Source organism: Elusimicrobiota bacterium (assembly GCA_016788905.1).
GTDB lineage: Bacteria > Elusimicrobiota > Elusimicrobia > FEN-1173 > FEN-1173 > JADKHR01.
Genome location: JAEURZ010000001.1, coordinates 1 through 57,671, shown reverse-complemented (window position 1 = coordinate 57,671; position 57,671 = coordinate 1). Strand labels below are relative to the sequence as shown.

The 57,671-nt window shown below is 54.8% G+C and carries 47 protein-coding genes (1 of these 47 running past the window's edge); 24 read left to right on the top strand and 23 right to left on the bottom strand.

Annotated features, from left to right (window positions below; genetic code table 11):
• The 3 genes in view from JNK54_00235 to JNK54_00225 are tightly spaced (at most 46 nt apart) and all read left to right on the top strand, a layout consistent with a single transcriptional unit that may run on beyond the window.
• On the top strand, positions 1-2,327 hold the 3' portion of the coding sequence (locus tag JNK54_00235) for a PD-(D/E)XK nuclease family protein (GenBank protein ID MBL8022696.1). 694 nt of this gene lie to the left of the window's left edge; the window shows 2,327 of its 3,021 coding nt (coding positions 695-3,021); its start codon lies beyond the left edge, outside the window; it ends in the stop codon at positions 2,325-2,327.
• A complete protein-coding gene (locus tag JNK54_00230; GenBank protein MBL8022695.1) occupies positions 2,324-5,638 on the top strand; it encodes a UvrD-helicase domain-containing protein in 3,315 nt (1,104 codons plus the stop codon). Before JNK54_00235 ends, JNK54_00230 begins: the two co-directional genes overlap by 4 nt.
• A 46-nt stretch (positions 5,639-5,684) precedes the next feature.
• Positions 5,685-6,269, top strand: coding sequence for a response regulator (locus JNK54_00225; protein MBL8022694.1), 585 nt, complete (start codon positions 5,685-5,687; stop codon positions 6,267-6,269).
• Between the two features lie 48 nt (positions 6,270-6,317).
• On the opposite strand, the gene JNK54_00220 is transcribed toward JNK54_00225, so the two are convergent.
• The 8 genes from JNK54_00220 to JNK54_00185 form a co-directional block, all read right to left on the bottom strand.
• On the bottom strand, positions 6,318-6,659 hold the full coding sequence (locus JNK54_00220) for a P-II family nitrogen regulator (GenBank protein MBL8022693.1): 342 nt from the start codon (positions 6,657-6,659) through the stop codon (positions 6,318-6,320).
• Positions 6,660-6,678: 19 nt separating this feature from the next.
• Positions 6,679-7,908, bottom strand: a complete 1,230-nt coding sequence (locus tag JNK54_00215; protein ID MBL8022692.1) for an ammonium transporter — start codon at positions 7,906-7,908, stop codon at positions 6,679-6,681.
• A 316-nt stretch (positions 7,909-8,224) separates the two neighbouring features.
• Positions 8,225-9,241 (bottom strand): cytochrome d ubiquinol oxidase subunit II, encoded by a 1,017-nt coding sequence (gene cydB / locus JNK54_00210; GenBank protein ID MBL8022691.1) that lies wholly within the window; start codon positions 9,239-9,241, stop codon positions 8,225-8,227.
• A gap of 3 nt (positions 9,242-9,244) precedes the next feature.
• Positions 9,245-10,654 carry a cytochrome ubiquinol oxidase subunit I gene (locus tag JNK54_00205; GenBank protein MBL8022690.1) on the bottom strand — a complete coding sequence of 470 codons (1,410 nt, stop codon included), beginning with the start codon at positions 10,652-10,654 and terminating at the stop codon, positions 9,245-9,247.
• Between the two features lie 70 nt (positions 10,655-10,724).
• Positions 10,725-11,066 (bottom strand): P-II family nitrogen regulator, encoded by a 342-nt coding sequence (locus tag JNK54_00200; GenBank protein MBL8022689.1) that lies wholly within the window; start codon positions 11,064-11,066, stop codon positions 10,725-10,727.
• A 4-nt stretch (positions 11,067-11,070) separates the two neighbouring features.
• The gene (locus JNK54_00195) at positions 11,071-12,615 is read right to left on the bottom strand and encodes an ammonium transporter (GenBank protein MBL8022688.1); all 1,545 of its coding nucleotides are present in this window, start codon (positions 12,613-12,615) and stop codon (positions 11,071-11,073) included.
• Positions 12,616-12,876: 261 nt separating this feature from the next.
• On the bottom strand, positions 12,877-14,700 hold the full coding sequence (locus JNK54_00190; GenBank protein ID MBL8022687.1) for a hypothetical protein: 1,824 nt from the start codon (positions 14,698-14,700) through the stop codon (positions 12,877-12,879).
• A 53-nt stretch (positions 14,701-14,753) separates the two neighbouring features.
• Positions 14,754-16,718 carry an amino acid permease gene (locus tag JNK54_00185; protein ID MBL8022686.1) on the bottom strand — a complete coding sequence of 655 codons (1,965 nt, stop codon included), beginning with the start codon at positions 16,716-16,718 and terminating at the stop codon, positions 14,754-14,756.
• A 219-nt stretch (positions 16,719-16,937) separates the two neighbouring features.
• Here JNK54_00185 and JNK54_00180 point away from each other — a divergent pair, with 219 nt between their 5' ends.
• The gene (locus tag JNK54_00180; protein ID MBL8022685.1) at positions 16,938-17,654 is read left to right on the top strand and encodes a hypothetical protein; all 717 of its coding nucleotides are present in this window, start codon (positions 16,938-16,940) and stop codon (positions 17,652-17,654) included.
• Between the two features lie 58 nt (positions 17,655-17,712).
• On the opposite strand, the gene JNK54_00175 is transcribed toward JNK54_00180, so the two are convergent.
• The 3 genes from JNK54_00175 to JNK54_00165 are packed head-to-tail and all read right to left on the bottom strand — an operon-like array spanning position 17,713 to position 19,408.
• A complete protein-coding gene (locus JNK54_00175; protein ID MBL8022684.1) occupies positions 17,713-18,510 on the bottom strand; it encodes a TonB family protein in 798 nt (265 codons plus the stop codon).
• 1 nt (position 18,511) lies between these two features.
• Positions 18,512-18,952, bottom strand: coding sequence for a biopolymer transporter ExbD (locus JNK54_00170; protein ID MBL8022683.1), 441 nt, complete (start codon positions 18,950-18,952; stop codon positions 18,512-18,514).
• 3 nt (positions 18,953-18,955) lie between these two features.
• A complete protein-coding gene (locus JNK54_00165) occupies positions 18,956-19,408 on the bottom strand; it encodes a MotA/TolQ/ExbB proton channel family protein (GenBank protein ID MBL8022682.1) in 453 nt (150 codons plus the stop codon).
• A gap of 153 nt (positions 19,409-19,561) precedes the next feature.
• Here JNK54_00165 and JNK54_00160 point away from each other — a divergent pair, with 153 nt between their 5' ends.
• Complete coding sequence (locus JNK54_00160) at positions 19,562-20,458, top strand: TIGR01777 family oxidoreductase (GenBank protein ID MBL8022681.1); 897 nt, start codon at positions 19,562-19,564, stop codon at positions 20,456-20,458.
• 69 nt (positions 20,459-20,527) lie between these two features.
• Here JNK54_00160 and JNK54_00155 read toward each other — a convergent pair whose 3' ends face one another.
• Both JNK54_00155 and JNK54_00150 read right to left on the bottom strand, forming a co-directional pair.
• A complete protein-coding gene (locus JNK54_00155; protein MBL8022680.1) occupies positions 20,528-20,950 on the bottom strand; it encodes a type II toxin-antitoxin system VapC family toxin in 423 nt (140 codons plus the stop codon).
• A complete protein-coding gene (locus tag JNK54_00150) occupies positions 20,947-21,234 on the bottom strand; it encodes a type II toxin-antitoxin system prevent-host-death family antitoxin (GenBank protein MBL8022679.1) in 288 nt (95 codons plus the stop codon). The genes JNK54_00155 and JNK54_00150 overlap by 4 nt, the downstream gene beginning before the upstream one ends.
• A 168-nt stretch (positions 21,235-21,402) precedes the next feature.
• Here JNK54_00150 and JNK54_00145 point away from each other — a divergent pair, with 168 nt between their 5' ends.
• The gene (locus JNK54_00145) at positions 21,403-22,917 is read left to right on the top strand and encodes a Ppx/GppA family phosphatase (protein MBL8022678.1); all 1,515 of its coding nucleotides are present in this window, start codon (positions 21,403-21,405) and stop codon (positions 22,915-22,917) included.
• Here JNK54_00145 and ppk1 read toward each other — a convergent pair.
• The 8 genes from ppk1 to JNK54_00105 all read right to left on the bottom strand — a co-directional run bounded on the left by ppk1 (position 22,914) and on the right by JNK54_00105 (position 32,420).
• Entirely contained in the window at positions 22,914-25,043 is a 2,130-nt protein-coding gene (ppk1, locus tag JNK54_00140) for a polyphosphate kinase 1 (GenBank protein ID MBL8022677.1), read from the bottom strand. The two genes, JNK54_00145 and ppk1, sit on opposite strands and share 4 nt — an antisense overlap.
• 6 nt (positions 25,044-25,049) lie before the next feature.
• Positions 25,050-27,122, bottom strand: a complete 2,073-nt coding sequence (locus tag JNK54_00135; GenBank protein MBL8022676.1) for a tetratricopeptide repeat protein — start codon at positions 27,120-27,122, stop codon at positions 25,050-25,052.
• Positions 27,123-27,207: 85 nt separating this feature from the next.
• Positions 27,208-28,008: a phosphate ABC transporter ATP-binding protein gene (gene pstB / locus JNK54_00130; GenBank protein ID MBL8022675.1), complete on the bottom strand. Its 801-nt coding sequence runs from the start codon at positions 28,006-28,008 to the stop codon at positions 27,208-27,210.
• Positions 28,002-28,907, bottom strand: coding sequence for a phosphate ABC transporter permease PstA (gene pstA, locus JNK54_00125; protein ID MBL8022674.1), 906 nt, complete (start codon positions 28,905-28,907; stop codon positions 28,002-28,004). The genes pstB and pstA overlap by 7 nt, the downstream gene beginning before the upstream one ends.
• Entirely contained in the window at positions 28,907-29,905 is a 999-nt protein-coding gene (gene pstC, locus JNK54_00120; GenBank protein ID MBL8022673.1) for a phosphate ABC transporter permease subunit PstC, read from the bottom strand. The genes pstA and pstC overlap by 1 nt, the downstream gene beginning before the upstream one ends.
• Positions 29,906-30,032: 127 nt before the next feature.
• On the bottom strand, positions 30,033-31,022 hold the full coding sequence (locus JNK54_00115) for a PstS family phosphate ABC transporter substrate-binding protein (GenBank protein ID MBL8022672.1): 990 nt from the start codon (positions 31,020-31,022) through the stop codon (positions 30,033-30,035).
• 22 nt (positions 31,023-31,044) lie between these two features.
• Complete coding sequence (locus JNK54_00110; protein MBL8022671.1) at positions 31,045-32,184, bottom strand: putative porin; 1,140 nt, start codon at positions 32,182-32,184, stop codon at positions 31,045-31,047.
• Positions 32,185-32,246: 62 nt separating this feature from the next.
• Positions 32,247-32,420, bottom strand: coding sequence for a hypothetical protein (locus tag JNK54_00105; GenBank protein MBL8022670.1), 174 nt, complete (start codon positions 32,418-32,420; stop codon positions 32,247-32,249).
• 418 nt (positions 32,421-32,838) lie between these two features.
• Here JNK54_00105 and nrdR point away from each other — a divergent pair, with 418 nt between their 5' ends.
• The 17 genes from nrdR to JNK54_00020 all read left to right on the top strand — a co-directional run bounded on the left by nrdR (position 32,839) and on the right by JNK54_00020 (position 50,977).
• Complete coding sequence (gene nrdR, locus JNK54_00100; protein ID MBL8022669.1) at positions 32,839-33,450, top strand: transcriptional repressor NrdR; 612 nt, start codon at positions 32,839-32,841, stop codon at positions 33,448-33,450.
• A 34-nt stretch (positions 33,451-33,484) separates the two neighbouring features.
• Entirely contained in the window at positions 33,485-36,076 is a 2,592-nt protein-coding gene (locus JNK54_00095) for an adenosylcobalamin-dependent ribonucleoside-diphosphate reductase (GenBank protein ID MBL8022668.1), read from the top strand.
• Between the two features lie 10 nt (positions 36,077-36,086).
• Positions 36,087-36,644 (top strand): dCTP deaminase, encoded by a 558-nt coding sequence (locus JNK54_00090; protein MBL8022667.1) that lies wholly within the window; start codon positions 36,087-36,089, stop codon positions 36,642-36,644.
• On the top strand, positions 36,641-37,768 hold the full coding sequence (locus JNK54_00085; GenBank protein ID MBL8022666.1) for a diguanylate cyclase: 1,128 nt from the start codon (positions 36,641-36,643) through the stop codon (positions 37,766-37,768). Before JNK54_00090 ends, JNK54_00085 begins: the two co-directional genes overlap by 4 nt.
• 61 nt (positions 37,769-37,829) lie before the next feature.
• The gene (locus JNK54_00080; GenBank protein ID MBL8022665.1) at positions 37,830-38,993 is read left to right on the top strand and encodes a GuaB3 family IMP dehydrogenase-related protein; all 1,164 of its coding nucleotides are present in this window, start codon (positions 37,830-37,832) and stop codon (positions 38,991-38,993) included.
• 16 nt (positions 38,994-39,009) lie between these two features.
• On the top strand, positions 39,010-39,426 hold the full coding sequence (locus JNK54_00075) for a hypothetical protein (protein MBL8022664.1): 417 nt from the start codon (positions 39,010-39,012) through the stop codon (positions 39,424-39,426).
• A 7-nt stretch (positions 39,427-39,433) separates the two neighbouring features.
• Positions 39,434-40,714, top strand: coding sequence for a site-specific DNA-methyltransferase (locus JNK54_00070; GenBank protein MBL8022663.1), 1,281 nt, complete (start codon positions 39,434-39,436; stop codon positions 40,712-40,714).
• The gene (guaA, locus tag JNK54_00065; GenBank protein MBL8022662.1) at positions 40,677-42,224 is read left to right on the top strand and encodes a glutamine-hydrolyzing GMP synthase; all 1,548 of its coding nucleotides are present in this window, start codon (positions 40,677-40,679) and stop codon (positions 42,222-42,224) included. Before JNK54_00070 ends, guaA begins: the two co-directional genes overlap by 38 nt.
• Positions 42,215-43,111: a phosphoribosylaminoimidazolesuccinocarboxamide synthase gene (locus tag JNK54_00060; GenBank protein MBL8022661.1), complete on the top strand. Its 897-nt coding sequence runs from the start codon at positions 42,215-42,217 to the stop codon at positions 43,109-43,111. The genes guaA and JNK54_00060 overlap by 10 nt, the downstream gene beginning before the upstream one ends.
• Positions 43,112-43,141: 30 nt before the next feature.
• Entirely contained in the window at positions 43,142-43,603 is a 462-nt protein-coding gene (locus JNK54_00055; protein ID MBL8022660.1) for a phosphoribosylformylglycinamidine synthase subunit PurS, read from the top strand.
• A complete protein-coding gene (gene purL, locus JNK54_00050; protein ID MBL8022659.1) occupies positions 43,600-46,014 on the top strand; it encodes a phosphoribosylformylglycinamidine synthase subunit PurL in 2,415 nt (804 codons plus the stop codon). The genes JNK54_00055 and purL overlap by 4 nt, the downstream gene beginning before the upstream one ends.
• A 2-nt stretch (positions 46,015-46,016) precedes the next feature.
• The gene (gene purQ / locus JNK54_00045; protein MBL8022658.1) at positions 46,017-46,805 is read left to right on the top strand and encodes a phosphoribosylformylglycinamidine synthase I; all 789 of its coding nucleotides are present in this window, start codon (positions 46,017-46,019) and stop codon (positions 46,803-46,805) included.
• The gene (locus tag JNK54_00040) at positions 46,805-47,350 is read left to right on the top strand and encodes a hypothetical protein (protein ID MBL8022657.1); all 546 of its coding nucleotides are present in this window, start codon (positions 46,805-46,807) and stop codon (positions 47,348-47,350) included. The genes purQ and JNK54_00040 overlap by 1 nt, the downstream gene beginning before the upstream one ends.
• Positions 47,347-47,619, top strand: coding sequence for a hypothetical protein (locus JNK54_00035; GenBank protein MBL8022656.1), 273 nt, complete (start codon positions 47,347-47,349; stop codon positions 47,617-47,619). The genes JNK54_00040 and JNK54_00035 overlap by 4 nt, the downstream gene beginning before the upstream one ends.
• 14 nt (positions 47,620-47,633) lie before the next feature.
• Positions 47,634-49,052 (top strand): amidophosphoribosyltransferase, encoded by a 1,419-nt coding sequence (locus tag JNK54_00030; protein MBL8022655.1) that lies wholly within the window; start codon positions 47,634-47,636, stop codon positions 49,050-49,052.
• Positions 49,049-50,332, top strand: a complete 1,284-nt coding sequence (gene purD / locus JNK54_00025; protein ID MBL8022654.1) for a phosphoribosylamine--glycine ligase — start codon at positions 49,049-49,051, stop codon at positions 50,330-50,332. The genes JNK54_00030 and purD overlap by 4 nt, the downstream gene beginning before the upstream one ends.
• A gap of 456 nt (positions 50,333-50,788) precedes the next feature.
• Positions 50,789-50,977, top strand: a complete 189-nt coding sequence (locus tag JNK54_00020) for a hypothetical protein (GenBank protein ID MBL8022653.1) — start codon at positions 50,789-50,791, stop codon at positions 50,975-50,977.
• Positions 50,978-51,410: 433 nt separating this feature from the next.
• On the opposite strand, the gene JNK54_00015 is transcribed toward JNK54_00020, so the two are convergent.
• Positions 51,411-54,431 (bottom strand): hypothetical protein, encoded by a 3,021-nt coding sequence (locus JNK54_00015; GenBank protein MBL8022652.1) that lies wholly within the window; start codon positions 54,429-54,431, stop codon positions 51,411-51,413.
• 333 nt (positions 54,432-54,764) lie between these two features.
• Between JNK54_00015 and JNK54_00010 the strand changes: the two genes are divergently transcribed.
• Positions 54,765-55,892 (top strand): ATP-binding protein, encoded by a 1,128-nt coding sequence (locus JNK54_00010; GenBank protein MBL8022651.1) that lies wholly within the window; start codon positions 54,765-54,767, stop codon positions 55,890-55,892.
• Between the two features lie 66 nt (positions 55,893-55,958).
• On the opposite strand, the gene JNK54_00005 is transcribed toward JNK54_00010, so the two are convergent.
• A partial coding sequence (locus JNK54_00005) for a hypothetical protein (GenBank protein MBL8022650.1) occupies positions 55,959-57,671 on the bottom strand: 1,713 nt, incomplete at its 5' end.

The following is a 57,671-nucleotide window of genomic DNA, read 5'->3' as shown; positions in this document are numbered from 1 at the left end:
GGGCCTTTGCCGAACGGTTCCTTGAACTAAAAATTCCCTTGGGAGGGGCGGAGGTTCATAACGAAAAATCCCAGGGGGCCGGTCCTTTGGGGGGAGTTTTGCGGTCTCTTTTTAATCCAGGTTCGGAACCCGACACTGTTTCACCCCCTATTCATTTCATGAATGTTTCTGGTGAACGGGATGAAATCTGGCGCGTGGCAAAAGAAATCTTAAAACTTCGTGAAGGGAAGAATCCTCCGGATTGGGATGAGATCGGTCTTGTCGCCCGGGGGACAGACGCTTACACCGCGCTGGTTCCGGAAATATTTGGAGTCCATGGAATCCCCTATTCCCTTTCGGATGGGGGGCCCCTTCTTTCCCATCCTGCCGCTCGACTGGCCATGGACCTCATCGCGTTGCTCGGCCGGGCCCACGATCGGGACGCTCTTCTGGACATTGTTAATTCCCCTTGCCTTCGAGTGGATGTCCTTCCCCTGTCTTCCCGAGAGGAGATTCAACGCTATTTAACCCAGGCGGGGCCTCGGGCCGGGTTGGCCCATTTGTTTTCCCCTGAGACAGGAATGATCTTAGATGTTCCTGAAGAATTGCGCGGGCCGGTTCCTCCCCAGGCCCTTCTAAAATTGTTTTCATCGTTTAACCCCAACATTCCGCTAGGAGTGAGCCGGTGGAATACCTCTCAATCGAAGGACGTCCTTTCTTGGGCAGCTCACGGGGCAGCGGCGCGGGACCGATGGGAATCCCTGATCGATCGCACCGCGGAATCGGGGGAAGTTATGGAGATCGTTTTTGGATTAGTGGACCGATTGGTGGAAATGGATCGTTTCTCTCCCCCAGTGAGTGGAGAGGAATTCTCTTTCACCTTTGGGGAGGCCCTTCGGGCGGCCCGGCGACCTGGAACGGGCTCGGTGCATGGGGTGCGAGTGATGGGTGCCATGGAAGCGCGTGGGGAAAGTTTTGGGACACTGTTCCTGGTGGGATTAAAGGAGGGTGTTTTTCCGCGGGTGGTGCGGGAAGATCCGCTCTTGGGGGACGATCTCCGGCGGGTTTTGCGGGACCCCGGGGGGTATTGGATTCTTCCGAAACGGGAAGGGTATGACGAGGAAAAATTGTTGTTCACGCTTCTCGTGAGCGCGGTGAAAGAGCGGTTGTTCCTTTTGTTTTCTCGTTCCGGGGAAGACGGGCGCGCCGAAGTTCCGTCCTTTTATTTAAGAGATTTAGCACGGGCGGCGGGGCTCTCTTTGGACGAGGCGGAACGTCTTCCGCGGCCCCCCTTGGAAAAGTGGGGGTCGGTTTCCCCTTCCCTCTTAACCCTCCAGGAAGCGGGTCTGGTGGACCTATTGGACGATCGTTCCGTGTCGGATGAATTTAAAAATACCGTTAGAGGCGCGGCTCGTTTGGTGTCCCGAGGGGGCCCTACCCCCATTGACGGAGTGGTGGGTCCGCCACGAACTTATTTGGAGAAGTGTGCGGGAAGGGGGATCTCCCCGAGCGCGTTGGAAACGTTGGTCAGTTGTCCGTTTGAATTTTTTCTTTCCCGGATCCTGGGTCTTCGTGAGACCCGAGCGATGTATGACGAAGAGGGTGTGACGCCCTTGGCCCTAGGAAAAATTCAGCACGCTCTTTTGGAAAAAGTCTACGGGTTGTTTCTTTCCGGTGGGGTGCCTGACCCGGCTGAGGCTGCCACTCTCATGCGGAAGGAAACCCATCAGCTGTTTTCATCCCTGGGGGCCTCCTCGGCCGGGCCCTACCCTCTTCTTTGGTTGTCGCTCCAAGAGCGTGTGGAACGTCAATTGGTGGATTTTATCGTCAAAGATGTTTTTCGTTTGAAAGCGGAGGGGTTTCGTCCTGCGAAAATGGAATGGGCGGTGCAAGGGCCCCTGCCGGGAACCTATTTCATTTGGTCCGGACGACTGGATCGCGTCGACTGGAACCCCACGTCAAATCGGTTTCGCGTCATCGATTACAAGAACAGAATTCGAAAGGAAACCCTGTTCGAGAGGGTTTGCGCGGGGCAGGTGTTTCAGGCCCCGGCCTACCTGGACCTGGTGGACGCCCAGGGAACCTGGGGCCCCGATGTTCAGGCTGATGGAGTGCGATACGAATATTTGGCCACGAACGAGACGGAAGAATTCGCAGGAGAGGCCTGGCGGAAAGAGAAGCCCGTTCTCCAGGCCCGTGTCCAAACGTTGGTGTCCCAGATCCAAGAGGGACGATTCCCGATTCATCCAACGGAAGGCCCCCAGGCCCATTGCCAATGGTGTGATTTTGCCCGGGCCTGTCGGAAAGCCCATGGGCCTTCGCGCCGACGCGCGGAGAAGATTTCATGACCGCGGATCATCCTTCACGCGAAGAGGCCCGGAAACGGCTCGACGTTAACATCGTCGTTGAGGCGGGGGCGGGAACAGGAAAAACGACGCTTTTAACCGACAGGCTCCTCTTCCTTCTTTTGGCGGGGGGGGCGGAGCGGTCGGGTTTGGCCCTCACACGGATTGTGGCTCTCACGTTCACGGAAAAAGCGGCTGGGGAAATAAAAACTCGGTTAGCCGAGCGGTTGCACGACCTCCTGCGCCGATTGGGGGGACTTCCCCTTCCGGAGAAGCGAGCGGTACGAACGGACTATTGGTTACGGGAAGCTCGGGAAGATTTTGGGGCGACGGACGAACGTATCCACCGGATGGCGGAAGACGCTCTTCGCGAGTTGGACCGGGCCTCTATTGGAACGATTCACCGGTTTTGTAAAACGCTCATCCAACTGTTTCCATTGGAAGCGGGGGTCAATCCGAATTTTGATATGGATAAAGGAGACGCCTTCGAAGAACTCTTCCATTTGGAATGGGGGAAATGGCTGGAGAGAGAACTTCAAGTGGGCGGGCCCACGGAATCTCTGTGGCGGGAAATTTTGCCCCATGTGGGGTTGGGCGACCTGGCGACATTGGCTCGGGCTCTGGGGCGTAGCCCTTCGTTTGAGGACGCGACAGATTCCTTGGCGGATCGACTTCACTCTTTGCGCGAAGGACTGGATCGGTTGGCGGAGGGAAAACCTAAACCGCGGCGCGGGAAAATGTTGGAGTCTCTCCAACGTGTTTCCGAACGCCTCCAGGCTCTTGAGCGGGTGGTTCGGGACCCTTGGGCGGCTTTGCCTGTTTCTGACGAATGGAAAGAAGATCCTAAAAAATGGCCTCAAGAATGGGGGGCGTTTGAGGGGGAAACACTCTATGGAGAAGCCTGCGCCCTAGCGAAAATCGTTTCGCCTTTTGGGGAAGCGGTTCTGGCCCGAGCGCGAAAACTTTTAGCGCCCTTTGCGGAACACCTTCGTGCCCGTTACCGTGCCGCGGGGTGGATGGGGTTTGACGATCTCCTCCGCGGCGCCCGGGACCTTCTGGCCCATCATCCCGAGGTCCGTCGTGACCTCAAAAACCGTTTCGGGGCCGTGTTGGTGGACGAGTTTCAAGACACTGATCCCTTGCAAGGGGAAATGCTGTTGTTTTTGTCCGAGCGACCAGAGTCCGAGGCCACCGCTTGGCGGGAAGTGATCTTGGCGCCCGGGAAGCTCTTTATTGTCGGGGATCCCAAACAATCCATCTATCGGTTTCGCGGGGCCGATATCCGCGCTTACGAAGCGTTCGTGGCGCTTGTGATCGCTCAGGGAGGTCGGAAATGTGATCTGCTCACAAGTTTCCGTACCCACGCGGGAATTGTGGATCCCCTCAATCGCCTTTTCGCCCATTTGATGCAAGAAGTTCCAGGATTACAGCCGGCGTACCTGCCTCTCCACCCTCGACCAGGAGATCCCAGCGGGGGAGGAATCGAACTGGCTTTGGTCCCGGGCGAGGGCGGTGGGTCCGATGAGGACACTCCTTCCGCGCGTGCCGGGAAAGAGGCGGAGGCCCGATGGATTTCTCGCTGGATCGTGACCCATTGTGGGCCGGAAGGGTCCGACCGTCCCTGGAGGTTGGGAGACGTGGCCCTCCTTTTCCGGTCCACCTCGGCGCTAACCATTCATATGGAAGCCCTCAAGGCTGCCCAGATTCCTTACCGGGTGGAAAGTGACCGAGCATTCTACAGCACACCCGAGGTCATTGATTTTCTCAACCTTCTCCGGGTCTTAATCGATCCGACCGATCAGGTGTCTCTGGTGGGACTCCTCCGCTCTCCTCTTATTCTCTTGGAAGATCGGGAGATCCTTGTCTTGGCGGAGGCTAAGGCCCTTTACGACCCTTGTGTACCTCCTGAAACAATTCCCGATCCTCTTCGGCGGCGGGTCATGGAATTTTATTCTTTGATGGGCCAACTTCGGGAGGTGGCACGCCGGGTTCCCCTGGGAGATCTTGCCGCTTATTTACTGAAGGAGACCTCCCTTTTGGCCGCGGCGGCCGTGGCCTATCACGGGGAACAAAGTGTGTCGAACCTCTTTAAACTGGTGCGTCTCGCGACAGAGGCCAATCGTTTGCGAGGAGAAACCCTGGCGGGGTTCACCCGTTGGTTGACCCACGCGGTGGGGGGGGGTGTGGAGGAAGGGGAAAACCCTTTGGGGGAAGAAAAAGCAGACGCGGTACGTCTCCTGACGGTGCATAAAGCGAAAGGATTGGAATACAAGGTCGTTTTTATTCCTAATCTGGGCGCCGCGGTTCAGGGGGGGAGTCGAAATCCTCCGGCGTTGCGGCAGGATTGGGCGGAAAAACGATCGGGTCACCGTTTGGTGGAGAAAAAATGGGCGGATCTGGGCATGGCGTTCTTGGAAACCGATGAGCGTCGACGGGAACGGGAAGAATCAATTCGTCTTTTCTATGTGGCCGCCACCCGGGCAAGGGAACATGTGATTCTGCTGGGGAACGAGAAAGCTGCACGGGGTTCTTTTATGGAGATGCTGAAAAGCGCTTCTGTTCCGGAATCCGGGAGTTGGGCGTTGCCCGATGGGTTTCGACTTCCGGTGAAGCCGGTTTCCTGGGAAGAAGAGATTTTACGGTGGCCCGCAAAAAAAACGGTTGGAAAAACCCTTTTAACACCGGATTTAATTCACTGTTGGGACAAGCGAATTCTTCGGGGATCGCGGGTTCAAGGAACTCCGCTTTTCAGGAGCCCTTCTAACCCGACTCCAGGGACCGACAAACTTCGTTGGGCCGATTTCGAAATGCCACGGAGATCAAGAGACGAGGCAACTCTCTTGGGTCGGTTGGTCCATGGGGTTCTCGAGGTTTGGCCTTGGGATGGTAAATCCGGAGTGGCTCCGTGGGTGGACCGAATCGCATCCGGGTTGGTGTCGGAATTCCGTGAAATCGATGGGACAAAACTAAAGGAAGAGGCCTCCAAAATCCTATCGATCTTCTTTTCTTCTCCCTTGGGGCGCTCCATTCGTTCAGAAAATATTTTGGCTCGCGAAGCCCCGTTCCTCTATCCTGATTCGGGGATGACCGTGCGGGGGATCATCGATTTGTTGTACAGGCGGGACGGGAATTTGTGGGTTGCTGATTTTAAAACCGATCGGATCAAACCCGAAGACGTCTCGGTTCGCGCCCAACATTATTTGGAACAGGGTCAATTTTACCGTGAGGCGGTTCAACGTTCGTTAGGGGAAGCCTGCGGGTTTGAAATTATTTTTCTTCGGGTGAGCGCGCGGGAAGTTTTAATCCGCCCTTGACAGGGGGGGAAACCGGGGGTAAAAGGACAGGAGGAATCATCCTGTCATGAAACTAAAAGCCTACGGGACCCATAAGGTTGCAAAGATCTGCCACGTGACGCCGCCCACGGTGGGGCGGTGGATCGCGGAGGGGTTGTTGCCGTCGTTCACCACAGGCGGTGGCCATCGTCGCGTTTGGGATGAAGATCTTCTTGTTTTTTTAAAAAGCCATAACATTCCCATTCCTGCTGAACTTTTAATTCCTACGGGGCCGCTCCGGGTCTTGGTGGTTGACGATGAAGACCGCCTGCGAAAGTTGGTCATTCGCTCGCTTCGCCGGGGATTACCGGAGGGGGAGTTTCACGAAGCGGCCGACGGTTTTGAAGCCGGCCGAAAGATCGCGGAACTGATTCCCGCTCTCGTGGTGTTGGATCTTCGGCTGCCCGGTTTGGATGGCGCCAGGGTTTGCGAGAGCGTTCGGGCGGACGAAAAACTTAGGGATATCTCCGTTCTCGCCATTTCGGGTTATGACCCGGGCGTCACGGGCCCTGAAGCCCTGGCCGCGGGGGCGGATGTGTTCCTTCCGAAACCCTTTCGTCCCGATCAAATCTTGTCCGAAGCTAAAAAACTTCTTCCTCACTCCTTCCTTTAGTCGGGATCACATTTGTTGAGGGGAAAATAGTATTTGCCGCGCTCTGGTTTAGCCGATGGCCAACCGTCCTGTTTCGCCCGTGCGAATTCGCAGAACCTGACTTAGATCTAAGACGAAAATTTTCCCATCTCCCACATTGCCCGTCCGGGCCGCGGTTCGAATAGCGTCCAGCGTGGGGTCCACGTATTCTTCGTTAACCGCCACCTCAATCTTTACTTTTTTTAAGAGGCTTCCGCCTTCCCGGTGACTTCGATAAACTTCAGAAATTCCTTTTTGGCGACCGCGTCCCATGACGTTCGTGACCGTCACAAGGTGAATCGCTTTTTCTTCCAGGGCATCCAACACGTCGTCCAATCTGTCCGGCTGAATAATGGCTACGATGTATTTCATAGGGGTTTCTCCTTGGAGGTCAATCGATGACTGTGTAGGCCGCTTCCCGATGCTGGGTGAGATCGAGACCGATTCGTTCGTCCTGCTCAGTGACCCGGAGGCCCACCAAAACGTCCACCAACTTGAGGAGGGCGAAACTCAGAACAAAAGAATAAATCCCCGTGATCAAGACCGCCTGGGTTTGAATCCAGAGTAAACTTGGATTTCCATGGAGAAGTCCGTTCGCCCCACCGGCATTCACGGCAAGAGTGGCCCATAAGCCCGTGGCAATGGCTCCCCAAATCCCCCCCACGCCGTGAACCCCGAACGCGTCCAAGGAATCGTCATAACCGAATTTGACTTTTACATACATGACCGAAATAAAACAGATGCCCGCGGAGGTAAGCCCAATGGCCATGGCCCCCAGCGGGGTGACAAACCCCGCCGCGGGTGTAATGGCCACAAGGCCGGCCACGGCTCCCGTGATGGTCCCCAGCATGGTCGCGTGCCGGTTCACAAGCCAATCCAACCCGGCCCAAACCAGCCCTGCGGTGGCCGCCGCGATATGGGTGGACACGAAGGCCGTGGTGGCCAGTGTTCCGGAACCCAGGGCACTCCCAGCGTTAAACCCAAACCACCCGAACCATAAAAGTCCTGCTCCCAAAACGGCAAAGGGGAGGTTGTGGGGGGGGGAGATCCGGGTGGGAAACCCCCGCCGTTTTCCCAATACCAGAGCAGCGGCCAGGGCGGCCATCCCGGCGTTGACATGGACCACAGCGCCACCCGCGAAATCCAGGGCTCCGGTCTCTTTTAAAAATCCTCCCGCGCCCCAAACCCAATGGGCAACGGGGTCGTACACCAGGGTGCTCCAGAGGAGGGCAAAAAGGACATAGGCAGAAAACTTCATGCGTTCGGCAAAAGCTCCGAGAATGAGGCCCGGAGTGATGATGGCGAACATGCATTGGTAAATCATAAACGCCTGATGGGGAATCGTGGGTGCGTAGTCCAGGTTGGGGGCCAAGCCGACCCCGTTAAGACCCATCCAGTGGAGGTTCCCGATCACTCCCTTGATGGTCGGACCAAAAGAGAGGCTGTATCCCACCAAAACCCATTGGACCGTGATCAGGCCCATGACGGCAAAACATTGCATGAGCACCGACAACATGTTCTTCCGCCGAACCAACCCTCCGTAAAAGAAGGCCAAAGCCGGTGTCATCAGGAGAACCAACGCGGCGGAGAGAAGGACCCAGGCGGTATCCCCCGAATCAATTCTGGGAACGACGGTCTCCTCCCCAATTTCCGCCCAGAGGACGGGTGTGACCAGTGTGGCGAGAACACTTCCAAGGAAAATCCGAAAATATTTCATGTCTGCATTGACCCCCTAAAAGAGTGGCTCCCCTGAGAGAATAAAAAAACGTCTCGGCCTTCGGCGAGCGCCGAACGGCGAGACGTCGTTGTCTCTTTTCCCTAAGTCCCAGAGGGCCGGAACATGCTGTCCAAATGGGGCACAACGGTGTGCCCCATTTGGATTCTACACGTGGACCCCTACGTGTGTCAATTAAAGTCCCTCGCTGTTCCGGGTCGAGTTAATAACTGAACTTCCCAATCTCCACTTTTCCACGGAACACCCAATATATCACTGCCGTGTACGCCAGGACGAAGGGCATGCCGAGGAAGGCCATGAGGCGCATGATTTTTAAGGTTTTCTCCGAAGAAGCGGCGTTATAGATGGTGAGACTGGCGGTGGGGTCGAGGGTCGAGACGGCGAGGTTGGGGAAGAGGGCGAGGCCGAAAAGGAAGACGAAGGCCGCGATGGACGCCCCGCTGGAGAGAAAGGCTTCAAAGGCCCGGCCATGAAAAACGGCTCGGGGGATGTTGGCCACGGCCAGAACGTTCAAGATCACCACGGCCCAGGCCCAGGGGTGGTGGGTGAAGTTTTCGACGGCGCGGGGAAAGGAAACAAGCGTGAAAATGGTGGTGAGCAGGTAAGTGATAAGGAACCAGCCGAAGAGCCGCCAAATCCATTTTTGGAGACGGGCTTGAAGGGAACCTTCAGTTTTAAGATAGAGATAAATGGACCCGTGCATGGCGGCGGTGACGATGGCAAAAAGTCCCACGAGAACGGGATAGGGCGTGAGAAGGCCGAGAAAGGAAAGCCGCAGTTCGCCATCCAGCCCAATGGGAAGACCGCGGAAACAGTTTCCCACGGCGGTCCCGAACAGTAAAACAGTGGTGAGACTGGCCCCAAAGAAAGTCCAGTCCCAGAAAGAACGCCAATGTTTGGAGTGGCGTTTGCTCCGAAACTCCATGGAGACCGCCCGGAGAATCAGGCAGAGGACTAAAAGCATAAACGCGTTGTACATGCCGGAAAATAGGGTGGCGTAGGCCCGGGGAAACGCGGCGAAAAGGGCTCCCCCAAAGGTGACCAGCCAAACTTCGTTTCCGTCCCATAGGGGACCAATGGAATTCATGAAAATGCGTCGTTCGTCATCGGTTTTTGCGAGCGGATGCAGGATCCCCACCCCCAAATCGAACCCGTCCAGAATGGCGTAGCCAGCCATGAGGACGCCTAAGAGAACAAACCAGAAAATATGAAGGTCCATAAATTACTCTTTTCCTTCCGTTAACGAGCCGCTCGACCGGACGTCGCCGGCGGTGTGAATAAAACCACGGCCGGGTCCCTGGGGAGGGGTGGGGACATCCTCGGGACCCTGTTTGATCTTGTGATCCATGACCACAAACCAGACGGCAAACAGCAGAGCGTAAATGACGCCGAACATAAGGATGGACCCCAACACTTGATTTGCTCTGACCACAGGGGAGAGGGCGTCCGACGTTCGGAGAAGTCCATACACGATCCAGGGTTGGCGGCCCACCTCCGCGGCGACCCACCCCAATTGGTTGGCGGCCAGGGGCGCCAAAACCGCAAAGACAAAAATCCAGAGGAGGAATCGGTTTTCAAAGAGTCGACCCCGAATCCTGGCCCACAGGGCCCACCCGGTTAATCCGATCATTAGAAACCCTAGGCCCACCATGACATGGTAGGCATGAAAGGTGAGGGCAACGGGGGGACGGTCTTCTTTCTTGAACCGGTCGAGGCCGGGGACCGGTGTGGTGAAGTTCCCGTGGATCATGAAACTTAGGAGGCCGGGGATTTTTAGGCCTGTGGTGGTTTCTGTTTTTGCGTCGGGGTGGCCCAAAAGGGTAAGCGGAGCGCCGCCGTCTCCGGTTTGATAATGGCCTTCAAAAGCCGCTAATTTCGCTGGTTGATGAACGGCCACCACGCGCGCTTGATGGTGACCGGAAGCCAGTTGGGCCCAACTGGCGGCGGTGGCGAGAAAGAGAGCCAAAGTAAAACTTTTTTGGGCAAGATCCCGATGGCGCCCTTTGAGCAGATAATAGGCGGACACGCTCATCACAAAAAAACCGCCCATGGAAAAAGCCCCTAACCACACGTGGATCAGTCGGTCCATGCTGGACGGATTAAATATCATGGCCCAGAAATCGGTGATTTCGGCTCGCGCGGCCGCGCCTTCTCCCACGATGTGAAACCCCGAGGGAGTTTGCTGCCAACTGTTTGCGATGGTGATCCAAACGGACGAAAAGACGGAGCCCACGAACACCATGAGCGTTGAGAAAAAATGCATCCGGGGGGAGACTTTATCCCAACCGAACACCAGAATGGCCAAAAAGCCCGATTCCAAAAAGAAGGCAAAAATTCCCTCCGCGGCGAGGGCGGACCCGAACACGTCTCCCACGAAACGGGAATAGTTGGCCCAATTGGTCCCGAACTGGAACTCCATGACAATGCCGGTAGCCACCCCCATCGCAAAGTTGACGGCGAAGATCTTCGTCCAAAACTTGGCCATGATTTCGTATTGGGGATTCTTTGTTTTCAGGTACAGGCCTTCCATGGCAACCATCAGAGCTCCCAATCCTATGGTGAGTGGGGGAAACAGGTAGTGGAACATAATGGTCAGCGCGAACTGAAGGCGGGAGAGAAAGAGAACGTCCATGGGGACATTGTGAAAAAAGAAAGGGCGGGGGTCAATGACCCCCGCCCTTTCCGGTGAAACGAAGGGGCTTTTAGCCGATGGCGGCTTTACCCTTTTCTCCGGTTCGAATGCGGACGGCTTCTTCAAGAGCCACCACGAAGATTTTTCCGTCCCCAATGTTCCCCGTTCGAGCGGCTTTGGTGATGGCCGCGATGCAGGGCTCCACATACTCGTCGTTAACAGCGATGTCGAAACGAACCTTTTTTAGGAGGTTGACTTCGTACTTAGCGCCGCGGAAGCTTTCGGTATACCCTTTCTGACGGCCGGACCCCAGGACATTGGACACGGTCATGAGATGAATCTGCGCGTCATCCAAGGCTTTTTTAACGTCCGCTACTTTGTGCGGTTGAACCATGGCTATGATCAGTTTCATGAAATTACCTCCCCGCCTTAGTCGATTCCGGCTCGGGATCCCCAGCGGGAGCGAGGCCGTACTCGGTCAGATAGATTTGGAAGCCCGCGTAGGCTTCCATACCGTGCTCGCCAATGTCCAGCCCTCGAATTTCCTCTTCACGGCTCACGCGAACGCCCATGATGGCTTTCACAACAAACCAGAAGAGGAGGGAAACCACCAGAGTGAACAGAATCACGGTGGCAGAACCCAGGATCTGAACGCCCAGGAGCTTAAACCCACCGCCGTAGAAGAGACCGTTTCCGGTTCCCGCCCCGGTGATCTTGTCAACGGCGAAGAGACCCACAGCCACGGTGCCCCAGATGCCGTTGGTTAAATGCACGGCCAGGGCGCCAACAGGGTCGTCGATCTTGATTTTATCAAAGAACATGACGGCAAAGACCACGATCACGCCAGCGATTCCCCCAATGAGGATGGAGGCGGGCATCGTCACGAAGGCGCAGGGGGCGGTGATCGCCACCATCCCCGCCAAACAACCGTTAATGGTCATACCCAGGTCGGGTTTGCCCATCACGAGCCAGGCGGTCAAGGTGGCGGTTAAAAGACCCGCGGCCGCGGCCAGGTTGGTGGTGATGAGAATGTAGCTAATGGCTCCGGCGTCTGCGGCCATCGTGGACCCCGGGTTAAACCCGAACCAACCAAGCCAGAGGATCAAACATCCCAGGGTGGCCGATGTCATGTTGTGACCCGGGATCGCGTTCGGGGTTCCGTCAGGACGGTATTTCCCGATGCGGGGGCCCAAGACTAAAATTCCGGCCAATCCCGCCACGCCGCCCACGGTGTGAACGGCTGTGGATCCGGCAAAGTCCCAGAAACCCAAGGAAGCCAACCACCCGCCTCCCCAGATCCAATGTCCTGTGATCGGGTAGGCCACAGCAACGAGTACCGCGCTGAACACAACAAACGAAAGATATTTGATCCGTTCCGCAACGCAACCGGAGACGATGGTGGCGGCCGTTCCCGCAAAAACCAATTGAAAGAAGAACTTTGCAGAGAGAGGAATGCCGGTCCAGTTGATGGCGCTGTAGACCCCGGCGTAGGCGTCCCCGGTGGCTGGGCTGTTATCGGCCCCCGTTAACATAAAGAGTCCTTTCAACCCCATAAACCCGTTCCCGTCTCCAAACATGATTCCCCAGCCCACAAAATAAAAGGCGAGGGAACTCACAGCGAAGACGATGAAGTTTTTGGAGAGAATGTTGACCGCGTTTTTGGCGCGGCACATGCCAGACTCCACCAGGGCGAACCCGGCGTTCATCCAGAACACCAAGAAACCCGCCAAGAGGACCCAGAGCGTATCGGAAACGACTTTCCGATCGGTGAGTCCTTGTTCAATGGCTTCCAATCGTCCCACCAGGGCGGGGTCTGTTGCCACAACGGTTTCCATCGTTGGAACGGCGGGTTCCTCGGCCCGAAGGACGACCGTAGTAAGACCGGTTCCCCAGACCAAGAGCGCGAAAAGTCCACCGCGCCAGAGACATCGTTTAATTTGGGACAGCATAATGACCTCCATTGAAGCGCGCCAGGCGCGCTGGAATCTATTTAGATGATTTTTTGGGAGACAACACAGTCTCGGAAGGGCCGGAACAAAAAAAATCCTTCCCGCGTAGCGAGAAGGACGGTCATTGTCCAGGTAAAAATCAACACACCAGTGTGTTGAGAAGCCTATGTTAACATAAGTTTAGAAAAAGTCAATCTTTTTATTTTTCGGGCGTCGCATTAAACAAGCGGAATTTCGGTGGGCGAAGAAGCGGAACCCATTCTATCCGGTGGATCAGTGGAGCCACGCTGAAAGTTTTCCCTCAACGAAAATCAGGATTGTCATAAAAACCGCAATTTCGATGACCACGGGGGTCATGGCCTTGATCCACATGAAGGGGGTGAAGTGATGATCAATTTCCTTGTGGATGAAGGAATACGCCACAACAGATTGGGCCGAGCCAATATGAGTCCAGCAACCGCCAAGGGCGTATCCGGCGATTTGCGCCATGGCGAAGAGATGAATCAAAACCACGTCAAGATTTTTTAAAGCCCGACCAAGAAAGTCCGCCACGACATTGTTATCTAAAAGCGCTGAGAGGAACGTCGCGAAGGCAAACTGACCCAAGGCCATTGGGGCCTTACCTAAATGCTCAACTCCCATGTGGATGAGCTGCGCCAGCTGATCGAAAAAGCCTGTTTTCTGAAGAAGGGAAATGGAGAGGAAAAGAGGAAGGAGGAAGAGGTATTCCTTGAATTCATGGGCGGCTTCCCGAAGGGCCAGCGATCGGATTTTGGGGGCTTTCACGATGCTGAGGAAAGCCAACGCGAATCCAGCGAAAGAGGCCAGGAAAAGAGGAATGTCGTGATTGATGGCGTGGGCGACCAGAAGACCAACGAAAGGGACGAAAGACAAGAGGCCGACGGTTTGGGCGGCCCTTCGTTTCCGCCGCGTGGCGGCCATGGCCTCTTCCAAACGGCGGGAGGATTCTACCGCCTGATGATCATCCCGTCCAAAAGTATGAACGTAATAATTGTCGAGATCTTTGGCGAGGGAATCGTCTAAATATTTTCCAAGGAGGGGAATTCTTTTTTCCGCGGGAATGTGTTCGTTCACCAAGGCCTCCCCGAAAGGGATTCCCTGATGAATTCTTTTCATAACGGGATCCCTTTTCGTCCCGAGGATTTCGGCGTTTTCTTTGGCGAATTCCAGAGCGGTAAAAACTTCTCCGTGGCGTGACGCCTGCAAGAAGCGAACATCGGCGGTGTGTTTGTCCAAAATGTCGAGACCTTGGAGATCAACGGTTTTTCCCGATAATCGTTTTTTTAAATTCCAAAAAACGATCAGATAACTTCCCACGGCTGCCGGGAGGCAATAGCGGATGAAGAAGGCGTTATCGAGATGGGGGTGAAGGTTCGCTTTCATGATGAGGTTCGGGGGTTCCCCGTAGGCCAACCACATGCCGCACACCGTGGTCACAACAGTGGAAACCATAACCGCGTAAATCACGTGGTCGTCTTTGGACTTCGAAAGGAAGAGAAGAATGACCAATGTGCGGATCATCAAACCGATCATGGAGACCCCGTCCAAAACACCGGAGGCCATGGCGACAAGGGCGGCAATGGCGGCAACCGTGGGAACCAGTCGTCCGCGGGTTTGGTCAAGGACAAGGAAACTTACAGTTTCCAAGAGTCGGGTTTGGGCAATGGCGGCCACAAAAAAAGTTAGTCCGAGAATAAAAAGCATGGTGTCCGCGTGGACCAGCTGATCCAGCCCATGGAGGGTCAAAAGATAGTGTTGAGCTGTGTGGATGACGTGTTGGCTCCAGGTTCCCCCTTCCGGTCCTCCTTGGGCGACCCAGGCTGTTTTCCATAGGGGCCAAAATGTGGAAACAATAACGAGCCCGGCCCCATACGTCAGGACATTTTTATCGATCCGGTAACGGATCGAACCGAAAAGAAATATCGCCAGAACGGTGAGGAGAACTTCCGCCGCCAGAAAACCCACGGGCAACGGTTTGAAATGCCCGACGATCAGAGCGAGTGCGGCGGCCACAACGCAACCCACAAAAAACTTGACGGAAGAAAGGTAAACAATTTCTTTTGAATTTGATCCCATGGGGACCTCCTTAAATAGGGGCGCCGTTGCCCAGGAATAAATAAAGCGCGCAATTACTTTGGTAAAGAAATCGGTTTTAATCGAACCCGAATCGGCAAGATAACCGCCTGCTGGCCATTGAACAACAGCCGGCGCTGCAGAACAAACGATGTTCGGTTATGAAGGAAACGGGTCCAGAAAGTTTCTCCTTCGAACGCCAATTGGCCCATAAAAAAGACCCTTTTGGGCCATTCTTGGGCCACTTGGTCGCAAATACGCTCAAGCCCCTCAATGACGTCGGTCCCCAAGGTTAATTTCGATTCCGCATACAATCCCATCCGTTGGGAGAGTTGAGTGTATTTATCCAAATCGGCCTGGGTTGATCCCCGGAGATTCTCTATTTCCGCTTTTCCCTTAAACCGGTCCGAATCGATCACTCCCACAGAAACGAACACGAAATTCTTGAAATGCCCCGGAAAGAGACGGTGAATAGAGAGCAGAGAATGGATTCCCATCCCATTATACCCGTTCACCAAGAGAACAGCCGTGGGTTTGGATGGTAGTTTCTTGGTTTCTGGGGCTTCTTCGGGAAGGGGGAGATGGGTCAGAATGTCATCGAGATGTTGGAGGGCTTTTGATGTGTCTCGGTAATGAGCGTGGACCCAAAAACAAAAAATGATGAGGGCCCCCGTAATCACCAAGGTGACCCATCCCCCTTCTTGAAATTTAATAACGGAAGTCACCACTAAAACACCTGCGGTCACCAGGAGTCCCAGAAAATTAATCGCTATTTTCCGTTTCCAATTGTCCCCACGTTTTTTCAACCAATGGACCACCATCCCGTATTGGGTGAGCGAAAACGTGAGAAACACATTGATGGAATACATGACGACCAGGATCCGAACGGAGGCTTTGGAATAGAGGAGCATGGCCAAAGCCGCGATTCCAATAAAAACCACCCCGTCCTTGATGACCAACCGGTCCGAAAGGTTTGTGAGGCGGCGGGGGAGCCAATTATCGATGGCCATGTTCGACATGGTACGGGGCCCTGCCAAGAAGCCGGCTTGGGCGGCCACCAGGAGCAGGGCTCCTTCGGACAGGAGGGTGATGAGAAGAAAAGCTTTTCCTCCCGGCCATCCCTCCACGAGTCCCTGGATCAATACCGCGTTCATGGTGCGTCCTTCCGCGTGGTGGACCCCATTTAAGACGTAAGCAATCAGGATGCCCCCAGCGGTGAGGGCCAAGGAGAAGGCCATGTATTTCATGGTCCGTTTTCCCGTGGAAACACGTGGTTCGCGGAGAATCTGGAGACCGTTGGACACCGCTTCAATCCCGGTAAAAGTCCCACCGCCCAGGCAGAAGGCCCGGAGAAAAATTCCGACCATGGCCAAAAGACCCAGTGTTCCAATGCCTTCACGGGTTTCTGTCATGGTGGCCCCAACCAATCCGGGTAATTCATCCCCATGGGAAAAGATCCCATAACCGATGACAATCATGTGTGTCACAAGGAATACGATAAAAATTGGGGTTAAAATAACGATGGACTCTTTAACGCCGCGGAGGTTAAGGGCCACCAGGACCCCCAAACAGAGGAGGGTGGCACCGAATTTGTAAGGGAGGAATTGTTCCGGTAGAAAGCTGAAAATGGCGTCGGCCCCCGAGGCAATGGAAATGGCGACCGTCAAGATGTAGTCAATCAAGAGAGCCGATCCAGAAACTAGTCCAGGAATGGGGCCTATGAGTTTCGTGGCGACCAGATACCCTCCTCCACCGGAGGGAAACGCTTCAATGAGTTGAGAATAGCTGGCGGAAAGAATAAAAACAGTTAAAGCAACAGCAATAGCCAGGGGAATGGCCAAGTGGGTGTAAGGGCCCAGGGCGCGGAAGGCTTCTTCTGGGCCGTAACAAGAGGAGCTTAACCCATCCGCCCCCAACCCGACCCAGGCAAAGAAAGCAATTAATGAAACATTATGAAATACATTCGGATCTAGAGGGTTTTTTGCTGGCCCAAAGACCCAATTTCGAACTTTCTTAATCATTGATCCACCCTAAAAAAAAAGCGCCCCGCTCGAAAAGGAGCGAGACGGCGCGGTTCGCGGCGCTGAACGATCTACTAAACGGCGTTGCTCACGGCAATGGGAGCCGAACCGCCCAAATATTACCATATGCACCCCCCATGTCAATGTCGTTTTGGCCTGGTTTGGCCGAAATGTCGCTTCCCATTGTGGTGACCGGGGCACCCCGTTGATGGAGGACAAATGACTCAAGAGATGACGCTCAATCGAAGGAATCTTAGGGATGGTTTGGTCGCTCTTCTTTTTACAGGGTCGATGGCTTGGGGAGCCCTAGAACCTTCTGTTCCACGGTTGATTTCTCCTGTGCCGGATCCGTCATTGATTCGAATTCAGCCCATTGAAGATCGGGAGGCGCCCAGTATTCCCCAAGGGGTCAGAGCTTTCTCCGGACGGGAAGTTTACCTCCGATGGGATCCTTCGGTGGATCGGCTGACTGGGGTCATTGGTTATCGCGTGTTCCGTGACGGGGAAGCGATTTCCCGCGTTTCAGAAACATTCTACAGGGATGCCAAGGTTGAAATGGGAGAGGTTCATCGCTATCAGGTGGCCGCTTTGGATGGGGTGGGCAACGCGTCTGCGTTATCTGAACCTGTCGCCGTTCAGATGCCCCCTTCTGTTCCCCAGGTAAAACTGGTGGCTTACTCCTACCCGAACCCCGCTGTGGGGGGGGCTGTTCCTGTGATTCGGGCCCAGGGAGAGGCATTGGAACAAGTGAAAATTAGAATTTTCGATCTTTCAGGTCGGCTGGTTGAGAATGGAAACCTGACTCCTATTGGATCTTCCACATATGAATTCCCCTGGACAGGGCCCATCGCGAGTGGGATATATGACGGGGTGGTAGAAGCGTATGCGGGGGGGGAACGAACCCAAGCCCGAATCCGTATTGCGGTTGTTCGCTAATCACGGGGGGAGGGTTTAAAAGAAAAGAATTTTCAGGTGAAGTATAAATTGGATTCTATTATTGCAATCGGAATCGGACGAGAATGGGGAGAACAGATTCTTTGAACCCATCGGGAAGGGGGGGGAACGGGGCGGCGGCGGAAACGGCCCGTTTGGCGGTGTTATCGAAAAGGAAATCCCCTGAGGAATTCGTGACTTTGAGTGAAGATATATTCCCGTCTTTAAGAATTTTAAACGCGACTTTGCACTCCCGCGTTCCCGCGTCGGTTCGGTCCCAGGCTTCCCAGAGCCGTTTGTAAACCAGTTCGCCATACCATTTAAACGGAAACTGATTATTAGCGCCACCCCCACCGCCGGGTCCAAACCCCCCAATTTCAAGGGATGTCCCCACTCCCCCCACAGGTCCAGTTTTGGACCCTTGGAAATCACCGTGCCCTAAGGGGGAGTTACCGCGGGCTCCCTTGGTCCCCCCCTTGATGGCAGGGTTTTTCTCGGCGGGTTTCGGCGCAGGAATTCCCTTTATTTTTGCGTCCGTTTTTGATTCTATCGCCACGCGATTTGGGTCTTCCGATGCCGGAGGAAGCTCTTCTATTGCCGGAGGAAGCTCTTCTATGGGCGTGGTGGCTGGGGCAACGGAGGCTTCGGGTCGAGAAGGGGCTGGGGCGGGAGCGGGTTCCAATCGTCCGGTGCCGAATCCGGATTGGCCTCCCAGGAACTGAAACCCGTAATAGGCTTGTGGTCGTTCCGGCCGGTAGAGGAAAATGAAAAGGACCCCCAGTATCAATCCGTGGATGACGGAGGAATAGGCCAAATAGCGAATCACGCCGGGGTCCCCTCGATCATTTGATGTTGCCATTTCAGGGGGTGTTGGCCTCGTCCGGGGCCTCTTCCGTCGGAAGGACAGCGACGCCCACCTTGGCGCCTTTTATTTTTTGCGCCGCGTCTAAAGCCAAAATCACGTTCTTAAACGAGACATCCCGGTCCGCCTCAATGAGAACCGCCCGTCGTTCGTTTTGGGACAGGGCTTGGTCCAAGCTTTTGCCAAAGTTATTGCGAAGAACGCGTTGGTCGCCGATGTAATAGTCTCCGTCCCGGGTAATCTTGACCCGGAGGGGGTTGTCGTTGTCTCCCGGTTGGCCGGCGGCCCGGGGCAGATTGACCGGCACCTGGGATTGGGCGATGAAAGGGGAGACAATCATGAAAATAATGAGAAGAACCAGCACCACGTCAATAAAGGGAACCATATTGATTTCCGTGATGAGGCGCTTCTTTTTGTGGGAACCCAGATGGACTTTCATGGGTTACTCCGCTTCCGCTCGCTCCATGAGTTTCTCGTTATGGAATGTGAAATAGTTAAAGAGCATACTGGCCGGGATCGCCACGCCCAGGCCCGCCGCCGTTGCAAAGAGGGCTTCGGAAATTCCGCCCGCGACCAACGCCATTCCGCCCCCTCCACCGGAGGCCTGGCTGATCGTATGAAAGGCGCGGATGATGCCGAGTACGGTACCCAAGAGTCCAACGAAAGGCGCGGCGTTGGCCAACGTTCCCAAAACCGCCAACCGCTGTTCCGCCCGATCGAAGAGAGGTTTAAGGGGCGGAATGTTTTCGGGTAGATCTAAAGCGGCGCGAATGCGTCGGTGCAAGGAGGTGCATTCAAAGAAGATCGAAACCGTAAGAATGGAAAAAACAAGCAACACGGATAAGATCGGCCAGCCAATCAGTAGGGTATTTTTGAAATCAAAGGTTGACATCATGTGAAGGTCCTCTCTGCGTCAAGTTCCGACGCTAACCTTAATTGCGGCCAGCGAACGGTATTATGAAAAATCGGAAAAGGGATAGGGGCCTTTCCTTCGGTCTTATGCCCGATGTCTTTTATTATAGAATTTACTTCAGCTGAGGAGGATCCTATGAAATTATTGGTATCGGGTGGAACGGGATTGATCGGCGGCGGATTGGTGGACAGCCTTCGAAAGGAGAATCACAAGGTCACTCTTCTCACCCGAAGGGCCTCCGTGTCGGCGCCCCATATCCTTTGGGATCCCCACCTGGAGCGGGTGGATCCGCGTTTGTTGGAGGGCTTCGACGCGGTCGTTCATTTGGCGGGGGAAAACATTGCGGCAGGGCGGTGGACTTCTAAGGTCAAAGATCGAATTTTGAAAAGCCGGTCTAAAGGGACAGCTTTTTTAGCCAACACCTTGGCCGGCTTGACTCGCCCGCCCAAGGTGTTGATCAGCGCTTCGGCCATTGGGATCTATGGCGATCGCGGAGAGGAATCTCTGAACGAAGAGAGTCCCCCGGGGACTGGGTTTTTGGCGGAAGTCTGTCGGGCGTGGGAGTCGTCCAGTGCCCCCGCGGCGGCGAAAGGAATTCGGGTGGCGGCCCTTCGGTTTGGCGTCGTCCTCAGCCCCCGGGGGGGGGCGCTCCAAAAAATGCTCCTTCCCTTCCGGCTCGGTTTGGGAGGAAAAATTGGGACCGGTCGGCAATGGTGGAGTTGGGTAAGCCTGATGGACGTGATCGGAGGGATTCGGCATGTCCTGGAAACGGATTTTATCTCTGGGCCCGTGAATGTTACCGCCCCCTCTCCTGTGACGAACGCGGAGTTCACCAAGGCCTTGGGCCGGGCCCTTCACCGCCCGACGCTCTTTCCCTTGCCCGCCTTCATGGCCAAAATGGTTTTGGGTGAAATGGCCGAATCCCTGCTCTTGGCCAGTGCCCGGGTTGAACCAAAAAAGCTTCTTTCAAGTGGATATGTCTTCCGTCACTCAACCCTTGCGGGAGCTCTGACTGACCTGTTGAAATCTTAAGCGGGAATAAGTTTCCCACGAAACGCTCCGGTCAGAATCCTCTTATTTTCGGGAAGAGGAGGGGCGTTGTTACTCCCAGGGGTTTTGAAGCGGGACACCTGTCGGTTCCAGATCGCGCGTGTTTCGAGTGACAAAGATAAGGTTGTGATCAAGAGCGGTTGCGGCCATAAGACTGTCAATGACGTGAACCGGTTTTTTTAGGGATTGGGTCCGCGCGGCTATTAATCCCCATCGATCGGCAATCCGATCTGTGAGGGGGAGAACGCGACCCAAGAACCGTTCCGGAAGGTCCTTTTCCAACCAGGTCCCCAAATGGGATTTTCGATGGCTTTGGGGGAGAAGGGCTATCCCTTTTCGGATTTCACCTAAAGTCAATACGCTCAAGAAGAGCGTGTCTTCATCCACGTCATTCATCCAACGAACGACATGCGGGTGTGGTTTGGGTTTGACCAATTCGGAAATGACGTTGGTGTCGATCAAAAAACCGCTCATAGGTCGACCAAACGATGATCATCCGTGTTTCGACTCAGATCAATCGCTGTTTTCGCCATAGGGGAGTGGGCAAAAAAATCCACCAGGGTTCCTCGGCGTGATTTCCGGTTATGGAGAGAAAGATAGGCTTCTTCCGCCATTACGACGATGACCTCTTTGCCCCGATGGGAAACCCGTTGGGTTCCTTCGGTCCGTGCTTTCCGAAACAATTCACTGAATCGAGCTTTAGCCTCCTGGACTTGCCAAAGGGATTGAGGGTTTCGATGTTTGTACCGATGGGCCATCGGGGTCTCCATTTTTAACTGGTCTGACTGGTCTTATTCTACCCTCCCATCGATGGAACGTCAAGGGCTCCTCCCCAAGGCGTATGCCCCGTGGACTTTCAAACGATTTTAATGTAACTATGAAATCATGACGAGAATTAATTACTTCATTTTCTGCTTTCATTCCCCATGCGTCTCGCTCTGATTGATTTGGGAACCAACGCGGTTCGGTTTGATGTGGTGGCTATTTCTATGGACGGCGCGGTTCGTCGTCTTCATCGGGAGCGATTGGCCGTTCGGTTGGGGGAAGGGGTTTTTCAAACGGGACGTCTTTCCCCAGCGGCCATGGCACGCACGTTAGCCGCTTTCCAAAGTTTTCGGAAGACCTGTCGAACATTGCGGGTTGAGCGGGTGACCGCCTTCGGTACCAGCGCCTTGCGGGATTCGGCGAACAGCCAGATTTTTTTGGAGGGACTTAAACGAAAAACCGGGTTTGAGATTCGGGTGATTTCAGGCCGGGAAGAAGCGCGCCTGATCGCCCAAGGGATATTGCCCCATGAAAAGAAAAACGCCAAAGGGGTGATCGCTTTGGTGGACATCGGTGGGGGGAGCGTGGAAATCACCCTTTGCCGCGGGCGAAAGATTCTCCGCTCCCACAGTTTCAAATTGGGAGCGGCTCGCCTCCAACAGGTCTTTTTGAAAACGGTTCCTCCGGTGTCCACGGGGGGGGAGGATTCCCCCGTTAAAAAACTCCGTCGTCACGCGCGAAGTCTTTTGGCGGACGGCGCTCCCCGGGGGGGATGGCCGAAAGTCACCCGGATCATTGGATCGGCCGGAACCATCCGTGCCCTGGACGGGATTCACCGGACCGCTGGGGGGGACAACCTGACGGCCAAGAACCTGCGTCGTTGGGCGGATAAATTTTCTCTCCTTTCACGGAAACAATTGGCCCGCGTGCCTGGCATGGACCCCAAACGGATCGACACCCTCCTGGCGGGGGCGGTGGTGCTGGAGGAAGTTTCTCGAGCCCTGAACGCTGGGCGAGTGGAACCCACGGACTTTTCTCTTCGCGACGGGATGCTGGAGGAAGAAAGGGCGGTCGTTCGTCGGGGCGCGGGTACAGCAATGGAATTCCATCTCAAAGATGTCTTTGAACGCGCTTGCCGATGGGGGCTGGCCCCGCGGTATCTCCGGCATGTGGAGGGATTCGCGCGGGTTCTCTTTGATCAATTGGGTCCGCTCCATCGGTTGGGGGGCGCCTGGCGGGATTATTTGGTGGCCGCCGCCTGGCTCCAGGACGTTGGGGAAGGTGTGAATCCTGTTCACCACGAGCGGCATTCCTACTACATGATTAAGAACGGGGATTTTCCTGGGTTGGAGGATTGGGCGTTGGAGTTTATCGGTCAATTGGTTTTATGGCATAAAGGGGGGAAAGTAGTCCGAAAGGATATTCCTTTCAAGGACTCGACTCGTCGAGGCGCGTTTTTTCGATTGTTGGCCCTTTTGCGGATCGTGGACGCTTTAGAGAAACCGCAGTCTCACTTGGTGACCCTCTGTGCCGTGCGGCGGGAAAGGGGGCGCGTCGGTTTGGATTTAGCCGGAGAACGATCCTCCGTGGATTTGGCTGTCCTTCGGGTGGAACAAAAGAAAGAACTCTTTGAGAAAGTGTTTCATCGGTCACTTTCCGCTCGATCCCCTCTTTAGCTAAGCGATCCTCTCCTGTCTCGGCAGAGGGGTGTGTTTTTGTATTCTCGGCGGGCCAGTTCCTGAAAACAAAACTGCGCTCTCACAGGTGACGGAAGTCCAAGTTTTTTTTGAAGGGGGTCCCCAGATCCCGAAGACCGTTTTCGCCACGTCCCCTGCGGTGTCAATTCCCGTGCTTTCACGGTGTCCGCCCTATAAATGGGGATCACCACGTCCCGAATGAATTGGCGGAGGGCATCGTCCAAAATGGGGAAGGCAATTTCCAATCGCGAGAAAAAATTCCGGGGCATCCAATCGGCGCTGGACAAATACAGGCGGTCCGCGTCGCCGAAATAGAAAATTCGACTGTGTTCCAAAAATCGATCCACAATCGATAGAACGCGGATGTTGTCGCTGAGCCCTTTGACGCCCGGGATCAAAGAGCAGGCTCCCCGAACCATTAAATTGACTCGAACCCCCGCTTGGGAGGCTCGGTACAAGCTGTCAATAATTCCTTCATCGACCAGCGCGTTCACCTTGGCAAAAAGAGAGGCGGAACGACCAGCCTTTGCCGCGGTTATTTCGGATTCGATCAATTGCAACAAGACCCGGTGAAGGCGGGCGGGGGCGGGGACGATGTGTTTGAATCCCGTTGGAACTTCTCCCCGTCCGAGAGCGTCAAAAAAAATTTGAGCGTCATCTCCCATTTCGGGTCGAGCGGTGAGGATGGCCAAATCTTCGTAAGCCCGGGCGGTGGCGGCGTTGTAGTTCCCGGTGGACAAGTGGGTGTAAAGGCGTTCTTCCCCGTTTTCTTTCCGTGTCACCAAGGCCACTTTAGCGTGGACTTTGAGGCGCCCCAACCCAAACACCACCTCCACGTCTGCTTTGCGGAGTTCGTCCGCCAGGCGGAGGTTGTTCATCTCATCAAATCGGGCTCGCGGTTCAATCACCACCCGGACCCGTTTTTTCTGGGACGCGGCATTTTTGAGCGTTTCGATCACTGGGGAGAGGGCGTCTGTCCGATAGACGGTCTGCTGAATCGAGAGGACCGCCGGATCTTCCGAAGCGGCTCGAATGAAATTGACGTACCCTTCAAAACTCTCATAGGGGTGGTGCAAGAGGATATCCCGGTTTTGTAGTTCCTCAAAAAGAGTTTTGGGCCGGGAGAGCGATCCCATTAAGTAAGGACGAAGGGGAGGTAAGGCCATCCCCGGGATTGATGCGAACGTTTCCGGCAATCGGTTCAGCGCGGACCAAAGCCCGGACAAATGGAGAGTGCCAGGGATCGGGTGCGCCTGGCGGGGCGAAAGGCGCAGGGCGGCCACGCACTTTTCGATCAAAGGCAAGGCCGCTTCCCCTCCATACTGTAACCGAACGGGTCGGCCGCGATCCCGAGACCCCACTCCCGACCGAATGATGTCCGGGACCAAGGTGGGATCTCCTTCAGCCAGTTCAACGGGGAAGTCGCCATCCCGGGTTAAACGGAACAGGGCGGGGCGCTCCGGTTGTCCCAGGGCCGTCCCGGCGTGACGCAACAGGAGGTCGTCCAGAAAAAAAATTCGAAAGGGTCCTCCTTCGGGAAAGTGGAGGTACAGAGGGGCCCTTTGACGTGAAACCGTGATCCACAGCTGAGAGGGAAACACCAGGGCGCTTTTCAGGTTCCCCAGCGTGTTTAATTGGTGGGGGCGAAAGGGTTCGGGGGCCGGGAGGTGGGGGAGAATTTCCCGGGAAAAGAGTTCTTCACCGATACGGAACGAATCGCTCTTGGGCGGGGGGCGTCTCACCAGGTGGAGGCCTTTGGGTTCCAAAAGAGCCGCCAGGTGATCGAGAGTCTCCTCTTGTTTGGTCACAAGAGTGGTCACCCTATCCAGAATCGTGTTCCGTATGTTCATGCCATGGCGGGATGTTCGGCGGTTGCGTTGGAAGCGAACGGAGCGGTCCAGGGAGGCGTAACGGATCATAAAGAACTCGTCCATATGGGAGCCCGTGATCGCCAGGAATTTGAGCCGTTCCAAGAGCGGGTTCGAACTGGACCTCGCCTCCGCCAATACACGTTCGTTGAACTGAAGGACCCCCACATCCCGGTGGATATAAGGGCGGTTCGGAAAACCGAGCAGATGGGGAATGGTCGGAAGGAAACGGGGCATACCTTTTTAATTCCCGGGGGCACTCAAGGATTGAAGATATTTTTCGATGTTGGGGGGAAGTTGCATGGCTCCTCCCCCCAGAGGTCCCGCTCCCGGTTGAACGGGCTTGAAAATATATTGGGGGTCAAGGGAGCACGCTTTATCGAAAAATTCCCGCGATTTTTCTGGTTGTCCCATTTTGGCGTAGGCCATCGCACTATTGTAGTGGGCTTCGGCGTACTGGGGTTGTGACTCGATGGCTTTGTGGAGGTGCTCCAGGGCTTCCTCATATTTTTTGTCGGCCAGAGAAACCAGGGCCATGTTGTTGCGAAGTTCATGAAAGTTCGGGGCATAGCGATAGGCTTTCTGCAAGTTCTCTTGGGCTTTAAGGAGATCTCCCTGGTCATACCACAACCGCCCGATCAGGGTGTACGCCAAAGAGGAGGACGGGTTGATCGCAAGCGCTCTTTCGAGCGCGGCCAACGCTTCGGGATACTTTTTGAGTGAGGCGTAGGCCCTCCCCAAATTGCAGTAGGACTTCTCTCGTGGTTTCGCTTCCACGGATTTTGAAAAATATTCGATGCCTTTCTCTGTTTCCCAACGGTTGGCGTAGATCATTCCCATATTGTTATAGGCCTCCGCATACGTGGGATCGAGTTTCACCGTTTTTTCGTAGTAAGTGAGCGCTCGGTCAATGTCCTTTTTCTCGAAGTGCAAAACGCCAAGGCAGTAGTTCGCGCGCGGTTGGGTGGGGTAAACCCGAAGCACGTCATTCCACAGACGAATCGGATCGTTAAACAAAAGCCCGCGGTTATACGCGAGTCCACCAAAGAGCGCCAAGTGCACCCCCAAGAGCGAAAAGAAAAGCCCCCTCGTTTTTGGGGCCACCTGTTGATTGAAATGGATTCGAAAAATTGTGCCGTACCCGAGAGCGAGCAAGAGCAAAATCCCATACTGCGCCAGATAGAGGCGGTTTTCGGCAAGGGCGGTCGTGGTGGGCAAAATCGATGACGTGGGAGCAAGCTGAAAGGCAAACCACAGGACAGAAAATAAAACCAAAGAAGAGACCGCCGTGCCACGTCTCACCGCTAGCCATGTCAGTCCCGCGAGTATCGCCAAAACGCCCAAGGAGAGAAGAATCGTGGGATCCATCACGGAGGTGTACTGTTGGGGCATATGGTCGAGGGACAATCCCGTGGGGAAGAGGATGAACTGGAGATAGCGCACCACCGAATAGATCTGGGTGATCAAATAATTCCCTCTCGGCCAGGGCGACTCTGCCTCGAGGTCCCCGATCGCACCGAAATACGCGATCCGCCCAACGAAATAGAGCGCCAGAACAATCCAAAAGGGAAAATGAACACGGATTCGTGAACGGAAGGGTTCCCATCGGCACCGATGAACCACCACATAATCCGTCAACAGGAAAATAAAGGGCAGCATGGCCACCGACTGTTTTGATCCGAGTCCCATCATAAAGAGCGCGATCGCTCCCGCGACTCTCCACCGGGTGTGGGGCTTCGGGCCGATAAAGAGTAAGAGCGCCCCCAGGGAGGCGAGAGCGGCCAAAATATCGGCCCGGTTAAACGTGTAGAGGGCCACAATGGTGTTCACCGGATGAACGATAAAGAAGAGCGCGATAAGAAAAGAGGTTCCCACCTGTTCTTTTTCAAACAAAAGGAAAAATAAGCGTCGGGTGAGGAAAAACAGGAATATCCCCACGCCGATATGGCCCAGCAAATTGACGAGGCGGTAGCCGAACGGATCCAGTTTTCCGAAATAATAATTCAGTGTATAGGTCAGAAAGGTGACGGGGCGTGACGGATCGTTCCGAACGAAAGACGTGTTTTCTGTGTAGGGGTAGATGAGTTTGGAAAAGACCTGGGAAAGCCGTTCGATACGGATATCCGGATTGGTTTGGATTTTATGAACATCGTCCAGAATAAACGGGGAATGGAGCGTGTTTCCATAAAGGAGGAATCCCACCACCACCAGCACCCCGACCATCCAGAGCCGGGCCCGTGAGCCGGTTGGCGTGGGAGACGCTGATGCCGCGTTTTTTTTTGCTAGGGCCGCTGTCTTTTTTTTCTTTTTGGACATGGGGGAAACCTCCCCGTGGTGTTCGGGACCCGTTCCGGGGTCGTCACAATATGGGGTGTCATGTGCAAACGGTTAACCCGAACCCCTAGCCAAACCTTCCGGTAATGTAATCTTCCGTCAATTTGTTGGAAGGGTTCGTAAATATCTTTTCGGTCCGATCAAACTCCGCCAATTCCCCGATGTACATGAACCCGGTGAAATCCGAAACTCGGGCGGCTTGTTGCATATTGTGGGTGACGATCAAGATGGTCACCCGACTTTTTAGTTCGGCCACCAACTCTTCCACTTTCCCGGTGGCGATGGGGTCGAGGGCACTGGTGGGTTCGTCAAAGAGGATGATTTCGGGATCCGTGACGAGGGCTCGGGCAATGCACAAGCGCTGTTGTTGCCCTCCGGAGAGGTTGGCCCCTAAAGTGTGAAGTCGGTCTTTCACTTCGTCCCAGAGGGCGGCCCCTTGGAGCGCTCTCTCCACCCGTTCAATGATTTCGGATTTTTTGAGGTCGCCTCGGACTCTGAGGCCGTAAGCCACGTTTTCGAAAATTGTTTTGGGAAAGGGGTTGGCTTTCTGGAACACCATGCTGATTCGCATCCGGACTTCGATGGGATCCACTTCTTTGCTCAGGATGTTGGTGTTTTCCGGGGACAGCCGAATGCTCCCTTCATAGCGGTTTCCCGGGTAAAGATCGTGCATGCGGTTAAAACAGCGGAGGAGGGTTGTTTTTCCGCAGCCGGAAGGGCCGATGAGGGCCGTGACTTTCTTTTCCGGTATGGCCAGGGTGATGTTTTTCAACACCTGTAAGGTCCCGTAATAAAAGCTGAGGTCAGTGACTTCCGCTTTTACAGGGGCTCCCGCTAAAACGTTGGGGGGAACAAGGGTTTCTACCATTTTATCCTCTTTCGGAACCGATATCGAATCCATATGGCCACGCCGTTCATGGCGAGCGTCATCCCCATCAAGGTCAAGCCGGCCGCCGCGGCGTTTAGGTGAAACGCTTTCTGGGGTCGTGAGACCCAATTGAAGGCCTGGATGGGCAAGGCGGTGTAAGGTGATTTCAGCCACTCAAACGAAATGTAGGGAAAGGTTCCTGTCAAAGGGGATGTGGGCAGGAACGCAATAAAAGTGAGGGCGCCAATGGTAATGAGGGGGGCACTTTCTCCAATGGCGCGGGAGAGACCGATAATGACCCCGGTCAGAATACCCCCCGCGGAATAGGGAAGGATATGGTGACGAATGAGCTGCCATTTGGTGGCACCTACGGCAAAGGCCGCTTCCCGGATGGAACTGGGAATGGTCCGGATGGCTTCCCGTGTGGCCATAATAACGATGGGCAAAATCAGGAGCGCGAGGGTCAGCCCGGCGGTGATCACACTGGTCCCTAGGTTCATCTTATAGACAAAGAGGCCCAAGGCCATCAACCCATAGACGATAGAGGGAACCCCCGCCAGGTTCGCGATGTTGATCTCAATTAAAGTGGTGAGCGTATTTTTGGGGGCGTACTCTTCCAGGTAGATGCCAGCCGCCACTCCCATAGGGACCGCCGCGAGGGCGGTGACGATCATGATGACGGTGGTTCCCACCCAGGCGGAAAGAATGCCCGCTTTGTCCGGAAAACGGGACGGGAACGCGGTGAAGAAATTCCAATTGAGTCGGGCGGTTCCGTCCCAGGCCAGATCGATCATCAGGGCCATGAGGGTTATCACCCCCACGAGTGTGGCCAGGAGTCCCACGAGGGTAAAGAGCTTGTCCAAGCGTTTTCGTTTTTGGATTCCTTTTCGAAAATCCATCAATATTTCTCCCGAAATTGTTTCCGCAAGAGGTGCCCGCCGATGTTAAACACGAGGGTCATGAGCATTAACGTTAAACCCGCTGCAAAGATGGTTTGGTAACTCAGGCTCCCGTGGGGCAGGTCGCCCAGGGAGACCTGAACGATGTAGGCCGTGATGGTGGAGGCCGGTTCCAGGGGGTTGAGGGTTAAGTTGGGTTGCAGGCCCGCCGCAATGGCCACCACCATGGTTTCCCCAATGGCTCTGGAAAACCCCAACACGTAGGCTGAAGCGACACCGCTCAGGGCGGCGGGGAAGACCACCCGGACCGAGGTCTGGAACCGAGTGGCGCCCATGGAATAACTGGCCTCCCGCAGATGCATGGGTACGGCCCGCATGGCGTCTTCAGACAACGAACTCACATAAGGGATAATCATGACCCCGATCACCAGTCCCGCCGATAACATATTAAACCCGGGGAGGGAAGGAATGAAATGGCGCAGCAGGGGGGTCACAAAAAGAAGAGCGAAATAGCCGAAGACCACCGTGGGGACCGCGGTCAGTAGTTCCAAAAAGGGTTTAACGATTTCTCTCACCTTGTGGGGGGCGTATTCGGAAAGGTAGATCGCGGTGATGGTCCCCACGGGGAGCGCCAGGGAAAGGGCAACGGCGGCCACGGTGGCTGTCCCGGCGACCAAGGACATGATGCCGTAATGGGCATCATCAAAAAGCGGGGTCCATTGGGGGTCGGTGAGGAAGTCCCACAAGGAAACTTCTCTGAAAAAGGCCAGGGATTCGTAACCTAAAATTCCCACGATGCCTAGAGTCACGGCGATGGAGGATGCGGCCGCCAAAAAGAGAGTGACGTGAATCCCCCGTTCTCGCCACCGTTGGAGAGGGCCAGGACCCCGGCGACGGGGGAGGGGCGGCAGCGGCACTCTCCTGTCGCCGTTAACGGGGGGGGGCGTCGACGCTTTCTGTTGGAACAGCTGGGAAAAAACCTTAAATTTGTTTTTCATGGTCACCGGAAACGAAGCGGGTATGTGTTGCGGTGAGTATTCTACCACCTTTGGAGAGCCCCCATCATCTGCGGGGGCTCTCCAAAAGCCCCCACCGTTCCCTTGCGGGAGAACGGTGGGGTTTTGTTTAGAGTTTGGGACGTCGGTTCAGTAATTCCATGATAGAAACGCCCACTTCGGCTTTTCCACCAAACGCGGTTCCGGCTTCCCGTTTCTGAAACCGTTGACTCACGCCATCATACTCCGCTTGAGGAAGGGGCACATATTTAACATCGCTCACCAGCGATGGAGCCTGTTTCAGGTAGAAGTTAACGAAACGTTCGACCTCGGGGCGTCGGGCGGATTTCTTCGCGACGTAAACGAAGATGGGTCGAGAAAGAGGGGTGTAAGACCCGTCTTTAACCGTTTCCATGGAGGGGAGAACGCCTCCCTTTCCACCGTCCACCGCAACCGCTTGGAGGGCGTCTTTGTTTTCCAGGTAGTAGGCCAACCCGAAATACCCCAGCCCTCCTTCGTCGTTTGAGACGCCCTGAACCAGGACGTTGTCATCCTCAGAAGCGGTGAAGTCCCCTCGGCTGGACTTGGATTTCCCCACGATGGCTTCTGTGAAGTAGTCGAAGGTCCCCGAATCCGCGCCCGGTCCGTAGAGCTTGAGGGGTTTGTCGGGCCAGTTCGGGTTCACTTGGTTCCATTTCGTGATCTTTGCTTGGGCTTCCGGCGACCAAATTTTGTTCAATTCCGCCACGGTCATGGTTTTGGCCCAGGTGTTTTTGGGATTGATCACAACGGTCAAGGCGTCAAAGGCCACGGGAAGTTCAATATACTGAATCCCCGCTTCCAAACACGCGTCCATCTCCTTGCGGAGAATGGGGCGGGAGGCGTTGGAGAGGTCAATCTCTCCCCGGCAAAACTTCTTGAATCCACCTCCGGTGCCTGAAATCCCCACGGTGATCTGGGTGTCTCCCGTTTTCATGAATTCCTCGGCGACCGCTTCGGTGATCGGGAACACGGTGCTGGACCCGTCGATCTTAATCAACCTGCGTTCGGCGCGAAGGCCGGGAACCACGGCGAGGAGCAAGGTCCCCGCGATGAAACGGCTGATCCATTTATTCGTCATAAATATCTCCTGTGAACGGCTGTTAGAATTTGACCTGCAAGTCAATTTGCAGGAGTTGAATGTCTTTTTTCGACCCGTTGATGACCTGGGTGTCAAAATACTTGGCTTTCAGTTGGGCCACGTCCGATACCCCGTAAGCCAACCAATAGATATTGCCCACTCGGTCTGTGCCGGGAAAGTCGGCGTCGGCCACGTCATCTTTGGTTGAATCCTTCCCGGAGGACTTTCGGAAAAAGGCGACCTCCAGGTTGTTTTTCTTGTCCGCTTTTCCCACAATCCCTCCCCATTGATAACCGGTGGTGTCGTTGGGTTGAATCGTTTTCCGGGATTCGGTGTTCTTAATGTAGGTTCCCTGAACCGAAAGTGGGAGGTCAACAACCGGTAGCGTGGTGAATAACTCTCCGGTCAATTCGCCCACACGAATATCGTTAAGGGCCGTGTTGGTTTTCTTGGTGTTCCCCGGATCTACGGTTGTCCAGGTGGAGGATTCGTTCACCCAATTGTGGATGGCCCCCGCGATCGTGATCCGGGAATCCAGGGGCGCAGGAAGCATAAAGCCCACTTGGTTTGAAATAAGATACTGGGGTCTATCGGCGTGGGCGGATCCGGCTTTATCTTCATTAATGGAGGCCTGGAAGGCGTTAATGAAGACACGGGCGTTTCCAACAGGAATCTTCAGGCTTTCCGCGATCCCTTCTGGGTTGTAGTCGGTGTCCCAGACAATGTCGGAGGTGTAGGTTTGCCACAAGTTGTTGTTCATCCGACCGCCGAAAAGAGCCAATCCGTCGATTGGTTTGAACTCCAGATACGCTTGGTCAATAAAGAGCGCTTTTTGGGAGCCGTTGTTCCCCAGGGTTTGGTTCGTGGACGTTTGCTCCCCCGCGCCTGACGCGAGGCGGGTTTTAACGCTCAACTTCGAGTCGATTTTGTAGTTCATACCGATTCTAAGGCGAAACCGTTGTCGGTTATTGGTTTTGTTTTTGTCCGTCGTCGCTCCCCTTTCGGTTTTGGATTCTTGGCGGAGTCGTAAATCCCCTTTCATTTCAAGTTCCCCTGCGTTCCCAAGTTTGATGTCCGCGGCTTGAAGGCCTGCACCTAACAAGGCAACGGCGGTGGCCATGAGAATAGACCGCTTGTGGTTGAATTTTTGAAGACGAGTCATTGAACTTCCTCCTGTGATTTTACCCTGGGCAAGGCCCCGGTTTTGAAAATATTGTTTTTGGGTTAAGCCGCTCGGCGAAGCCGGCGGACGTTCACTTCCAAGGCGCGGAGTCGTTCCGCCACCGCCTGGTCGTCCACATCGTTGGATTCCAGGTCCATTAACGTTTCTCTCACCTGCTCTTCTGTTTCTTTTAACGCGGCTCGAATCCGATCCGCTTTCAGCGTGCGTGGGCTCATCTTGGGCCTCTCCTGTGATGTCGTTTGTTTTGCCAACACATTACATCAGACCTCATGGGAAGGCCATTGCGGGGAAGTAAAATGAATGTGACGCCCATGTGACAATAAAAAAATCTTTTATGGCTCGGAAGTCTTCGAGAGATTTGCCGTCGTAGAAAGTAAAATAGATATCCACCGCAAGGGCCTCATTTCCGTCGATCCTCATCGAAAAAATACGGGTATAAAAATTTACAAGAAACATTTTCCGCCGAGAATAAGGCCTCTCTCCTCGGAAATAAAACTTCTTGACAGGCTCTAGGGCTAGTGGTGTAAGATACGCCTCGCCACAACCGCTGGGCCCGGTCTTGTTATGGCCCGTTCCAAGATGTGGTATAATTCTGGGAGGAAGACTACCACCTATTGTGTTGTAGCCCATTCTATGCGCTGCCCAACCTGTGACCATCCTGATGACCGCGTCGTTGACAGTCGACCCTTGGAGTCGGCTTCTGTCATTCGACGTCGGCGTGCCTGTCTCCACTGTGGGAAGCGCTTCACCACGTACGAACGAGTGGAGACAACCCCGCTCATGGTGGTCAAGCGGGACAACCGGCGTGAACCATTCAATCGGGACAAAATGCGGGAAGGCATTCAGCGGGCCTGCCAAAAGCGGCCCATCTCGCCGGCGATCATAGAACGTTTGGTGGCCGAAGTTGAATACGGCCTCCAGGATTGTGTTTTGGAAGTCCCTTCAGTTGAAATTGGCCGACGGATTTTGAAACGTCTTTACGACATGGACGCGGTGGCCTATGTGCGTTTTGCTTCGGTGTATCGATCGTTTGGCGACGTGGACACGTTTATGGCGGAACTTCGCAAGGTAAAACGTTCGCACCAGGATCGCGCCCGAATCAAAGAGAAAATAAACACCCCTTCCGCTGATCGAAACGGGAAGACGGCGGATCGAAAGACCGAGATCTCTTCCCTTCGTTTATCACCCGTTTCTCGTGAGGATCTGTCTCCTTCGTTGGGGGCGGATCGGTTGGCTAAAGTTTAAACACTATATCGTCATGAATGAGAGAGGTAATCCCATGAATCCAGTTGAAACGCCCACTCGCACCAATGGCGCCGTGAACGCGGCGACCCTCCCTCCCGTTGTTGCGGCGGCACAACGCGCGGGAACTCCAGCGGCCCGTCCCCCGATGCGGTTAACCGAAAATCAACGAAAAGTGATCCGCGATAAATATTTGCGAAACGATCCTTCGCCCGAAGTGTGGTTGGACCGGGTGGCGGGGAATGTGGCTTTGGCGGAACTTTTGCACGCTCCGGAAGCGGATGGGTGGCATTTGTGGGATGGGGTGAAGCGGCAGGTGGTGGACGTCCCCACGCGAAAAAACCAGAAATCCCGCATGAACCTCCTCCACTCGGGCATTTTAAGCTCGGACGATCGGGATAAGAATTTCAGTGTTTTCCTTGGAAATCTCAAACGCGTGGCCGCGGAAATCCCCGCGGCGGCGGCCTTGACAGAGGTGTGGCGCGATAAATTTTATGGGATGCTGTCCCGGTTTGATTTTTTGCCAAATTCCCCCACCTTGATGAACGCGGGTCGTGAACTTCAACAACTTTCGGCCTGTTACGTGCTCCCGATCCCCGATTCCATGGAGGGAATTGCGGACGCGCTCAAATACCAGGCGCTCATTCATAAGTCGGGCGGGGGAACCGGTTTTTCGTTCCAGCGGGTCCGCCCTTCAGGGGATAACGTGAAGTCGACCAAGGGGACCGCTTCCGGGGCCCTGAGTTTCATGCAAATCTTTGACAAGATGACCGACGTGGTGAAGCAGGGGGGAACTCGCCGGGGAGCCAACATGGGTATTCTGCCTTACTGGCACCCGGAGATCGAGGAATTCATCGAGATGAAGACAAAACCCGGCGTGATGGAGAACTTCAACGTTTCCGTCACAGTGGATGGGAAGTTCATGGCGGCGGCGGAGAAGGGAGAAGAATACGATCTCCTCAACCCCCGTACCCTTTTGCCAACGGGGAAACGATTAAACGCCCGGGTGATTTTTGACAAAATGGTGGATGGGGCCTGGCGCTCGGGCGATCCCGGGATCATTTTTATTGACCGCATCAACAACAGTCCCTCCAACCCGACACCACATTTAGGGCAGATTGAAAGCACCAACCCGTGCGGGGAGCAACCGCTCCTGCCGAACGAACCCTGCAATTTGGGGTCCATCAACCTCTCCAATTTCGTGGAGGGGGAAGTGGGGCATGGAAAAATGAATTGGGACCGGTTGGCCACCACCGTGGACTTGGCGGTTCGATTCTTGGACAACGTGATCGAAGTGAACAACTATCCTTTGCCGCAAATCGAGGAACTATCCAAAGGGAACCGGCGAATCGGGTTGGGGGTTATGGGCTGGGCGGAAGCGCTGGTTAAAATGGGCATTCCGTATGATTCGGACGAGTCCCTCCAGGCCGCCAGCGAGGTGATGGGTTTCGTGAACGGGAAAGCGTTGGAGTCTTCGGAAGGGTTGGCCGAAGAGCGCGGGATGTTTCCCAATTGGAGAGGGTCTATCTTTGACCGGGAAAGCCCGCACTTTCGCGGGGAGGAACGTATGCCCCGTCATTGCGCCCGGACCACCATCGCCCCGACGGGGACGATCGGGTTGACCGCGGGATTGCAGGGGGCCGGCATCGAGCCCTTCTTCGCCATCACGTACACCCGCTACAACGCTAAAGCGTTGGACGCCTTGAAAAAAGGGCAAAAACCGGAAGAGGGGGATGTGTTTTTTGAAGTGAACCCGCTCTTTCGTGAGGTGGCCAAACGGAACAATTACTTCGGTTTGTCTGAAACGGAGTTGTGGAAAAAAGTCGAAGCGAACCACAAATCGGCCCGGGGGATCAAAGAAATCCCTGAGCGGTTTCAGAAGCTGTTCGCCACGTCTCACGATGTGGCGGTACCGTTCCATGTTCAGATCCAGGCCGCTTTCCAGACCCATACGGACAACGCGGTGTCCAAGACCATCAATATGTCCAGCACCGCCACCCGGGAAGACGTGAAAGACGCTTACCGCCAGGCGTATCAGGCGGGGTGTAAGGGGATTACGATCTACCGCGATGGATCCAAGAGTCAGCAGGTGCTGAACTTGGGCGCCGCCGGGGCTCCGGAAAAACCGAAAGCCCGGGATGCGTCACGGGGAATGTCATCGGAGTATTACGAGATTCGTACGGGTCATGGCGGGTTGCACGTCCATATCGATTTCGACGAAACGGGGCCTTACCGGCTTTTCACCAGCCTGTCTCCGTTGGGAACCGATATTTCGGGATTGACCTCCGTGGTGGGGATTATGATTTCCAAATATCTGGAAACGGGAGGCGATCCCAAGCGGATCCTCAAGCATTTAAATTCCGTCAAGGGCGATCGGCCCTTTGGGTTCGGTGCGCAGCGGGTGGATTCCATTCCCCACGCCATTGCGATTGCCCTTCGCACGCATCTCCAGAAGCATGGGATGATGGATTCGCCTCCGATGGCGGTGGCGGAGTCGAAGGGAGGGTTGGAACTGTGGGATCGATCGTCCGCCCTCTATTGCCCGGACTGTTTCTCCGCGAACGTGGCCCAGCAGAGCGGATGCACCGGGGTGACCTGTTTTGATTGCGGTCATTCCGAATGTTCCTGACGGTCCCCCCATGTCTGTAAAATCGGACCGTTGGATCCGGGCGATGGCGTTGGAGCACCGAATGATCGAACCGTTTGTGGAAGCCCAAAAGCGCGAAGGGGTGATTTCCTACGGTCTCTCCAGTTACGGTTACGACATGCGTGTGGGCAATCGCTTCAAGGTGGCCCAAGTAGGGAGTGGCAGTGTGATGGACCCAAAGCGGGCCACACCCGAGGCGTTTGTGGATGTTCAGACCGACTCGTTTGTGGAAATCCCACCGCACGGGGTTGTCTTGGCCCAATCCTTGGAATATTTTCGTATCCCACGGAACGTCGTGACCATCACTTTCGGGAAAAGCACATACGCCCGTTGTGGCCTGGTGGTGAATGTGACGCCCTTTGAGCCGGAATGGGAAGGGTTTGTGACCATGGAAATTTCCAACACATCGCCGTTTCGTGCCCGGGTGTATGCCAACGAAGGGATTGCCCAGGTGTTGTTCCTGGAATCCGACGAAGTGTGTGAAGTGTCCTACGCGGACCGCAAGGGGAAATATCAAGGGCAGACGGCCATTACGTTTGGAAAACTATGACGCCCCTGGAACTCATGGATAAACATCCGGCGGTGCTCCCAGACATTGCCGACTTGGAAGACAAGGGGCACAAGATCGTCGACGCGCTGGGGGGCGATGTGATCCCCACGGAGATCACGCGCGATTTCGTGGCGTCTTTGCGAGAAGAAAGAAAAGAAAGTTTTTTTAGTGAAGTCCTGTTCTATTTGACTTCCGAGCGATACGCGGAAGGTCAGGCTCAGGCGTTGTGGAAGGAAATTCTGGACCACAAATTCCTTATGAGCGAGCGGTTGGGACGAAATGTGGGAATCCGGGTGTCGGCGTTCGATTATCTGTTGAATGTTCGGAAACTTTTGATCGCGCCCCGCATCATTAATTCCCACGATTTCCGGCGGACGGTTCGCTTGTCTCGAACGGACGCCCTCACGGGACTCTACAATCGGCGCTATTTTATGGACCACACCACGAAGGTGCTTGAAGCCGCTTCCCATGTGAAGGCCCCGGTGTCGCTTCTGATGGCGGATCTGGACAACTTCAAACCCTTTAACGACGAACACGGGCATCAAGCCGGGGACCTGCTCCTTCAAGAAATTGCCCGGCTCATTCGGGGGTGCGTGCGCGCCTCGGACATGGTGGCCCGTTATGGAGGAGACGAAATGGCTCTTCTCCTGCCGAAAGCCACCAAGGCGGAAGCCGAAATCGTTGCCGAAAAAATTTGTCGTCAAATTGAGGAGAACTGCCAGACGGTGGGCGTGACCATCAGTTTAGGATTGGCCCAGTTCCCCGTGGACGCTAGCTCCAAAGAGGATTTAATCGCGGCCGCGGACGAATTGCTTTATCGAGCCAAAGAATTCGGGGGGAACAAGGTCAGTCTTTTCCGACCTGTTCCGTTCCGTTTTACCGAGACCACTGAGCCGGTGACTCAGGTGTCCGTGGTCGGTGATTTTAACAATTGGTCCAACCGTGCGCACGGATTGGTGCGGCAGGAAACCGGGAAAGACTGGGAGATCTCTCTCGACTTAAAACCCGGTCGTTATCGGTATAAGTTCCTTCTGAACAACACCCATTGGATTGCCGATGAGGCCGCCGGTGGGTTTGAAAGTGATGGGTTTGGTGGTCGGTGTTCTGTCGTTGTGGTAAAATAGCGGTTCACTTCGCTCCCCTCAACACTGGATTTCTCGGACGAAAGAAAAAGGAGACTTATTTATGGGGTTCTTTATTGGTCGTGATCGTGAGGCCCGACGGGCCTATGGGTTTGATGAAGTGGCTCTGGTTCCGGGCACCGTGACGGTGAACCCGGAGGACACCGATGTGTCCACCCAAATCGGTTCGGTGAAATTGCAGGTCCCCATTTTGGCCAGTGCGATGGACGGGGTGGTGGATGTGGAATTTGCCATTGCCATGGGACGGTTGGGGGGATTAGGGGTCTTGAATTTGGACGGGGTCCAGACCCGATACGAGAACCCCAAACCGTTGTTCAAAAAAATCGCCGAAGCCACGCCCGAAGCCGCCACGAAACTGGTCCAGGAAATTTATAAAGAGCCCATTAAAGACAAACTGGTGGCGCAACGGGTAAAGGAAATAAAGGCGGAAGGTGTGTTGTGCGCGGTATCTTCCATTCCCCAGAACGCGGAACGGGTGGGGAAAGCGGCCGCGGACGCGGGGGCCGATCTGTTTGTGGTTCAGGGAACCGTGACCACCGCCCGGTTTAAGTCGTCGAAAGGGCCTGTGGTGGATTTGGCGAAATTCTGTGAGCGAATGAAAATTCCTGTCATTATTGGGAACGTGGTGACCCACAGCGCGGCTCTCGAACTGATGGAAACCGGGGCCGCCGCTCTCTTGGTGGGGGTGGGGCCCGGGGCCGCGTGTACCAGTCGCGGGGTTTTAGGGCTGGGGGTTCCCCAAGTGACGGCGACCGTGGACTGTGCCGCTGCACGGGATTTCTACTTCAAGAAAACGGGCCGTTATGTCTCCATTATTACAGATGGGGGGATGACCACGGGCGGGGACGTGTGCAAGGCGTTCGCTTCCGGCGCTGACGCGGTGATGGTGGGATCGGTGTTTGCCCGAGCCGAGGAGTCCCCCGGTCGCGGGTTTCACTGGGGCATGGCTACCCCGCACCACAATCTTCCCCGAGGGACCCGCGTTCGTGTGGGGACCGTGGGAAGTCTGAAGCAGATCCTTTTCGGACCGGCGTCTTTGGACGATGGAACGCAGAACTTTGTGGGCGCGATCCGCACCTGCATGGGGGCCGTGGGGGCGAGCAACATGAAGGAGTTTCAATTGACGGAAATTATTATTGCCCCCGAAATTAAACATGAGGGAAAACTTTTCCAGCAGGCCCAAAAGGTCGGGATGGGAAAGAAATAGGGAGAGAAGGGGTCCTATGAAAATAGAAATATTCGCTTTATGTGACGCGGCAACGGAGGGCGGTGGGAAATTGAATGTGTTGGGGGCGTTCGATGTCATTGGGGTGCCCGAGCTGCCCTTGGTTCATCCTTCCTGTGCGGTGGCCATTCGTATTCGGTTCAAGCGTATTGAAGTGGGCGCCCATCGAGTGAAGGTGGCCGTGGTGGATGAGGACGGCCGCCCCAGCGTGCCACCCTTTGAAACAACGGTTGAGATTCGCCCTCTGGAAGGGGACGAATCCTCGGTAGCGAACCTGATCCTAAACTTCCAACAATTGCGGTTTGATAAATTCGGCCGCTATTCCGTGGATTTGGCTGTGGATGGGCGGCAGGAAGGGGCATTGCCGATTTATGTTCGGCAGACCTCCGCCCCAGCGGAACGGCACCTCCCCTAACTCGACGATGTCCATCCCTTTGGTTGAAGCGTCTCCGGGCGCTTTCGGCGTTCCCGTTCCCTTGAACGAGTTTTTAGGGGAGAATTTTTCCACCGTTATGTGGGAGGATGTGGACATCGCTGGTGTCCGGGGAAAGCGAGGGACCGCCTCTTTTTGGACGGTGAAACAACGGCAGGCCTGTTCGTTGCACGAAGTTTCCTATCGGGCGTGTTTTAAACCGCAGTTGCCTCGTTTTTTTATCGAGCGATTGAGCGCTCCGGGCGACGGGATTTACGACCCCTTTTCCGGTCGGGGAACCACGGGGATAGAAGCGGCGCTTTTGGGGCGCCGGGTCATTCTAAATGATGTGAACCCTCTTGGGGTTGTTTTGGCACGACCGCGTTTTTTTGTACCGGAGATTGAGGCGGTGGAGGAACGGTTACGGTCTATCGATTTGGCCACAGAGCGTTCGGCCGACCGGGACCTCTCGATGTTTTACCACCCCCAAACGGAGTCTCAGCTTGTGGGGCTGAAGTGTTATCTGGAAGAACGGGAAGGCGCAGGGCAAGCGGACGATTTGGATCACTGGATTCGCATGGTGGCCACGAACCGACTCACGGGACATTCGAAAGGGTTCTTTTCCGTCTATTCTCTTCCGCCCAACCAGGCGGCTTCACCCCAAAGTCAAATCAAGATTAACGCTCGACTGAACCAAAAACCGGAACCCCGGGATGTTGTTAAAATCATTCTCAAAAAATCACGGTCTTTGATGGGTGACCTTTCTTCGGGTGACATCACGCGTCTCCATTCCGCGGGAACCACGGGACAATTTTTTAGTGAAGACGCGCGCCGGACCCCGGGATTGGCGGCGGAATCGGTTCAGTTGGTGGTGACCTCTCCGCCTTTTTTGGATGTGGTCCAATACGCCCAGGACAATTGGTTGCGGTTTTGGTTTAACGGGATCTCCATCGACGAGATGGCGAAACGGCTCACCGTGCCGCGGCGGTTGGACGAATGGGCCCAGGTCATGGGAGACGTTTTTCAAGAACTGCACCGCGTGGTGCGTGGGGGCGGGTGGGTGGCTTTTGAAGTGGGCGAAGTTTTGGGGGGCCGGCTCAAACTGGAAGATGCGGTGGTCCCTCTTGGGCTGGCGGCGGGGTTTCAGTTCGCGGGTCTCTTGATCAACGAGCAAACGTTCACGAAAACATCAAACATTTGGGGTGTCCGTAACAACGGTAAAGGAACCAACACCAATCGTATTGTCCTGTTTCATAAAAAGAAGGAGTCTTCCCGTGATTCTCATCCTTGATTTTGGATCGCAGTATACACAGTTGATTGCTCGTCGGGTGCGGGAAGCCCATGTCTTTTGCGAAATCCATCCGTTCAATTTCCCGGCGCAGAAAATTCGGGCATTGAACCCCGCGGGGATCATTCTTTCGGGTGGGCCTTCAAGCGTGTATTCCAAGAACGCACCGAAACCTGACCCCGCTCTTTTCGATTTGGGAGTGCCGCTCCTGGGAATCTGCTACGGTCTTCAAGTGTTGGTGACCCATTTTGGCGGCCAGGTGACCCGAGCTCCTCGGCGGGAGTATGGCCCCGCCGATATCCGGGTGGTCGCTGATAACCCCCTGTTTCGGTCATTGGGAAAAACGCTCCCGGTGTGGATGAGTCATGGGGACCATGCGGAGAAACTGCCCAGCGGGTTTTCGATTGTGGCGAAAACAACCAACGCGCCCTACGCCGCCATCCACCATCGGGCGAAAAATTTCTACGCGGTTCAGTTCCATCCCGAAGTTCACCACACCCCGCGGGGGAAAGACCTTCTTGCGAACTTTCTTTTCCGCGTCTGCGGCTTAAAAGCGGATTGGAGCATGGCCTCTTTCGCCGAAGAGCAAACGAAACTGGTGCGGAAGCAAGTGGGAAAAGAAAAAGTGATCTTGGGCCTCTCCGGAGGGGTGGATTCTTCCGTGGCCGCGGCGCTCCTTCACAAAGCTTTGGGCAAACAATTGATCTGTGTTTTCGTCAACAACGGGCTCCTTCGCGCGGGAGAGGAAGAAAGGGTCCGCGCCGTTTTTGGTAAAGATCAAGGGTATGTGACCCACATCGTGGATGCACGAAAACGGTTTTTAAAGAAGCTGAAAGGCGTGACCGAACCGGAACGCAAGCGAAAAATTATTGGCCATGAATTTATCGAAGTGTTTCAAGAATACGCTAAGAAATTCAAAGGGGTCAAGTTTTTGGCCCAGGGGACTCTTTACCCTGACGTGATCGAGAGCGTTTCCGTTAAGGGCCCTTCCGCTGTGATCAAAACCCACCACAACGTAGGGGGGCTCCCGGCCAAAATGCACATGACCTTGGTGGAACCCCTTCGGTTCCTGTTTAAAGATGAGGTTCGTGTCTTGGGAAAGGAGTTGGGGTTGCCCGATGAGATTATTTTTCGTCAGCCTTTCCCGGGCCCCGGTCTGGCCGTACGGGTGTTGGGAGACATTACGGAAGAGAAACTCCGCATGGCGCGAGAATCCGATTTGATTGTGGAAGAAGAAATTCGCGCGGCGGGTCTATACGATAAACTGTGGCAGGCGTTCACTGTTTTCCTTCCCGTCAACAGTGTGGGGGTGATGGGAGACGAGCGCACCTACGAGAATGCTGTGGCGGTTCGCGCGGTCAATTCCGTCGATGCCATGACGGCGGATTGGTCGCGTCTGCCCGCCGACGTGTTGGCCAAAATCTCAACCCGAATTATTAACGAGGTCAGGGGCATTAACCGGGTCGTTTATGATATTTCTTCCAAACCCCCCGCGACCATCGAATGGGAATAAGCGTGGCTCTTTCTGAAACGGCATTGCCCTTTAAGGTTTGGGCCAAGGGGAAGGTTCGGGACGTCTATGATCTAGGAGAAAACCTCTTGATCGTGGCCACGGACCGGATTTCGGCTTACGATTTCGTTTTGCCGTCACCCGTGCCGGATAAAGGAAAAATTTTGTGCCAAACCTCCAATTTCTGGTTTGAGAAATTAAAAACCATTTGTTCCCACCATGTGCTGTTCACGCGGGTAGCGGATTTTCCCGAGGCCATCCGCGGGGCCTGTCGCGATCTGGACGGACGCGCGGTGGTGGTGAAGAAAGCCCAACGGGTGGACGTGGAATGTGTGGCCCGGGGATATTTGGCGGGGTCGGGATGGAAAGAATACCAGGAAAACCAATCGGTGTGCGGGGTGAGGCTTCCCGCTGGTCTGGTTGAATCCTCTCAACTTCCGGAACCCATTTTCACTCCGGCGACGAAGGCCCCGGACGGTGAGCACGATGAAAACATTTCTTTTGAACGGATGGCGGACCTCGTGGGGCGCCCCCGGGCCGAACGTCTTCGAGATCTCACCCTTCGACTCTTTCAGGCGGCTTCTCTTTACGCGGAATCCCGGGGGTTTCTTCTGGCGGACACCAAATTTGAATTCGGCGAATGGGAAGGGGAAATGATTTGGATCGATGAGGCCCTCACCCCGGACTCGTCCCGCTTTTGGGACAAGGCCACCTATCAGCCGGGCCGATCCCAAGATTCCTTCGACAAGCAGTTTGTGCGGGACTATTTGACTGAAATCAAATGGGACAAAAAACCGCCGGTCCCTTCCCTTCCCGAGGACGTTGTTCAGCGGACACGGGAAAAATATGTGACAGCTTATGAACGTCTTACAGGGAATCGCTTTGAGTGAACGGTCGGGACTAACCCCTCGGAGGAAGAAATGAACTGGCGCATTTTGGTCCATCTGAAACCCTCCTTCGTGGATCACCACGGGGAAGGTGTTAAAAAAGAAGGGCGGTTGGCGGGTTTGAAAGGCCTTAAAAACGTTCGTGTGGGCCAAGCCTACGAACTGTTGGGGAGCATCGGGGAATCGGACGCTCGTCGCTTGGCGGACCGTTTGCTCTCGGACCCCGTGACCCAGGACGCCGCGTTGTTTCCGGCGGATCACGTGGCGCGGCCGAAGGGCGGCCGGTTGGCGGAGATTTGGTTAAAAAAAGGGGTTTCGGATCCTGTGGCGGATACCGTCCGTCTTGGGGCCAAGGATTTGGGGGTGGAAGGCTTGGAACGTGTTCGATCCGGACAGGTGTTCGATTTCTTGGGTGAGGTCACGTCCCCCCGTGTAAAACGATTTTGTGAAGAACATCTCATGAACCCATTGGTTCAGAGCGTGGAGGTTTTATGACCGCCATCGCCGCGTCGGTCGATTTCCTTTCGTTGGATTCGCAGGAGCTGGTGGGTCTGAGCAAAGATCGGGGGCTGTCGTTGAACGCGGAGGAAATGGCCGCGATTCAAACCTATTTTCGCACCCTCGGGCGAAGCCCTTCGGATCCTGAACTGGAAACCCTCGCCCAAACCTGGTCCGAACACTGCAAACACAAAACCTTCCGCGCCGCGATTCATCATGTGGAAACGGAGGAAAACGGGGAGACGCGGGAACGGCAGTACAAAGATCTTTTGAAAGAAACCATTGTCAAAGTGACCGAGGAGTTGAAGAAGCCTTGGTGTTTGTCGGTTTTTAAAGATAACGCCGGGATTGTGGACGCCAACATGAGCGAAGGGGGGAAACCCCAGGCGCTGGCGTTCAAGGTGGAAACCCATAACCATCCGTCGGCTTTAGAACCTTACGGCGGGGCGGGGACGGGGTTGGGGGGTGTGATCCGGGACGTGTTGGGTGCTGGACTCGGCGCTAAGCCGATCGCCAATTCCGATGTTTTTTGTTTTGGTCCACTGGATGAAGGGGCGGAGAAAAAAACAGGGTCTGGTTTGTCCACCCGGCGGATTGTTCACGGGGTGGTGTCGGGTGTTCGGGATTACGGAAACCGGATGGGGATCCCCACCGTGAACGGAGCGGTGGTGTTTGACGAAGATTTTAAGGAGAACCCCTTGGTCTTCTGCGGGACCCTGGGCCTGATGCCCCAGTCCACGATCCCCAAAGACGTTCAACCCGGCGACAAAATTGTAATGACTGGGGGCCGCGTGGGGCGTGACGGAATTCATGGGGCAACGTTTTCCTCCGACACATTGACCACGGGCATTCCCTCCAGCGTGGTTCAGATTGGAAACCCCATCGTCCAGAAAAAGATGATGGATGTCCTTTTGGAAGCTCGAGACCGGGGCCTCTATCGAGGGATAACGGATTGCGGGGCGGGCGGTCTTTCGTCTGCTGTCGGCGAGATGGGCGAAAAGACCGGGGCGGAAGTAAACCTGGAACGTGTTCCGCTCAAATACGACGGAATCGCCCCTTGGGAAATATGGCTTTCGGAATCCCAGGAACGGATGGTTTTGGCGGTTCCCCCGGAAAATGTGGAAAAATTAAAAAAACTCTTTTCTGATGAAGACGTGGACTGTTCGGCCATTGGAACTTTTTCAAGTGATGGGCGGTTGATCGTGAAACATGGCGAGGACGTTTTGGTCGACATGGCCATGGCGTTTCTCCACGACGGCGTTCCGAAACGGTCCATGGAGTCCCGTTGGGTGTCTCCCCTCGTTAAGAAATTCCCGCCTCCTTCCAAAAAGAAAAAAGCGTCATTGGAATCCAGTTTGTTGGCTCTCCTGGCTCAGCCCACGGTGGCGTCCAAAGAATGGGTGGTACGGCAATACGATCACGAAGTTCAGGGGCGGACGGTGGGGAAACCGTTTGTGGGGCCTCGGGGCGTGGGGCCTTCCGATGCCGCTGTTCTTCAACTCCATCCTCAGGACCGCCGCGGGGCCGCTCTCTCCTGCGGGGTTAACCCCCATTTCAGCCGGTGGGACCCTTACTGGATGTCAGCGTCCGTCCTTGACGAGGCGGTAAGGAATCTGGTGGCGGTTGGGGCGCGAACAGACCGCATCGCGATCTTGGACAATTTCTGCGGTGGGAATCCCTGGCGGCCCGAACTATTGGGCGAATTGGTACGAACCGCCCAGGCTTGTCACGATATTGCTCTGGCCTATGGAACCCCATTTATTTCAGGGAAAGATAGCCTCTTTAACGAGTTCGTTGTGGGCGGGACCCGTCGTTCGATTCCAACGACGCTACTGATTTCCGCGCTCAGTTTGGTGGATGACGTGTCAACACTCGTGACCATGGATTTCAAAAAATCCGGGAACTTGGTTTTTGCGGTGGGAGTGACCCGGGACGAATTGGGCGGCTCCCGTTACGGGATCCACCTGGAGAGTTCCGGGGGGTCTGTCCCGCGACTGGATCCCCAGGAGACCTGGCCTTTGTATGAAAAATTGGCACGCTCCATTCAGTCCGGGCGAGTGGCGGCTTGCCATGATTGTTCGGAGGGGGGACTGGGTGTGGCGCTGGCTGAAATGGCTTTTGGGGGCGGTCTCGGCGCCCGGGTGGACGCCCGCCTGGTTCCCATGGACAAATCTCTGGAAGCGGAAGGGCGGACCGACAAAGTCCTTTTCTCGGAGTCCAATGGACGGTTTGTGGTGGAAGTGTCTGAGAAAAATCGTAAATCTTTCCTGGCCGAGATGGCCGGATGTTCGGTTTCTCTTATCGGGCAGGTCCAAGAGAAAAATAAACTTCAACTGGTGGGGATGGATGGAAAAACCGCGAACTGGATGGTGCAAGATCTGGAATCGGCTTGGCGGGGAGGGCGATAACCATGACTGTAAAAGCGCTCATCCTTCGCGCGCCGGGGGCGAACTGTGACGTGGAAACCGCCTGGGCGTTGGAAGCGGCCGGGGCCGTTCCGGAACGCGTTCACGTGAACAGTCTTTTGCGGGGGGAGGCCCATCTTCGCGATTACGGAATTTTAGTTTTCCCCGGAGGTTTTTCGTTCGGTGACGATATCGCTTCGGGAAAAGTCTTGGCCAATCGGCTGGCGTTTCGGTTGCGGGAACAGCTGGATGGGTTTCTTCATCTGGGCCGTCCCATCCTAGGCATCTGCAATGGGTTTCAGGTGTTGGTGAAGGCGGGACTTCTTCCAGGAACCGAGGGGGTGTGGGATGGCCGTCCTTCGGTCACGCTTACGGATAACGATTCGGGCCGTTTCGAGTGCCGGTGGGTGAATTTGAAAACATCCGCTAAAAAAAGTTTCTGGGCGAAAGGGTTGCCGGAGGTGTTTCCCCTTCCGGTGGCTCACGGCGAAGGGAAATTTGTTCCTCGGGATTCCGCGGTCTTTAAAGAATTGGAAAAAAAAGGGCAGGTCATTTTTCGCTACGTGAATGCCCAAGGTCGGAAACCCGCTTACCCTGAAAACCCCAACGGATCCCTGGGGGATGTGGCGGGCCTCACCAATCGGGCTGGAAATATTTTGGGTCTCATGCCTCACCCCGAACGGAATGCTTTCCCTTTTCAAAACGCCCAATGGCCCCGTTTGAAGCCTCCCAAAGAAGGTGTGGGGCTTCAGCTCTTCAAAAACGCGGTCCGTTTTGCACGGCAAGTTAATTAATGTCTGAGGAACTTGAGGTATTAAAAGATGTGGCCCGGCGGTTGGAGGATCTTGGAATTCCCTACATGTTGACGGGGTCTTTTGCGGCCAATATTTATACGGTGCCTCGAATGACACGGGACATTGACCTTGTCATCGAATTGGATGCTTCTCACGTTCTGCCCTTTGCCCAGGAATTTGAGCGGGAGTTTTATTGCGATGGCGAAATGATTCATGCGGCGGTACGTCAAAAAAGTTTGTTTAACCTGATTCACAACCGCTCCATGCTGAAGATCGATTTTATTATCCGTAAAGACGCTGATTATCGGAAAACGGAATTCTCTCGTCGGCGGTCCATCGACATAGGGAGTGAAAAACTATGGATCGTTTCCCCAGAAGATTTGATTCTCTCTAAATTAATTTGGGCCAAAGACAGTTTATCGGAATTGCAATTGCGGGATATCCGAAATTTGTTATTGGGTGTTCCCCATTTGGATCAAACATACCTTGAGCAATGGATTGTAACCTTAAGTCTCAGTGACATCTTTAAGAAAGCCACCGCATGAAAGACACGGACCCCGAAATTGAAAATCTCCAGAGAGAAATGGTCCAACGCTTGACTCCGTCTGAGCGAGCGCGCATGGGGTCCTCCATGTATGATACGGCTCGGGAACTAATGGAAAGTGGGTTCCGGGCAAGAAATCCGCACGGGAGTCAGGATGAAATTCGATATCTCGTTTTCAAGGCGTTTTACGGCAAAGATTTTGAGGCGTCTCGGTGGAAAAAAATTGAAGCCCGGTTCTTTTCTCCCGATCATTCTGTTTTGATTGATTAAAGTGAGTTCCCCCGATGAACAACAGGAATAGGATCAGTGACACGAATGAAAGACTTCCCGAGGCTTTGCACGAAGCTTGTGGTGTCTTTGGGATTTTCAACAATAAGGAAGCCGCGCGGTTGACGTATCTGGGGCTTCAGCAACTTCAGCATCGGGGGCAGGAATCGGCGGGTATTGTGAGTTCGGATGGGAAAAGGTTGTTTCCCCATGTCTCCATGGGTCTGGTGGCGGATGTGTTTCCACAAAGCGCCCTGGACAAATTGAAGGGGCGTAACGCCATCGGTCATGTTCGATACGCCACGGCGGGGGCCTCATCGCTCCTGAACGTTCAGCCCATTGTGGTGAGGACCTCCCGGGGACCTCTGGCCATCGGACATAATGGCAACCTCACCAACGCTCGCGCCCTTCGTAAAAAGCTGGAAGCGGAAGGGTCCATTTTTCAAACGTCTTCGGATACGGAAGTCGTTCTCCATCTGATCGCCAAATCGCCGGCCCGGGACCTGGTGCAGGCTATGATGGAGGCCTTTGGTCAGGTGACGGGAGCTTATTCCATTGTCCTTCTGACGCCCAAGACGCTTTACGCTGTTCGGGATCCCTGGGGTGTTCGCCCGTTGCATGTCGGTCGACTGAACGGGTCCCATGTCCTTGCGTCCGAAACCTGTGCCTTTGATATCGTGAACGCGAAACTCATCCGGGAAGTGAAACCGGGGGAAATCGTCGCCATCGACCATCGGGGGGTGCGTACCGCCGCCCAAATGCCCAGCCCGGCCCAAGCCCATTGTGTGTTTGAATACGTCTACTTTGCTCGACCGGATAGCCATATCTTTGGAAAAAGTGTGTACGAGGTCCGACGTGAGCTGGGGCGTCAATTGGCGCGGGAGGCCCCGGCCGACGCCGACATTGTGGTGGCGGTACCGGACTCCGCCTCAGTGGCGGCCATGGGTTACGCGGAAGAATCGGGGTTGCGTCTCGAGATGGGGCTGATTCGCAGTCATTACAAGGGACGCACCTTCATTGAACCCAAACAATCTATTCGTGATTTTGGCGCCCGCATGAAATACGCGGCTGTGTCGGAGGCGCTGAAAGGAAAGCGGGTTGTGTTGGTGGACGATTCCATCGTGAGAGGGACCACGAGCCGCAAGCTCATCCGCATGTTGAAACGTGCCGGCGCGAAGGAAATCCATATGCGGATCAGTTCTCCACCGATTATGGGGCCTTGTTTTTACGGGATTGACACGCCAGAGGCCCGGGAATTGGTGGGCACACGTCTTTCCGTGGAGGGAATTCGTCGCTATTTAAAGACGGACACTCTTCAATATTTAAGTCTGGAAGGAATGCTCCGGGCAGCGGGAAAAGAGCCGAAAGATTTTTGCACGGCTTGTTTCACCACGAAATACCCCATCCCGGTGACTGATGGAAGGAGAGGGCTATGAACGTTCTGGTCATCGGTTCGGGGGGGCGGGAACACGCGTTGGTGTGGGCGTTGCATCGGAGTCCGACGGTGCGGCACGTGTATTGCGCGCCGGGGAACGCGGGAATTGCGGGGTTGGCCGAATGTGTGGACGTGAGTCCAGGGGATGTCCCCGCGCTGATTAATTTTATCCAATTGAAAGCGGTGGGGTTGACGGTGATTGGTCCGGAGGTCCCTCTCGTGGCGGGGTTGGCGGATGAGTTGCGCGCCGCCGGTCATCCGGTTTTTGGGCCGGGCCGCGCCGCTGCCCAATTGGAAGGCAGTAAAACATTTGCCAAAGAGTTTATGGCCCGCCATGGGATCCCCACCGCGGGGTTTCGATCGTTTACCACACCGGCGGAGGCTTTGGGTTTTGTTCAGTCGGACCGGTGGCCAGAATCCTACCGGGTCGTAAAGGCCGATGGTTTGGCCGCGGGAAAGGGTGTTGTGGTCTGTCACTCCCGCGAGGAAGTTCAAGCCGCGATGGAACGAATGATGGTCAATCGGGCCTTCGGCCCGGCCGGTGAACATGTGGTCCTTGAGGAAGTTCTGGAAGGCGAAGAGCTCAGCGTTATGGTGTTGACGGATGGGGAGACGCTTCTCCCCTTACCCACCACCCAAGATCATAAACGTGTTTTTGATGGGGACGAGGGGCCGAATACGGGTGGAATGGGGGCTTACGGCCCTGTTCCCCAGGTTTCCAAAGAACTGTGGGACCGGATCGAGAAGGAAATTTTAGGAAGGTTTCGGGATGGGCTTCGGCGGGAAAATCTCGATTATAGGGGTGTCATTTATGTGGGGATCATGATGACCCCCGCGGGGCCCAAAGTATTGGAATTTAACGTGCGTTTCGGGGACCCGGAAACCCAGGTTCTTCTGCCCCTGGTCAGTTCGGACTGGGCCAAACTTTTTTTAGCCGCGGCGGAGGCGAGACTCAAGGACGCCACTCTTCGTCTTCGAAAAGGGACTGCCGTGACTGTGGTCATGGCTTCGGGGGGCTATCCCGGTGATTATGAAAAAGGAAAAGCGATTGAAGGGCTCGATGTCGTGGCCAAAAATAAAAACGTGATCGTTTTTCATTCAGGGACGGAACGCATGGGGTCTGAACCCTATAAAACGGCGGGAGGCCGCGTGCTGGCGGTCACGGGCCTTGGAGATACCCTAGCCATAGCCCGCGAGAACGCCTACGCCGCGGTCCAAAAAATCACCTTCGAAGGCGCCCACTACCGCAAGGACATTGCCGTTAAAGGTCTTCAGGATTAAGAAAAGAACCGAGACGCCGAAATTCGGTAAGCGCGTTTCCCTGTGCGGGAGGCCTCTCCTTTGTGTCTGAACCCACTAATTTTAACCCGAAATCCCCAGTTGAATCACGGGATTCGATAAAAAAATCGGGCCTTTTTCCTTCCCAAAAAAGTTTGTCCGTAGTCCCCGCGACCGCGTTAGAGGAAGTGCCGCGTGGGAGCGGCCTACGACCTGCACTTTTTTGTTCGTAAAAAAGCCCGCTTTTTTCGTCTCGCATCAGCGGCTCTGCCGCCTCAGGTGCCAGGCTCTCTGAGCCTGACCGGTCCTCGCGCTCAACTGGGGATTCCGGGCTAGTATTACGAGACGCTTCAAGGGGTCCGGACCAACGGCGGTTGGGAAAGGTGGCTGGATTTCTATTTGGAAGGAGTTGAAAAGGTTTCAAACCATGCCTAAGATACGGTGGTAAAGCTGACCCGAATGTTTGAACAACATCGTTCTGAAATCAAAGGGATTGGGCGGGCCGCGGAATCGGCCTTGGCCGTCTTTGACCTCATGAAAAAGCGCTGCCTTGTCTCGCTGCCGGTGGTCCAAAAAGAATTGAAATTGACCTTCCCTACAGCGAACAAAGCTTTGGGGCTTCAGGGTTTGGAGTGGGTCTTTTTTTGAGAATTTATTGGTTTCGACTTTCGATCATCCATTGAGGCGTTTCGAACACGATTGTGTGCCGTTAGCGGGGGTGACCTTATTCGATCCGACCCGTAGGATTCTGAGGGCCTGGTCGCTCGCAGACCTCGCGCCACCTGGGGCAGCAGTGCCGCTGATGCGAAGCACCTGGCGAATCAGCGCCTCTGGTGCCCCAGGCGCACATCGCTCTGCGATGGGCCCGGGGGTGGGTGGAGCCCCCTTGCCTGGGAATGAAAGTCGTCCAACGCTCCCTCGAGACCCCCGGGAAACCCGGAAGCTCCATCTTTTTTGCCTGAAAGGTTCGCTGTCAAATAATTTACTAATTCTGAACCTCTCAGCCCTCTGAAAACGATTTTTCTCCCACAGGCGATTGAACGAAAATCAAACTCTGTGTGGAAACGCCAAGACCGGCGTGCTACTTCTTTATTTGGGAGAGCAATTTTTCGATTTGTTCTAACCGTTGTGTAATGCTTTTGTTTTCAGCCTTCAACCCGGCATTTTCACCTTCGAGTCTCTTAATTTTATTATCAACCCACCTTCCCCCTGCGAGCCCGAGCCCCACCGCCACATTGACCCGTTTTATCCCGGAATCATTTGACGATGCCCAAGCAGTCCCCACGGCCGTTTGAATCTCGGCCATGGTCGCTAAGTCGCGGGACACCGCCCGCCCTGTTCCATCGGGGTTGGCCACAATTAAATCCCCTTCCTGGACGTTTCCTTTAACCAAAACGGGCAATTGCCCCGCAAAGGCCACAAGCATCGCGTGCGCGGGGTCTTTAACATCGTTCCCAACAAATGCGGCCGTCCGGGTCGACGAGATCACAACATGGACACCCTTATAAAAAACAATCGATCCGACCTCGGGCTTTGGCCCTTCCCAGTCCACCCATTCCGCAAAATCGGCCCCGTTCGCGTTAATCGTCCCCGCCGCATTAATCGACCTCCCCGTCACTGAATCCTTCGCCACATATTCCACCGCGTCCGCCGCGTTATACCCCCCCGTAATCCCCCCCGCCGGACTCACCACTTTCCAAAACACTGTCCCCGCGTTTTGCCCCTGAACCGCCACCGATCCCGCGACCGTCTGATTAACGTCCAGCTTTCCTGTTGGTCCCGTCGTTCCAATTCCCAACCTTTTGTTGGTGTTGTCCCAAAAGAAGTTGCTGTTGTCTTGGCCGGCTGAGGAGGCGCTATTAGCGAAGAGGACACTGCCGGAGGTGAGTCCCGACAAGGTCCCCGCACTGCCCTGAAACGCAAAAGTTTGGCGGTTGGTCGTGCTCGTCGAAAAATAGAGGTTCGTGCCATCAAACTCCACGGCCCCGGCCTCCGGCGTTGTCAAATTCGTCCCCGCCGTAAACTTCAACGGCGCCGTGTTCGCCGTCGCCGTCCCTCCCTTCAAATGAAGCAACGATGTTGGTGATGTCACCCCAATGCCAATGTTTCCGTTAGAATCCTGAATTGTTAACCTGGGAACATTGCCCGTTCGCAATTGGAAATTATGGGATGTCATCGAGCCAGCAAACGCCGCGCCCGTAACGGATACGCCCATCGCAAATTCGATATTATTTGTGGTGTCTTTTCCAGCGATATACGCTCCGCCACTTCCTTGAATCATTAAAGTCTTGTTTTCAAGACCACCGGTAAACGCCCCAGACGGCTGAGAAGTTGCACTGTTTTCAAGAATTTGAACCTTGAATAATGGAGCCCCCGTCCCGATTCCCAACCTTTTGTTAGTGTTGTCCCAGAAGAGATTCCCGTTATCCTGCCCCGCGGACGCCGCGCCGTTGGCGAAGAGGACACTGCCGGAGGTGAGTCCCGACAAGGTCCCCGCACTGCCCTGAAATGCAAAAGTTTGGCGGTTGGTGGTATTGGTTGAGAAATACAGGTTCGTCCCATCAAACTCCACAGCCCCCGCCTCCGGCGTCGTCAAATTCGTCCCCGCCGTAAACTTTAACGGCGCCGTGTTCGCCGCTGAAGTACCAGAACGCAAATGTAACTTCGCCGTGGGAGCGGTGATCCCAATACCGAGATTCCCTCCAGACGCAAGTCTCATATATTCTGTGAGTGATTCAACAAATCCATTTGCCTTCGTAGCAAAAACCAAATCACCCGACCAGTCACTCACTGTGTCAGTAAGCACAGCGCCAACAGCGGCAACAACTTGAGCATCAGTATCCCGAAAAGCGAATTGAATCCCTGAAAAACGTGAATTCGCTGTACTATTACTTGTATTTACTGTCCGCAAGACTGCTTTTCTTGACTGATAATTTCCAGCTGAATTATCATAGGCTGAAATCGTTAATGGCTGCCCTGGATTACTCGTCCCGACCCCTAATCTTTTATTCGTGTTATCCCAAAAGAGGTTGCTGTTGTCTTGGCCAGCCGAGGCGGCCCCGTTGGCGAAGAGGACACTGCCGGAGGTGAGCGGAGCGTTGGTCGAAATGACATTGTTTCCTCCCACGGTGACGGTGGAGGCGGCGACGGTGCCGGCATTGGTGACGTTGTTACCGCCCAAGTCAATGGACCCGCTCATGGTGCCGCCGGTGAGGGGGAGTTTGCCGCTGTCGGTGCCCGCGGGAATACGCGCGGCGTCCAGAACACCGCTGGTGATTTTCGCGGCGTCCAGGTTGGGGATGTCCCCGGCCGCGAGAGTATCGCCTGCAGTGACCCGGCCATTGGCGTCTGTGGTGACCTTGGTGTAGGTCCCGGCGGTGCCGGTGCCCGCATCGGTGGATAAGGTTTGCCAACTCCCGTTCACATAACTTTCCACGGCGTTCAGGGTGTTGTTGTATCGTGTGTCCCCGTTGGCAGGGGTGCCTGGCCGTTCGGCGCTCGTCCCGGTGGGGAGCCTTACCGCGTCGGTCTTGGCGCTGAGGTCAAGGCTCGTGGCCGGGGCGCCACCCAACCCAATCCGGTCCACGTTCAATTGGGCGGTGTTGCTCACGTGACTTCCTGAAATGGAACTTGTGGCTATTTTGACACCCGTCACCGATCCGTCTTGCAACGCCGCCGTGTCCACTCCGCCCGCTTGAACGGATTCCGCCAGGGTGGCCACATGGGACCGCGGTACCGGGGTCACGCGCAGTTTGGGGAGGAGCGGAGTGCCCGCCACGCTCAAAAGGGCGTAGAGGGGGTTACTTCCCGTATAGGCGGAGGCATCCAAGGGGGAACCCACGGGGGTGCCGGATCCCAGCTCATAGGAAAATACACCCTGGGGATTGATGGGGGATATGAGGCCGGTTTCGATATAAACCGGAGTCCCGCCCGTGGTGGCGGGGTCGCCATCCCGGAACAACTGCCATTCCACCGCGGTCGGTGTCCCAATGGGATTACCGCTGTTGTCAGAAAGGCGCCCCTGAACCATGAAGTTGAAATCGGCTTGCGCAACGGCGCCGAGAAGAAATATTGAGAGAGAAAACACCCACCGTTTTGTCACCCGAGAAGTCCGCCTTAACGCGAAATTTCGGAGCCGAATCCACTGGCCCCGCGATGTGTCTGGTTATCCCTCATCCGCCCCTCCGGGGCACCTTCTTCCAAGAGGAGAAGGAATTACTTTTCAGTCCATCGATTATTTCGGAGGCCTAACGAGACTCTCCGCGATCGGCCGTCCTCCCAGGGACGGCCTCTTCCTTATACAGCGGGAACGTCAATAATTCAAGGGGTGTGTGTTGACAGGAATCTGAAGTTATTGGGGGTTAATTATTTTAAATTCATGGAATACAATTCCTTGTATATTGACAAAAACAAGGATTTGCATTACTATAATTATATGATCCCTCGGTATTACGACGATCTCAACAAATTTATTCGACCCCGGCGGGTTTTGGTTATTTATGGGCCCCGCCGTTCTGGGAAGACCACCATTTTAAAAAAGTTTCTCGAACAAAGCCCCCTTCGTTGCAAACTGGATTCTGGGGACAATATGCGCACCCAGATTCTATTTGAATCACGGGATTTTGAGTCTCTTTTCTCCTACGTGGAAGGCTATGACCTTCTCGCCATCGATGAGGCCCAACGAATTCCCCGTATCGGGGAGGCGCTTAAAATATTAAAGGATCACCGTCCTCAGTTAACGATTGTCGTGACAGGGTCTTCATCGTTCGACCTCGCGCAGGCTGTGGGAGAACCTTTAACGGGAAGGAAACACCAACTGACCCTTTACCCCATTGCTCAACTGGAACTCCTTGCCCTGAAAAATAAGCATGAACTTGGGGAACAGCTGGAAGATTTTTTAATCTATGGTTCTTATCCCGACGTTCTGATGGCCAAAACCAAACACGCGAAAAAAGAGGTTTTGGACGAAATTGTTGACTCGTATCTTTTGAAGGATGTCTTAATGTTGGAACGAATCCGAGGAGCGCGCGTCCTTCTTGACCTGTTGAAATTGGTGGCGTTTCAAGTGGGGCAGGAGGTATCGTTAAACGAAATCGCGTCTCAGGTCAAATTGGACGTAAAGACAGTGGGGCGTTACTTGGATATTCTTGAAAAGGCTTTCGTGCTCAAATCGGTGGGGGGATTTAGCCGGAACTTACGATCGGAGGTCACAAAAAAACAAAAGTACTATTTCCTGGACAACGGGATTCGAAACGCAGTCATTTCTCAATTTCAATCCCTTTCGGATCGCTCGGACGTTGGCGGGTTGTGGGAAAACTTTGTGTTCGCGGAGAGGCTTAAGAAAAAATCGTACCATGCCATTCATGGGCCGACCTACTTCTGGCGAACCTATTCCCAGCAGGAAATCGATTTTATTGAAGAACAGGATGGAACAATTTACGCCCATGAAGCGAAATGGTCCCTCAAGTCAAAAAGGGGCGCACCGAAAGAATGGAAACTTGCCTATCCACAATCCCTCTTCAAGATCATCCATCCGGAGAATTATTTGAATTATGTGACGTAAAGGCCCTAGTTCCCTCGAGGCTCCCGGGAAACCCGGATTGACATTGACGATATCAGGAAGCTGGATTCACCACGCACACGCCCCGCCGTCATTGACGATGACCCAATTGTTTGCCGTGTTGCACACGCACAAACCGGCGCTGCTGGTCAGGGCCAGGGAGCCCTGATGTGGGGCGTCGCAGGTGGCGGGGGCGGATCCATTCAGTTTCAACTTGGCGAATCCGTTTACGTCCAAGGTTGACATGGGGGACGTTGTCCCGATGCCGACGGATCCGGTGGCGTTGAGGAACACGCGTGAAACATTTGCTGTTTGAAAATCCAGAGTTCCCGAAACACCTGCGCTGTTCATAATGCCCAAAGTCCCATCTCTTGCCAATAAGAGATAGTCACTCCCAGCCCCGATCCCATTCGTTGAATCAGAGTCTAATGTCAAATACGAACGGTTCCCCGTTGTCCCCGCATCGCTTACCAACCTTGATCCGCGAATACTGTCGGTCTGAACTATATTGCCCTCTACATGAAGTTTCGTTAGCGGTGAAGTCGTCCCAATGCCGACGTTCCCTCCGCTGGGCTGAAGGTTCAAACTATAAGAAATCGCTGAGGCATCTGTTCTTTGGACCTGCAACCAAGCACTCCCAGCGGAGGAAACCCCTCCAAGCAGACCATAACTTGGGTTCGTATTTGTCAGATATAATCCCCCGCTGGCAACCCCAAGAGTCGGAGAAGTTACCGCGCCAGACCCACTACTCTGAAAGGTCACCTGTGGACTCGCCGTTCCAATCCCCAGCCTTTTATTTGAGTTGTTCCAAAAGAGATTGCTGTTGTCCTGGCCAGCGGAGGCGGCCCCATTGGCGAAGAGGACACTGCCGGAGGTGAGTCCCGACAAGGTCCCCGCACTGCCCTGAAACGCAAAGGTCTGTCGGTTGGTGGTGTTGGTCGAAAAATAGAGGTTCGTCCCATCAAATTCCACGGCCCCCACCTCCGGCGTCGTCAGATTCGTTCCCGATGTAAACTTTAATGGCGCGGTATTCGCCGTCGCTGTGCCAGCCTTTAAATGCAAAACCGAGGTTGGAGATGTCGTCCCGATGCCCACATTGCCACTCCCGATAACAGTTAACGCATCGATCGGTGTTCCACCGGTCTTTGTTCGAAATCGAATGTCTCCTGCATCGGAATTCCAGTTGTTGTCCAGATAGATATCTCCCGCACTTCCATCCAACCATAAACTGCCACGCACATTAACGCTGTCGTTTCGAACAAATGAGATCCCGGCATCGTAAGTCGCCCCTTGAGAATAAACATCAATAATCCGAGAACTGGAATTCGAGTTCCATCCTACAGGCAAGACGGATCCGGGATTGGTTGTCCCAATGCCGACGTTCCCACTCACACTGGCGAACAAAGTTGGGTTGGTCATTGCAGCTATTCCCCCAATCCCTACATTTCCGGATGAAACGTTAAAATATGCCGTCACAATGGTAGCATCGGGTTTTCCAATCATTAACCCGTCGAGATAGGCGTTGCTTTCCCACAAAGAAACTCTATCATGCCCATTAATTTTTAAAACAAGCCCAACCTTTTGAGAACTTCCCCCGTTTTCTATTCGAAGGATTGAGTTTGAATCCCCTCCGACGATGTGCATCGGAGACAGCGGTGTCCCTGTCCCGATGCCCACTCTTTGGTTGGTGTTGTCCCAAAATAATTTGCTGTTGTCTTGGCCAGCCGAGGCGGCCCCGTTGGCGAAGAGGACACTGCCGGAGGTGAGCGGAGCGTTGGTCGA

What these genes read in the sequence shown, in the direction of transcription:
- JNK54_00230 (MBL8022695.1), top strand. Translation starts at nt 2,324, where the DNA reads ATGACCGCGGATCATCCTTCACGCGAAGAGGCCCGGAAACGGCTCGAC.
- JNK54_00225 (MBL8022694.1), top strand. Translation starts at nt 5,685, where the DNA reads ATGAAACTAAAAGCCTACGGGACCCATAAGGTTGCAAAGATCTGCCAC.
- JNK54_00220 (MBL8022693.1), bottom strand. Translation starts at nt 6,659, where the DNA reads ATGAAATACATCGTAGCCATTATTCAGCCGGACAGATTGGACGACGTG.
- cydB (MBL8022691.1), bottom strand. Translation starts at nt 9,241, where the DNA reads ATGGACCTTCATATTTTCTGGTTTGTTCTCTTAGGCGTCCTCATGGCT.
- JNK54_00205 (MBL8022690.1), bottom strand. Translation starts at nt 10,654, where the DNA reads ATGGACGTTCTCTTTCTCTCCCGCCTTCAGTTCGCGCTGACCATTATG.
- JNK54_00200 (MBL8022689.1), bottom strand. Translation starts at nt 11,066, where the DNA reads ATGAAACTGATCATAGCCATGGTTCAACCGCACAAAGTAGCGGACGTT.
- JNK54_00195 (MBL8022688.1), bottom strand. Translation starts at nt 12,615, where the DNA reads ATGGAGGTCATTATGCTGTCCCAAATTAAACGATGTCTCTGGCGCGGT.
- JNK54_00190 (MBL8022687.1), bottom strand. Translation starts at nt 14,700, where the DNA reads ATGGGATCAAATTCAAAAGAAATTGTTTACCTTTCTTCCGTCAAGTTT.
- JNK54_00185 (MBL8022686.1), bottom strand. Translation starts at nt 16,718, where the DNA reads ATGATTAAGAAAGTTCGAAATTGGGTCTTTGGGCCAGCAAAAAACCCT.
- JNK54_00180 (MBL8022685.1), top strand. Translation starts at nt 16,938, where the DNA reads ATGACTCAAGAGATGACGCTCAATCGAAGGAATCTTAGGGATGGTTTG.
- JNK54_00175 (MBL8022684.1), bottom strand. Translation starts at nt 18,510, where the DNA reads ATGGCAACATCAAATGATCGAGGGGACCCCGGCGTGATTCGCTATTTG.
- JNK54_00170 (MBL8022683.1), bottom strand. Translation starts at nt 18,952, where the DNA reads ATGAAAGTCCATCTGGGTTCCCACAAAAAGAAGCGCCTCATCACGGAA.
- JNK54_00165 (MBL8022682.1), bottom strand. Translation starts at nt 19,408, where the DNA reads ATGATGTCAACCTTTGATTTCAAAAATACCCTACTGATTGGCTGGCCG.
- JNK54_00160 (MBL8022681.1), top strand. Translation starts at nt 19,562, where the DNA reads ATGAAATTATTGGTATCGGGTGGAACGGGATTGATCGGCGGCGGATTG.
- JNK54_00155 (MBL8022680.1), bottom strand. Translation starts at nt 20,950, where the DNA reads ATGAGCGGTTTTTTGATCGACACCAACGTCATTTCCGAATTGGTCAAA.
- JNK54_00150 (MBL8022679.1), bottom strand. Translation starts at nt 21,234, where the DNA reads ATGGCCCATCGGTACAAACATCGAAACCCTCAATCCCTTTGGCAAGTC.
- JNK54_00145 (MBL8022678.1), top strand. Translation starts at nt 21,403, where the DNA reads ATGCGTCTCGCTCTGATTGATTTGGGAACCAACGCGGTTCGGTTTGAT.
- ppk1 (MBL8022677.1), bottom strand. Translation starts at nt 25,043, where the DNA reads ATGCCCCGTTTCCTTCCGACCATTCCCCATCTGCTCGGTTTTCCGAAC.
- JNK54_00135 (MBL8022676.1), bottom strand. Translation starts at nt 27,122, where the DNA reads ATGTCCAAAAAGAAAAAAAAGACAGCGGCCCTAGCAAAAAAAAACGCG.
- pstB (MBL8022675.1), bottom strand. Translation starts at nt 28,008, where the DNA reads ATGGTAGAAACCCTTGTTCCCCCCAACGTTTTAGCGGGAGCCCCTGTA.
- pstA (MBL8022674.1), bottom strand. Translation starts at nt 28,907, where the DNA reads ATGGATTTTCGAAAAGGAATCCAAAAACGAAAACGCTTGGACAAGCTC.
- pstC (MBL8022673.1), bottom strand. Translation starts at nt 29,905, where the DNA reads ATGAAAAACAAATTTAAGGTTTTTTCCCAGCTGTTCCAACAGAAAGCG.
- JNK54_00115 (MBL8022672.1), bottom strand. Translation starts at nt 31,022, where the DNA reads ATGACGAATAAATGGATCAGCCGTTTCATCGCGGGGACCTTGCTCCTC.
- JNK54_00110 (MBL8022671.1), bottom strand. Translation starts at nt 32,184, where the DNA reads ATGACTCGTCTTCAAAAATTCAACCACAAGCGGTCTATTCTCATGGCC.
- JNK54_00105 (MBL8022670.1), bottom strand. Translation starts at nt 32,420, where the DNA reads ATGAGCCCACGCACGCTGAAAGCGGATCGGATTCGAGCCGCGTTAAAA.
- nrdR (MBL8022669.1), top strand. Translation starts at nt 32,839, where the DNA reads ATGCGCTGCCCAACCTGTGACCATCCTGATGACCGCGTCGTTGACAGT.
- JNK54_00095 (MBL8022668.1), top strand. Translation starts at nt 33,485, where the DNA reads ATGAATCCAGTTGAAACGCCCACTCGCACCAATGGCGCCGTGAACGCG.
- JNK54_00090 (MBL8022667.1), top strand. Translation starts at nt 36,087, where the DNA reads ATGTCTGTAAAATCGGACCGTTGGATCCGGGCGATGGCGTTGGAGCAC.
- JNK54_00085 (MBL8022666.1), top strand. Translation starts at nt 36,641, where the DNA reads ATGACGCCCCTGGAACTCATGGATAAACATCCGGCGGTGCTCCCAGAC.
- JNK54_00080 (MBL8022665.1), top strand. Translation starts at nt 37,830, where the DNA reads ATGGGGTTCTTTATTGGTCGTGATCGTGAGGCCCGACGGGCCTATGGG.
- JNK54_00075 (MBL8022664.1), top strand. Translation starts at nt 39,010, where the DNA reads ATGAAAATAGAAATATTCGCTTTATGTGACGCGGCAACGGAGGGCGGT.
- JNK54_00070 (MBL8022663.1), top strand. Translation starts at nt 39,434, where the DNA reads ATGTCCATCCCTTTGGTTGAAGCGTCTCCGGGCGCTTTCGGCGTTCCC.
- JNK54_00060 (MBL8022661.1), top strand. Translation starts at nt 42,215, where the DNA reads ATGGGAATAAGCGTGGCTCTTTCTGAAACGGCATTGCCCTTTAAGGTT.
- JNK54_00055 (MBL8022660.1), top strand. Translation starts at nt 43,142, where the DNA reads ATGAACTGGCGCATTTTGGTCCATCTGAAACCCTCCTTCGTGGATCAC.
- purL (MBL8022659.1), top strand. Translation starts at nt 43,600, where the DNA reads ATGACCGCCATCGCCGCGTCGGTCGATTTCCTTTCGTTGGATTCGCAG.
- purQ (MBL8022658.1), top strand. Translation starts at nt 46,017, where the DNA reads ATGACTGTAAAAGCGCTCATCCTTCGCGCGCCGGGGGCGAACTGTGAC.
- JNK54_00040 (MBL8022657.1), top strand. Translation starts at nt 46,805, where the DNA reads ATGTCTGAGGAACTTGAGGTATTAAAAGATGTGGCCCGGCGGTTGGAG.
- JNK54_00035 (MBL8022656.1), top strand. Translation starts at nt 47,347, where the DNA reads ATGAAAGACACGGACCCCGAAATTGAAAATCTCCAGAGAGAAATGGTC.
- JNK54_00030 (MBL8022655.1), top strand. Translation starts at nt 47,634, where the DNA reads ATGAACAACAGGAATAGGATCAGTGACACGAATGAAAGACTTCCCGAG.
- purD (MBL8022654.1), top strand. Translation starts at nt 49,049, where the DNA reads ATGAACGTTCTGGTCATCGGTTCGGGGGGGCGGGAACACGCGTTGGTG.
- JNK54_00020 (MBL8022653.1), top strand. Translation starts at nt 50,789, where the DNA reads ATGTTTGAACAACATCGTTCTGAAATCAAAGGGATTGGGCGGGCCGCG.
- JNK54_00010 (MBL8022651.1), top strand. Translation starts at nt 54,765, where the DNA reads ATGATCCCTCGGTATTACGACGATCTCAACAAATTTATTCGACCCCGG.